The organism is Aureispira sp. CCB-E (assembly GCF_031326345.1).
Lineage (GTDB): Bacteria > Bacteroidota > Bacteroidia > Chitinophagales > Saprospiraceae > Aureispira.
In genome coordinates this window covers 5,905,001-5,962,671 of record NZ_CP133671.1, presented here as the reverse complement: position 1 = coordinate 5,962,671, position 57,671 = coordinate 5,905,001, and the positions used below count along the sequence as shown (strand labels likewise).

The following is a 57,671-nucleotide window of genomic DNA, read 5'->3' as shown; positions in this document are numbered from 1 at the left end:
CATGGGACAGCGACGATCCTAATGTTCAGAGTCGGATAGGAGATTATGTTGCGATATTGGAAGTGTTGACTTAAAAGATATTACTTGTTTTGCCAATTGTTTCGAGCATGGATATAAGCACTGGGCTCGGAGTAGCCTAGAACATAGGCGATGTCTTGTATTTTCATTTGTTTGCCAGCCTCTAGAAACTCGGCAAGTTCTCGTTTTACTGCTGTACTAATTGCTCGAAAAGAACTACCTTCTTGATGCAGTTTGCGCTGTAACGAACGACTGCTCAATGCTAGTTGTTCGCAAACCATTTGCATAGAAGGAAGAGCTGGGGAGCATAAGTGCAACATCATGCATTTAGTCTTGTTTGTAAAACTTTCTTTAGATGTGTTTTGATGCAGCATTTTTAAGTACTGGGGGAGCAAAATTTCAATTTGTTGCAGGTTTTTAGAGTTGATTCCTTGTTGTAATGCTTTTAAATCTATTTCAAAAGCATAATTAGAGCCTGTTTTTAGGGCATATTCGGATAAGATATTATAATGAAAATCTTCTAATGGAGGAACAAGAAGGGCTAAACTATTGGGGGGCAGAATTAGAGTTAATTCTCTAGCTATTAGCATAAAACTGCTTTCTAAAATCGTATTCTCTAAAGACAAGGCTTGAGGATGAACGTTTAATTCTATCGATTGATAGGTCTGCTGTTGTTGGGTATGAATTGCCAAGAGTGGAAATTGTTGTTCTAGATAGGTTTGTAGTATTAATAATGCTTGTTCCATACTTTTGGCTTGCAAAGAAATTTGATGAACGATTCCTAAAGCACTTAAATTTAAGTATTGACCAAAATAAAACCCTAAGTTGGCGGAATCACTTTGCTCTAAAATGGATTTTAACACCCGCAAATAGTCAGAAGCTGTAACGTGGCTATCAGGAGCACACCAATCTATATTGGCATCATGCACAAGAGCATACAATGGTTTTGAAGGAATACCTCGGTAACTGGCAAAATCAATTAGGGCAGCTAATAACGTCGCACTTATTTTCATCTGGTATTTTTGGCGTAAAGTATCAATTTTAGTTCTTAAAAATAAATGATTTTTGTGGTGAATAAAATCAATTTCAACATAAAAATTATCAATATGAACACTTTACAAAAAGCATTGATTGGGAATGCGATCTTTTCAACCACATCGGCTTTTATCTTATTACTTTTTTCGACGCAGGTACAGCATTGGTTTGGCGTACAACTGCAATGGCCTTTTTGGATAATAGGTCTAGGACTTATATTCTTTGCAGGGACTATTTTTATGGAGATAAAAAGGCAACGAAAGGCAGCTGTATATGCTATCATTATACAAGATATATTGTGGGTGTTAGGGTCTATGGCTTTATTGTTATTACAACCATTTGGGATTTCTAACCTAGGTAATGGTTTAATTGCTATTGTAGCTTTGATTGTTCTACTTTTTGCAATTTTTCAGTATTGTGGACTTCGAAAAACGGAAACAGAAGTTTAAGGTTTTTGTCTTCTGCGGACACTAAATTTGCTTAAGTGCTCAGATAAATCAGAAATTTTGCGTCTTTTTTGAAATCTTGCGTCTTTTAATACAGTACTTAGCTAGCAGTGCAGTTAGCTATTGATAAAAAGGAATGTATTCAAGATTTGAAGATTCCTTTTTAGATAAAAAAAGATAAAATGGATGATTTTTTGCAGCTACTTTATTTAAGTATAAGAACAGCAGTAACATATTCCATATCATAAGGTAAATAAAATAAGTTATTTATGGCAACAGAAGTAATTTGGGATGACTTTCAAGCACAGTTGTTGGGGTTCATCAAAAAGAGAGTTCAAAGCTCTTTTGATGCGGAAGATATTCTGCAAGATATTTTTTTGAAGATACATCTCAATATAGAAACATTGAGGGAGCAAAACCGCTTAACAACTTGGGTGTATAGAATTACTCGTCATGCAATTATTGATTATTATAGAAAAAAGAAACAATTGCAATCTTTGGAGGGAATCGAACCCAAAGGAGGAGCAATCAATTGGTTGGAGCAACAGCAACCCGACTTTTATTTTACAAAATGTTTGATGCCTTTAATCGAAGAGTTGCCTCCCAAGTACCGAGAAGCGTTTATTAAAACAGAGCTAGAAGGAATTTCTCAAAAGGAATATGCAGAGCAAGCAGGACTCTCTTACTCTGGGGCAAAGTCAAGAGTACAACGAGCTAAAAACCAGTTAAAAATGCTGTTTATCCGTTGTTGTAATATCTCCACAGATGTTTATGGTAATGTCATTGATATGGAATGTTCTTGTTCTTGTGGTGATGAATAATATTGAGTAAAAACAGAGAGAAAAGATAACACGCTGTAAAAGAGGTGGCTGAAAGAAGCTTTGGAAATTGTTAAAATAACTCAAAAGTACGTATTTTAATGTTCGAACTTTCTTAATAATCATAACGAACCTATGAAGTACTTTTTCTTTTTTTTGTGTTTTTTATACTTCTTCAATCTTGTTGCGCAGACATCTAATGATTTATCTAAATTGTCTTATAATGAGTTGGATAGTTTGATGTTGTTAAATTATTATCAAGGCAATTACCAAGGGACTATTCCTTATTTATTGCAAGGAAAAAACAAAGCATTAAGAGAGCGAGCGATAACAAAAAGCCCTATAGAACGAGCGAACATAGATTCTATTTATGCTGGTTATATTGGAAATCTAGGAACTTTTTATTTTTTGTTAGGAGAGCAGGATAAAGCTGCTACTTATTTTGCAGAGCATATTTTTTTGGTTAAAAAGCTATTTGGAGAAAATCATGATGCTTATGCCAATGCTACGCATAATTTAGCAGACTTTCATCGTTCTCTGGGGAACTATAAGGAAGCAGAAGTGCTTTACTTACAGGCTATTGATGTTAAGAGAAATACGAAAGGGAAACAAGACTCTGAGTATGCTATTTTTTTGAATAACTTGGGACTCTTGTACTGGAAAATGAGTCAGTATAGCAAAGCAGAAGGGTTGTACTTGGAAGCAGAAGCAATTAATTTGAAAAATTTGGGAGAGCAGCACCCTCAATCCGCTTCTGTCATCAACAACCTAGCGCTATTGTATAATTCGATGAAGGCATACCACAAAGCGGAAATCTGTTATTTAAAGTCTAAAAAAATTAAAGAAGCAACGATAGGAACGCAACACCCTGATTATGCCGTTACCTTGAAAAACTTAGCCAACCTTTATAATGAAACCAAGCGGTATAATAAAGCAGCAAAATTTTACGAAGAAGCATTGCAAATTATTCAGGAAATTTATGGAGACAAGCATCCTAGATATGCAAGTGCTTTAAATGATCTGGCTTTTTTATACAGTCAAACGCAACGTTATCAACAAGCAGAGGCACTTTATACTCAATCTTTAGAAATTATTGAAATAAGCTTAAAGAAACAACATCCATTTTATGCGTTAACTTTGAATAATATAGCGTTGTTGCATTATAATAAGGGCGAAAATAATAGGGCGTTGGCTTATAATTTAGCAAGCATTGCAGCCATAGCCGATTCATTTGAAGTTTACTTCCCTAATGTATTCAACGACCCTTCTAATTTAAATTTAGGTTGTCAACCAATAGATCAAATTGATTTTAGTGCTTTGTCTAAACTGACATATCGAAATCTATCTAAAATAGAAGAGAGTTTACAAACGCTTTTGAGAATTGCTGAACAAGCATCTTCTGCTACAAAACAGTACCAAATTAGCAAAGCGGCTATTGATATACACACTAAGGTTAAGAACGACTTTACAAGTGAGGAAAATAAACTCTATATACTATCTGGCAACACAGAGTTTGCACGATATGGAATAGATGCTGCGTATGCATTAGGCACAAACTATTGGGGACGAGCATTTGAATTTGCAGAGCAAAATAAATCGGTGTTGTTAAGAGAAGCAATACAAGGGCATCGTGCCAAAGTATTGGGGGATATTCCTGATTCTTTGGCACAAAGAGAGGTGCAGCTCTCCAAAAGAAAAGATGCGTTAAAGAAACAAAAATACCAAACTTTGGACGCTGAAAAGAAAGCAGCAGTTATTAGCGAAGAGAACGACCTAAATCAAGAAATTAGCTTCTTTTTGCGAGCATTAAAAAAACGTTATCCTCGTTATTATCAACTTAAGTATGAAGATGTTACTGCTCAAGTAGATGAAATACAAAGATTGTTGGTCCCTGAAACGATGCTGTTGGAGTATTTTGTGTCAGATACCTCGATCTATTTATTTGCTATAACGGCTACTTCTGCTAAATTGTTAAAATTAGAAGTTACTAAAATGCGTTTGTATAACGAAGTAAAACGATTGCGTTTGGCCTTGAGTAATTATGCGATGCTTGCAAATAAAAGTCAAAAGGCATATCAATTGTATACTCAGAAAGGGTATTGGTGTTATGCAAATCTATTAGAACCAGCTTTAAAAGGTACAAATGTGAAGCAGTTGATTGTTGTCGCAGATGCAGTTTTAGGGCACATTCCATTTGAAACCTTTTTGACAGAGGATATCAACCAAAAGAAAATGTCTTATGAAAAAATGCCGTATTTATTAAAAATGTATACCATAAGTTATCATTATTCGGCAACCTTGTGGAAAGAGAACCTAAAAGTCAAAAAACAAAATAACAACCATCAATTACTAGCTTGTGCGGCATCTTACAGTCCCTTAGAAACAACAAAAATAGATTCTAATTTATCAAAATGGCGAACAGCAAGTACTTTGGCACTACGAGAAGATTTGAGTCCATTGCCCAAAGCAAAAGATGAGGTAGAAGTTTTGGCTAAAAAGTTTGCTGGAGACTTTAAATTTGGAGCCGCTTGTAACGAAGCTTTTTTTAAAGCCAATGCCAATCAATATGGTATCATTCATTTGGCAATGCACGGGGTTGTGCACCCTCAAATTCCAATTTTATCTTCTTTAGTATTTACCGAAAATGGCGATAGTTTGGAGGATAATTTGTTGCAAGCGCACGAAATTGCACATCTTCAATTACAGACTGATTTGGTTGTGCTTTCAGCTTGTGAAACAGGGTATGGAAAGTACGAACGAGGAGATGGTATCCGTTCCTTAGCGCGTTCATTTATGTATGCAGGCGTGCCTTCTATGGTTGTCTCCTTGTGGCAAGTGAACGATTATTCAACAGCTCAAGTAATGACCTCTTTTTACGATTATTTAGTGAAAGGATTGCCAAAAGATAAAGCCCTTCAACGAGCCAAGTTAGATTACTTAAAAAATAATCCTGGTATAACTGCTCATCCTGCTTTTTGGTCTCCTTTTATTCAATTAGGCAACAATAGCCCTATTCAATTGGCACGTTCTACCAATTGGTATAGGTGGGGAGGAGGAGCATTGATATTTTTACTTCTAAGCAGTTTTTGGATATATAGAAGGCGAAAAAGAGATTAGAGAATATGCATATAACGGAATTATTGCGAAGAACCTTTTTTTATCTGATAAGGATTTTTGGCTTTTCGTAGTTTAAGCAACAGAATGTTTTTTATCAAATTTATACAGCTATTCTCTCCTAAAAACAACATTAAGTTTCCAGTCAAAAAAGCCTTGGTATCTTCTGAGTTAATAATTTGTTCTTGCAAGAAAAATTCATTCTGCTTGGTATCATGTGATTTGTAAAGTGTTTCCCATTTAGAACTAATGTCCATTTTGTAAGGGTGCGCTTTTTTGAGGACTAAATTATGATTGATACTAGTATCGTTTAGTTTTAGGTTTTTAGTAACAAATGTAGAACAAAAATGCAAGATTTCATTTGGTGTTTCTTGGTGATAAGATGGGTAGGACTGGTAAAACACTTCTGATGATCTTTCTGCCAATTTAGGATTGTTGGTTAAGAATATTAGAATGAATTTTCGCAAAAACCAAAAGCGCCCTATCTGCTGTTTTAAAAAATGCGCATTGCTCCATTTTGCGTAATTTTTAATGTAAGCATCAAAGCCTTGTCTTTTAAAAGACAAATTAATATAAATAATAGGAATTTTTTTCTTTGAAAAAGGGGTTCTTTCTAGGAATACAGAAAAAGCATGGAAGGCAACAATTTTCTCATTTACTTTGAAAAGATAAAAGATAGGATTTGTTTTTTTGATGTGGTTTTCTTCTACATGATTTTCTGCAAAGCAACTGTTGATTGCACGACAAATAGCATTAAGCTCTTTTAGCTCATCAAGAGTTAAATCTTTGCTCTGCTTTATAATAGGATAGATCATTAATTATCTGTAAAAATAGTTTACTCCGTTAATAAAAATACCTCTTTAGTTGGGTGGTATAAAAATTGATATTCTACTCGTTCAGCTTTAAATGGTCGACTAACAGGGTATTGACGTCCTTTACCATTATCAAGAACGAGCCACTTACCTCGAAGAACAATATCATTAAATCCATCTTGATTGACATCTTCTATAAACGTTTCTAAGTAATCTTTTCTAAAAACCCCTCCACCTTCTGGATTGGTATCATATGATTTGGGGGTATTCTCTATTAATACGTTAAAAATATCAATTAATTTTCCTTGTTGATAAATATAAAAGTGATGTTGCCCATTTCCTTCACAATCGTGCGTAATAGTCATGAAAATCGGCATAGAATCTAAAACGGCAGGAATGAATGAAGCTACAGCTGCTTGACTTTGATGTAACAAATGCCCTTTAAGGTCAAACAAATATTGGGTTTGTTGCATTGGATAGGTACAATTATTTGTCGTAGGGCCTAAACAATTGATAAACCAAATAGAGTCTTTTAAACCTAAAATTTGTTGTCTTTCAAATGTAAGAACGCTCGTTTCTTTGCTATATGCTTGTCCATAAGTCGTACTCAATTGTTGAAGAAACAATTGAGGCGTTTTATAAAACGTAGAGTCCAAAATAGGAGCAAAAACTTCTTGATATAGCTTTTTTTTACTACCAAAATCATCCTTAAAGATATTTTGATTTACAACAGTATTGGTCGTATCTGTAGATGTTATTGCCATTTTTTGTTCTACAGAAGGTGTAGGAGAGCAAGCAGAAAGAGTAATTAGAAAAGCAACTAAAGATAATAAGCGAGCGAGCATGGTTAGAAGTGTTTTTTATATTCAATAGGTTGAAACCACGAAGTAGCAGCACGGTTAGCTAAAACCAAAGCACTTAAAAGATAAACGAATATGAATGTGCTTTTTTAGTGAAACATCAAGGGACTACAATACAAGAATATTTTTAGCATGAGGTCGCAATTTTAATTTGAGCAAACTAAACATGTGACCTCATGAAATACGATCATTAGTATCAAAACTATTCGATGACTTGATTGAGTTGATAATTCTTAAATTTTAAGAAATTTAAATATTGATTTTCATAACTTCTAATAATAGGAACCCGTGTTTCTTCAGGGCTGCCATCTAAAGGAACTAAAAACTCATAAGTAGGTTCAATTTGGAATTTAGTGTGATTGTAGATGTTATTCTCTTTCCACAAATGTGCTTGGAAATTAACCCCATATTTATGCATCATACGACCAAAGTAAAGCATAATATCAAACCCTTTAAATCCAAACTCTCTAGAACCAATGCCATAGACAGACTTGTAATTGGTTTTAAAATTGCGAACAGTTTCCTTATTGGGAGGAGTGAAATATTCACTAGTAAAATGTAAATTTAGTGACTCGTAATACTCAAAATTAATACGATTAAAATAGCGCCATCTATCCATTCCAATGATAACAATTTGATAGCCTCGTCTTGGTTCTACTTTGTCAACTAGTTTTTGGATTTCACGCAACGAGTTATAAATGAACCCTTCATCTATCGTAGGCATGACAATGATATTTAGTTGATCTTTTTTTAGAAAAGGTTTAATTTGATCGACATCCATTGTTGTACTTTCAGGTATCAAGGTACTGATATGAGCACTAGTATCATTTTTAAAGTTAATATAACTTTGCTGAAGATTTGCAACTCTAGCAGAATCTTTGCCTAGCGCCAAAATCATCAAGTTTTTTTGCATAGGATCTCTGATAATACGCTTGTTGCGTTCTATTTTGTGCAATTGTTCAATGATGAGACGGCTATGTACTTCAAAAGAGGGGTTTACTTGAATATAATAAGGGTTGTTAAGCGTCAGGTCACTACGAGGATTGAGCGGAGAGATTAATGGCTTTTTATTCGTTTTTGCAAATTCTGCAACAATCTTTAAATTGTTCGATAAGATAGGACCAATAATTAAATCCGCTTCCTGCAATTCTCTTTTTTTCAGAAGATTTTGAATGACAGTAGTATCTCTTTGGGTATCATATACGTTGACAAACAAGTTGACGCCTTCTGCTTTTAAGCTATCGAGTGCAATCAATACTCCTTCATAAAATTCAATGGCTTTAATGGAGCGAATTGGAATTTCTTTTCGATTGGCAGGAACAAAATTCTTACTCATGAAAGGCATCATAATAGCCACTTGATACGCTAATTTTTGTTGAATGGTCGTATCAACCGTATATTCAGGGAAAAGTGCATCGTTGTTGATATTGATAACGGCAACGGTGTCCGACTGAATAGCTTGATTGCCTACTTTTTTGAAACAAATAACCATACGTTGTACAGGGCTTTTTTGAATGGTATCACACCAAGTGATGGTATCTACTGTAGTTGTATTGTTATCTTGATCAACATGAGTAACAGCATTGTAACTACCTGTTTTGCTCGTATCTTTAGGATTGGTATTTTTGCCAATGACAGGATCCAAACGCCCAGGGTTGGTCTTAGTTCGAGCCGTATTTCTGGTCGTATCGCAGGAGGAGAAAGCTATCATTAAAATAAATAGAAAAGAACTTAATGTTAGGACAGATTTTAAGGAAAGAAAACGTGAATTTTTCATGCTTGTACAGTGCTGTGAGTTTATTCTTGATTTGTAAATCAATCGCTTATGTTGTGTTTGGGTGTTAGGTCGTATTTAACAAAGCAAAGGTAGCGAATTTTGTACGAGAGGAGGAATAACACCTTAGAAAAAAGAAAAGAAATGAGTAATCGGTCTTTGATGATGAGAATTAGGTAGCTGCTCCTAAAATAGTTAAAATGTTAGAGCTTGATAAGATAAAGATAAAAATTATTTTTTAAAAAAAAATACAAATAAAAAAGATAACGAGGTTGCAATTGATGCATTGTATACATATATTTGTAGAATCTAAACCAATTTTTATACAACTAAGCCTTAAAATTATAATGAAAGTTATTCTTACCCTCTTAATGGCATGCTTATGTCATTTATCTACCTATGCTCAAACCGCACTTAATTTTGATGGTGTTGATGATTATACAGAAAGCAATTATTACCATCAATTAGATTTAGGGACTGGAAATTTTGCTATGGAAGCAATGGTCTCTAATTTAGATTTCAGTTTATCAGATACTTTGACAATCTTGAGTCAACAAAACACCAACTCAACCCAAGGAATTTGTTGGTCGATTACGAGTGGAGGCATCCACCTACAAATTGAAAGTATCCTCTATTCAATGAATCATACTTTTTCAGGATGTACGCATTTAGCTATTGTTCGAGACAATGGCAATTTGTTATTTTATGTCAATCATATTTTGTTAGGAACCCAGTCTATAGCGGGAACTGTGAATGCAACCTGTACCAACTGTGCTATATTCATGGGAAAAACCATTGGCGATACAAATTACTTCAAAGGAGCATTGGATGAAGTTCGGATTTGGAATGCTGCTCGTAGTGGAATCAACATTGAGTCCTACGAAACGAGTTGTTTGGATTCTACAGCAATGACGAATAGTAGTTTAGTTGCTTATTGGAATTTTGAAGAAAATACAGGACAGTTTGCCAATAACTTGAGCAGTGTGGCGCATTATGCTCGTTTGGGAAATAGTTTTTATGTGGATGGCAATGACCCCACATGGACGACAACAAGTTGTGTTTCCAGTACTTGTTACCCCAATGGCTTGGCTAATTTTAGCTTGAGTGACAACAATCCCAAAGAGGCGGATTTAGTGGCGTTAAACAAGACTAGTACCAACTCTACAACTCTTTATTGGAACATCAATGGAGATACTACTGTATCTGTTGATTCGCTTCAATATGCTTTTGCTTTAGGAATGAATGTGATTCAATTGGCGACAACTTCTGCAAATGGATTGAGTGCTCGCACTGTTTTGTTAGATGTAAAACGCCCTAAATATCCTTGTGGTGCAGATGAGTATACTACTTGGAGGCAATCGAATGACCCTAATTATTTTAGAACTCAAAGTTTGCTCTATCGAGCTTCTTTGCATGCTAATAACAATAGTAATCCCAACAGCCCAGAGTATCATATCCCTGTTATCTTTCATGTAATAGCAGATAATCAAGCAACTTTAAATGCTTTCCCAGCGAGCCGCATACAGGCTCAATTAGATACGCTTAATAAATATTTTTCAAAAGATTCTACAGGGATTAGCTTTTGTTTGGCACAGAACTTACTTACTACAACAGGGATTTCTGCTTCGTGGTTTCAGTATGGATCAAGTGTTCCTGGAATAACCTATACCTTAGATACACTTGATGAATTTGATTTCACCAATCCAACATACAGAAATGAAGTAATGAGAAAACTACCTTTTGATGCAAAAGAGTATCTCAATATATACATTGTTGACACCATCATTTATCCAGGTATTTCGGTTCTAGGTGTTTCTAGTGTAGGACCCAATTATGGAATTTTTGATGGAATTGGAATTGATTACGATGTATTTACAGGAGGGGCAGTGGCACCAATGGGAAAATCTTTGATACATGAAGTAGGGCATTGGTTAGGCTTGGAACATGTTTTTGAATCAGATGGAATTTGTGATACTTACGAACAATTTAATCCGACATCGGATAGTAGTATAGGGAACTGTTCAACTCCCTATTCTTATGGCACAAGTTGCCCACCCAATCCCCCTTATTTTAGAGGACAGAACCACTTGGATTATCATAATGAACTTTGCTTGAGTGTTTTTACAGGAGGGCAAATAGATCGAATGCACTACATATTAGATAATGGGAGGCCTTATGTGCATTCAGAATATAATCTGATTGCTACAGGAGTACAAGAATTGGGAGGCTGTGTAGACAAGACCAATATTAGTGCTGCTTTTGTAGCATCTTCAGAGTCTGTTTGTGCAGGAGGGTCTATTGAACTAAAAGGTGTTGAAGTACTTTTAGATCACTGGGAATGGCAAATAAGTTGGGACCCGAATAAAAATAATGGAAATCCAGCACCTAGTATGAATGGATTTTGTATTAGTGCATCGCCTTTATTTGGATCAAGTCCTGATTTTCCAGAAACAACTCTTTCTATTTGTGAGCCAGGAATATGGGATGTTAGCCTAACAATACGTGATACCACTTTGGTCGGAGGAAATACTGTGATTACCACAGATGTTGATAGTATGTCCATAGAGGTATTAGATTGTTCGCCCAATGATCAAAGAAATAGGGTAACACTTAGTTTTGATTCAACCGATTGGCAAATTAATGGTGCCACGATTGATAATCTTGGTGCTATTCCAAACGATACAACAATAGGGCATATTGTAACAGGAACAGGATATATACTCCACCAAAATAGTGAAGGAGTAGTGATGCGAACCAATGTTTTTGGAAGCCCATTATGGCGTAGAGCTATTCGAGTTCCTAATGCAGATGTAGAACTTTTTGACGTTGTTTCAAATGTAAATTATCTCGGAACCGATCGAATTGCTTTGGTGGGACGTGTAAAACGAGGCAATACAAGTGAGCTTCTTTTGGTCATTGTAGATCGTGCTGGGAATCTATTGTTTCAAGAAACCTACCAAATGAATAAGAATGGCGTTTTGCAACCCAATGCGGTTGGTTTGGAACTGATTCAACTATCGAATAGCTTCAACAATGATTTAGCGATTGTTGGTTTTGTTGGAGAAGGAGACACCATTAATACCGATAAAAGAGGGTTTATACTTGGTATCAATCCTACCACAGGAATTCAGTGGGAACATTACTTTGAATCTGGAAAATTCACTACTACAGACGATTATGATATCGCAGAAAATGTGACTGAGATTGTTGGTGATTTTGGAAATGGACTAGAAGCAGCTATCGTTATCAGTGGGCATTCCAATCGAACGCAAGGAACTAACACAGGTTCAGGAACTTTTATTAGTTGTTTAACTATAAGTGGAGGAGTTACGACAGAAGAATGGCGAAAAAATGTGGAGTTTCCTAGTGGAATAGGTTCAAGTAAGCCTGTTGCTGTAGCTTACGATAATGGGCGACTATTTTTTGTGTCATTTAATAGTCTTTTACACGGCTCTCTAATTATTGAAATAGACCCCAATACGGGAGATTTTGGTAATGAAGTCTTAATACAGGATTTATATCCTGTAGATTTGATTATAGATGGGACAAATCTCATACTTGGTGGAAGAAATTTAAGTACCAATGAATTAGCAGCAGCAAAAATTCCAATTCCAGCAGTGACTGCCACTAATTTTAATCCTTCCAACATAACTATTCGTACTTACTCTGACACCAAAACACAAGGAGATTGGGGTGGTGTTTATAATGTTTCTAGCTATATAAAAACACCACAATCTGTTGTTCCTTCGGCGAATGGAGGTTATATGTTTATTGGAGAATATGCGCCCAATCTAATAGTTAACAATAATTTTAATGATATAGGCTTAGTTTTTAATAAAATAGATGATGAATTAATTACCACTTGTATGGCTGGAGATTCCTACTCCTCAAGTCTTTCTAATTTCTCTTTTGGATACATTAATCATGCAGATTCTACTCAATTAACTGCTTCTGTTGGCATTGACACTATTAATTGTGATTCTTTAGTGGCAACTTGTTATCAATTAGGTTGTTTAACACCAGGTTATACCTTAAATACGTTTCAATTTAATAAGTGTTCTGCAGATACAGTAATGCTTACAGGGAACTTTTCAGAAATAGGTGATTTTAGTTACCAGTGGAGTCCTTCTGTTTATTTAAGTAGTGATACAGTTCTTGTTCCAACAACAACAACTCCCACAACTCAATTATATACTTTGATTGTTACAGATAATGCAACAGGTTGTGAGGTTGCAGAAGCTAATTATTTAGTGACTATTCCACCAGATACAATTAATAGCTTAGGGTTTCTTAACAAATGTGCCTTAGATTCAGTCGTTCTAGTAAACAGGAATCCAAACATAAGCAACTCAAGTACCTTTACCTATCAATGGAGTCCAGCTACTGGTTTAAGTAATCCTAATATACTGGAACCAATTACCTTTGCAACAATTCTTCCAGCTGAATATACACTTATTGCTGAAGAAGCAGGTGCCTGTACTGTTCATAAAGTAAAATATACTGTTAGTCGTGCTCTTGCTTCAGGAGGGATTGTAACACAGCACCGAATTAATTGTCTTTCTAGTGACCCAGCTTATTCTACCAATTCAAACCCACCACCTAATCACCATCAATTAGATTTAAATCTTGTCTTAAGTAATTTAGGAATTAATGATACAACAGGTATTTGGTCAAATCCTGTGCCACATCAATTTATTACATTGACACCACCATACTTTGATACCATAAATAACATTTTGAATGCAAGATATGCGGAAGGTTTAGGGACACTATATTATACTTATGGTGATACAAACAGCTGCCAAAATAGACTCATCCTACATTTTTTGCCAGATGCCTCTATAAATGGAGCTGATACAATAGATGTCTGTGAAGAAGCAGTGCTTACTTTTAATGCTAGTGGTGTTGATTCTACCATTGAGCATAGATGGGTAATTAATGGTGTTAGTCAAGTGATTACTACAGGAGGAACATCTACTATTTATACTACACTTAACATTATTCCATTCGGAGATAGCCTGTCTATTACAGGTACGTTTAGTTATGATACTACCTATCAATATTATGAAGTAAGTCATACTGCTAGACGCAAAAATTGTCAATTTTATGGAACTTCTTTTTATACTGTAGATATCTATGTTTCCCCAGCAGATGGAACAATCACACTAGATACTTGTACAGGAACTCTAACCCTCCCTACTAATACCCTAAGCGACACCATCCAATGGTATGATGCCACCACAGGACTAGCAATTACAGGAGAAACCACCCATAACTACAGTCCCCCAACAAGTGGTTCTTATTATGCCACAGTAACTACCCCACAATGTGACTTTACAAGTGATACCTTTAATTATACACCATTATCACCCATTAGCAGTACAGCAACAATCAGTTCTAATTACAATGGAGCAGACATATCCTGTTTTGGAGCAGCAGATGGCGCAGCAACTGTGATTGCCAGTAATGGTTTGAGTCCATATACTTATTTGTGGTCTAATGGAGATACCTTGGCCACCACTACAGGTTTAGGAGCAGGGAATTATCAAGTAACTGTAATTGGAGCTTGTTCAGATACAAGTATAGCAAGTGTTACTTTAGGAGAGCCAACAGCAGTAGTAGTAATTGTTGATACAGTTATTCATGTAAGCTGTGCAGGGTTAAGTGATGCTAGCATACATCTATCTACCAATGGTGGAACAAGTCCTTACACCTATCTCTGGTCAAACACTCAAACAGGAAACAATGCTACTAATTTAGCCACAGGTAACTATACAGTAACAGTCAGTGATGCCAATAGTTGTACAGTAAGCACCACCATAAGTGTGAGTGAGCCCAATGTATTAACTACCACCTTAACCAATACCAATCCAATCAGTTGTGTAGGACAGAGTGATGGGGAAATAACTGCCAATACAACAGGAGGAACAGCACCCTACACCTATCTATGGTCAAATAGTGCCAGCACTAATGTTATTACCAACCTAAGCACAGGCACCTATATAGTAACCATTACAGATGTCAACAATTGCACTTATATAGATTCAATTACCCTAACAGTACCACCCCTACCAATTGTCACCACCAATACCACCAATGTTTCTTGCAATGGTGCTGCTGATGGACAGATTACTACCAGTATTACAGGTATAACAGCTCCATACACTTACTTATGGTCAAATGCCCAAACAGGGGCAAATGCTACAGGTTTAATAGCAGGAGGCTATACTTTAACCCTAACAGATGACAATGGTTGTACTGTAAGCACTACAGCAAATGTAACTGAGCCAACCATACTAAGTGCAACCTTAGACAGCACCAATGTAGATTGTATTGCCCCTAATAGTGGAGCGATTGACAATACCCCCACAGGAGGAACCTTGCCTTACAGCTATTTGTGGTCTAATGGAGCCACTACAGAAGATGTAAATGGTTTGATAGCTGGCAATTATTGTGTAACCATAACAGACGCAAACAATTGTACTTTTGTTGCTTGTACCAATATAGAACCTTTGGCAGCCCCCCTTTCTGTGTTGAAGTTGGTGGATAAAGATACCATTGTGCCTTATGATACCATTTGTTATAGTATTGTGGTGACCAATCATTGCCAAAGTGCGAGAGACATAGTGGTCACAGATACCTTGCCTGATGGTTTGTTGCCAACTTATTTGGGAAGTTATACCTATGGTAATGTCACGAATGTTCTGATAGATACCCTAAATTTAGCAGCAGGAACAAGCGACACCCTTCCTTTCAAAGTGCGCGTTTTAATAACAGACAGTTGTGGAAATAATACTACTATGGTCAATCAAGCCAATGCCTTTGAATTAGGCAATCCTAGTTCTATTGTAAGTGCTCTAGCAAGCATCTGGATAAAAGATACCTTTGCCACAAGTTGTACACCTTTGCCTGATACTGTTTATTTTAGTGATTTGATCAATACAGGCCAATTGCTAAGTAATGCTCTGGCTCAAAGTACGCCACAAGTTATTAATGTTGCTGGTGTATGGATATTGGATGTAGGGTTGACGTACAGCTTTACCAATAGTTCTGTATTAAACATGAGTCCTGGAGCTCAAATTATTGTCTCTACAGGAGCAACTTTGAACCTCAACAATGCTACTGTTCGAGCGGCTTGTGCCAACTGTTTGTGGCAACGTATTTTAGTCCAAAACAACGGAACAATTGCGGTGTATGCCACGACATTCCGAGATGCTCAATATGCCATTCAAGCAGAAGATGGGGCAATTTTGCAAGACATTACAGAATCGAACTTTTTAAATAATTTCATTGGTATTTACATCGCTCCCAATGCGAATTACAACAACTTAATTCTTGGAAAATTTAGAGACAATGTATTTTCTGCGCCAAGTATTTTACCCACTTACGTAGGCGTACCAGGAACACCAACACTAGATATTAGTGGAACTGTATCGACGATTACCCCAAATGGGGTTGGCTTGGCTGGGATTTATGGCTGGGATATTCCTGCCTTGAACCTCAACCTATCGCCTGCTGCCTTATCCAATACTTTCCAAAGAATGGTGGCGGGAATTGTCTTGTTTAATTCTAATTTCTCAACAAATTCTTGTAATTTTAATACAATGACCCAAACGGCACTTTATCCAACTAATTTAGCTTATCAAGGCTGTGGGGTGCATGTGCAATCGCCTTTATTAATCGATTTTAAGGAAACTAAGATAGAGGATTGCTCTTTTGAAAATTGTTTTATTGGCATTTCAGGGATCAGCTCTGGAATGCGTATTTATCGCAATCAAATGACCAATATAGAAGACATGGGGGTTCGTTCTATGCGACTGTTTAATACAATTGTACACGTTCAAAACAATACGTTCTCCGATATGGAACGTTTGGGAGTTGCTGCCTTTGATCCTCGTATTCCGAGTGATATTTGGATTGATAACAATACGATTGAGATGAATACAGTACCAGGGGAGGGGGCTTGCATCTTGATAAATGATAACCCAACGGGAGATGCTTCGTCTTTAGTGATTTCGAACAATAACTTAAAGGCAAATCAAGCAGAAAACGGTATTGCTGTTCTTAACCATGAAAACAGCAATGATCCTAAATTTTCGGGGCTTATTCAAGGTAATCGGATTACGATGGAGGGCAATAGCCCAGAACGAGCAGGAATATCAAGCATGAATAGCCGATTACAGATTGAATGTAATACGATTAGTGGGGATGGGCAAACCTTAGGCGCAACCAATACTTATGGTATTGTGGCTGCTGGTGGTGCGCTAGGTGGCGTTAGTACTTATCAATGTAATACCGTTACAAACACTTATACTGGAGTCTTTTTTGAAGGCTTTAATAATACGGTTACTTTTAGAGGCAATGGCTTTGATCGACATGATATTGGATTGCTAATGGATGGTGGTTCTATTATTGGAAACCAGTTTGATAATCAAGGGTATTATGGAAATACTTGGACACACAGCACTAATTTGGATGCTGTACACCAAGGTATAGCACTTATCCAAAACCAATCGCAATTTTTCATTAATTCAACCCCTAGTCTTGATTTTAGACCTCATAACTATAATGGATTAACTGGATGGTTTACTGATAACTCTAATTTTCCAAACTTTGATTGTGTGGAACCCTTTAATTACTGTGGGAATTCTCGTTCTTCTGCCCGATTTAATACAACGAATAATAGAAATAACAGTAGTATTACTCCTCGAATTACAGGGCTAGATAATGCTTTAGCAAGTAATGGTTTAGGAAATATTCCTTTAGTGACCAAGTATAATGCTAAAAGAGCTTTATTTAGAAAGTTAGTGAATAATCCTAGTTTAGCAATTAATAGCCAAAATCCACAGATTCAAAATTTTGTAGCTAGTCATCAGAATACCTGTATTGGTCATTTTGATAATGTGGCAACACAATGTAAACAAACATTTATGATGAGTGCATTGGATTCCATTTTGTTGGACAGCTGTAAGAATATTTGCTTAACTTATTTAGATTCTTTACATCATTTAGATTCTCTGTTGGGTATTAATTTTAATAGCACAATAGCGACTAATAGAAATGGGGTAGCCAATAATTTAGGTAGAGTCATGCAGCAACAACAAGTTTTCCTAGATAATATAGAGACACAACAACAAATAGTATTAACCCCTATTTGTACCAATAATAACTCTTTTAATACGACAGTTTTGCATGAAGTCTTAGAGAAAGAAGTGAATGATATTTACTTAAATACACTAGCAAAAGGAATCTTAGAATTTAATGCTAGTGAGCTTGTGGCTTTGCGACAAATAGCAGATCATTGTCCTCAAGAAGGTGGTGCAGCCGTTCATCAAGCAAGAGGAATGCTATCTATGGTAGAGGATGTGAATTTACTGAATTTTGATTGTGTTAGTAGCGGTGGAAGATCCAATGGAGAAGAAAATAGCAATACTAACAAAGATAATAGTATTGTTGAGAATGAAATGGAAGTATGGAATTTAATCTTATATCCTAATCCAACAAGTAGCCTTATTACCCTAGAAAGTAATCTAGTATTAGAAAAAAGTACAAGAATAGAAATCTATAATGTATTAGGACAGAAAGTAAAGGCAATTTCTGTAAACGAAGCGACTCAAAGTATAGAAATAGATATATCTTTATTCTTAGATGGCATTTATACTTTACGTTTGAAAAATAAAGAAAATATCATTACAAAATCCTTTGTGGTGGTTAAATAATAATAAATCAAAGTCTATAGCGATTAATCTCTATAGACTTTCTAATATTATAACAATGAAATACTTTTTTATACTCTTCAGTTTTGTCTATTCTTTAAATTGCTTTTCACAACAATATGATAATAATTGGTTAGTCGGAGGAGGTTTTGGGGGTACTAAGAGCACTAAAATGACATTTAATAATATAATCTTAGTTGATAGTGTTAATAGAAACCTACCTATGAATAGAACGGCTATTTCTATGTCAGATAGTTTAGGGAATCTAATTTTTTATTCGAATGGAATTAAAATACACAATGCCCAGCATCAACTAATGCAAAATGGAGACAGTTTAAACCTAGGGCAGATAGCAAATAGTAATAGGGCGGCGGGATACACAATCAATGAAGGAATGATATCAATACCTCATCCTATCCACACAAATAAATACTATGCTTTTCATCAAGCAATTTCGAATGCAAGTGCTCTAGCAGGTTTTACAGATAAACTGTATTACACTTTAGTTGATATGAATGCGAATGGGGGCTTAGGAAAGGTTGAGGTGAAAAATCAAATTATGTTAGAAAACGATTCGATTTGTGGGGGGCAATTAGAGGTGGTCAAACACGGTAATGGTCGAGATTGGTGGTTGATACAGCCGATGAGTGGCTCGAATGGGTATCATGTATTTTTGATTGCAGGAAATACTATTTCTTACCATCATAAACAGTACTTAGGCACAACTAAAACCCTAGGGAATGAAGTTTTAGGACAAGCTACTTTTAGTCATCAAGGAGATAAATACATTCGATATGACTATAAAAATGATTTAGACATTTATGATTTTGATAGGTGTTCAGGTTATCTATCGAATTATTTGCACATTCCTATTATTGATTCTATCGATAATGCGGCATTTAGCAACGTTTCAACAGGTGCAGCAATATCTCCAAATGACCGATATTTATATGTCTCTTCTTGGATATATCTGTATCAATTTGACTTATGGGCATCCAACATAGCTGCCTCAAAAGATACCGTAGCAGTTTACGATAATGTTTTGTCTGGAACGAAACCTACCTTTTTTGGTTACATACAATCTGCACCAGATGGGAAGATTTATAGTCATAGTGACAATGTATCTTATATGCATGTCATCAATAATCCTAATATAGGAGGGATAGGTTGTAATGTAGTACAACGAGGCTTAGATGTATTTTTTGAGCAAGGGCACTTCCTACCCAATATGCCTCACTACAGAACACCCAAATTATCAGGCTCCGCCTGCGATACCTTGACGAGTATAGCAACAATAGAAAACAAAGAAGACGTTTTAATCTACCCAAACCCAGCAAGTACGAGTATTAGCATAGCGGCAAGCTCCACTATAGAGCAAGTAGTGGTTTATGATGCTTTGGGTCGGGAGGTGTTGTGTTCTTTGGTAGGGAAAGAATTGGAGGTAGTCTTGGATATAAAGGAGTTGAGCAATGGAACGTATGTTGTTTCGGTCGGTTTGGAGAATGGTCGATTATTGACCGAGAAGGTGGTGGTGCTTCGAGAGTAAAAAAGAATTTCTCAACAAATTCTTGTAATTTTAATACAATGACCCAAACGGCACTTTATCCAACTAATTTAGCTTATCAAGGCTGTGGGGTGCATGTGCAATCGCCTTTATTAATCGATTTTAAGGAAACAAAGATAGAGGATTGCTCTTTTGAAAATTGTTTTATTGGCATTTCAGGGATCAGTTCTGGAATGCGTATTTATCGCAATCAAATGACCAATATAGAAGACATGGGGGTTCGTTCTATGCGACTGTTTAATACAATTGTACACGTTCAAAACAATACGTTCTCCGATATGGAACGTTTGGGAGTTGCTGCCTTTGATCCTCGTATTCCGAGTGATATTTGGATTGATAACAATACGATTGAGATGAATACAGTACCAGGGGAGGGGGCTTGCATCTTGATAAATGATAACCCAACGGGAGATGCTTCGTCTTTAGTGATTTCGAACAATAACTTAAAGGCAAATCAAGCAGAAAATGGTATTGCTGTTCTTAACCATGAAAACAGCAATGATCCTAAATTTTCGGGGCTTATTCAAAGTAATCGGATTACGATGGAGGGCAATAGCCCAGAACGAGCAGGAATATCAAGCATGAATAGTCGATTACAGATTGAATGTAATACGATTAGTGGGGATGGGCAAACCTTAGGCGCAACCAATACTTATGGTATTGTGGCTGCTGGTGGTGCGCTAGGTGGCGTTAGTACTTATCAATGTAATAATGTCACTCTAACGAATGTTGGGGTCTTTTTTGAAGGCTTTAATAATACGGTTACTTTTAGAGGCAATGGCTTTGATCGACATAATACTGGATTGTTGTTGGATGGTGGCGCTATTATTGATGTACAACAGTACACTGGAAATACTTGGACGCATGCTGCTAATTTGGATGCCTTTCACCAAGGAAGTGTACCAATACAACAACTTTCAAGGTTTGACATTAATTCTAACCCTAATCCTGATTTTAGACCTCATAACTATAATGGATTGGGTGGATGGTTTATAGACCAACCTAATTCACCAAACTTTGATTGTGTAGAACCTTTTAACTTCTGTGGAAACTCTCGTTCTTCTGCTCAGTCTAATACAACAAATAGTAGAAATAACAGCACAAATAACCCTAGGGTTACAGGACTAGATAATGCTTTAGCAAGAAATAACTCAGGAAATATTCCTTTAGTAACCAAGTACAATGCAAAAAGAGCTTTGTTTAGAAAGTTAGTGAATAATCCTAGTTTAGTAAATAACAGTCAAAATCCTCACATTCAAAATTTTGTAGCTAGTCATCAGAATACCTGTATTGGGCATTTTGATAATATTGCCACACAATGTGAACAAGCATTTATGGTGAGTACATTGAATTCTGTGTTATTGGATAGTTGTAAAAATACTTGTTTGATTTATTTAGATTCTTTGCATCATTTAGATTCTATTTTAGCTGATAATTTTAATACTTTGACAGCTATAGCTAGAAATTCTGTAGCTAATAGTTTAAGTAGAGCTATGCAGCAACAACAAATTTTGTTAGATAATATAGAGACACAACGACAAGTAATCTTAACACCTATTTGTGCAAATAACAACTCTTTTAACACAACAGTTCTACATGAAGTCTTAGAAAAAGAAGTGAATGATTTTTACCTAAATACACTAGCAAAAGGCATCTTAGAATTTAATGCTAGTGAGCTTGTGGCTTTGCGACAAATAGCAGCTCATTGTCCTCAAGAAGGTGGTGCAGCCGTTCATCAAGCAAGAGGAATGCTCTCTATGGTAGAAGATGTTAACTTATTGAATTTTGATTGTACTCCTAATAATGGACGTTCTTCTATAGAGGATACATCAGATGAAACTGCTAATGCAGAAGTATGGGATTTAATCTTATACCCAAACCCAACAAGCAATGTAATCACTCTAGAAAGTAATCTAGTTCTAAAAGATGAAATTCAAATAGAAATCTACAATGCTTTAGGGCAGAAAGTAAAAGAAATGTCCATCAATGAAGATATTAATACCATAGATATTAACGTTAATTCATTCTTAGATGGGATTTATAATATACGTTTGCAGAGTGGTATTTATAAGGTAACGAAATCCTTTGTAGTAGTTAAATAATAAAAATAATATATTGAGCCTAAAGAGATTATTTTTCTTTAGGTTTTTTAACTTTTATAATAATGAGATACTTTTTTATACTCTTTAGTTTTATTTATTCTTTCAATGGCTCTGCGCAGCTATATGATAACAATTGGCTAGTTGGATCAGGACAGTTTGCAACAAAGTCAACACAAATTATTTTTGATAATCCTCTGTTGATAGACAGCGTTTCTCGTTCTATGGAAATAGATAGAGCAGCTATTTCTGTATCTGATAGTCTAGGCAATTTAATTTTCTATTCTAATGGAATAAAAATACACAATGCACAATATCAATTGATGCAAAATGGAGATAGTCTCAATCCTGGTCAAGTTGCAGATAATTTTAGACAATTTGGCTATCCTATTAATGAAGGAATAATAGCTATCCCTCATCCTGTTCAAGCCAACAAATACTATATTTTTCATCAAGCTACTAGTAACACAAGTGCTCTAGCAGGTTTTGCAGAAAAGTTGTATTACACCCTAGTGGATATGAATGCCAATGGAGGTTTAGGAAAAGTGGAAACAAAGAATCAAATTTTGCTGGAAAATGACTCAATCTGTCCAGGTCAATTGGAAGTAGTAAAGCATGGTAACGGTAGAGATTGGTGGTTGATACAACCCATGGGTTTCAATAATGGCTATCATATTTTCTTAATTGCAGAAAATACTATTTCTTATCATCACAAACAATATTTAGGAAATGTTAAGCTTTGGGGAAATGAAATGGCAGGGCAAGCGACTTTTAATCATCAAGGAGACCAATATTTCAGGTATGATGATAAGAACGATTTAGACATTTACGATTTTGACAGGTGTTCAGGTTATTTGTCCAATTATTTGCATATACCTATTATAGATTCGGTTGATAATTTATTGTTTAGTGCTATTTCAACAGGTGTAGCAGTCTCTTCAAACGACAGATATTTATATGTTTCTTCTTGGATTTACATGTATCAATTTGATTTATGGGTATCTAATATAGCTGCATCAAAGGATACTGTTGCTATTTTTGATAACTATATGTATGGGGTACACCCTGTGTTATTTGGTTATATACAATCGGCTCCTGATGGGAAGATTTATAGCCATGTAAATAATACACCTTATATGCACATTATTGATAATCCAGATGTTGGAGGTATAAGCTGTAATGTCGTACAGCGAGGTTTAGATGTGTTTTTTGTACATGGGCATTTCCTGCCCAACATGCCACATTATCGTATGCCTGCTTTATCAGGCTCCGCCTGTGACACCTTGACGAGTGTAGCAACGATAGAAAGCAAAGAAGACGTTTTAATCTACCCAAACCCAGCAAGTACGAGTATTAGCATAGCGGCAAGCTCCACTATAGAGCAAGTAGTGGTTTATGATGCTTTGGGTCGGGAGGTATTGTGTTCTTTGGTAGGAAAAGAATCGGAGGTAGTCTTGGATATAAAGGGGTTGAGCAATGGAACGTATGTTGTTTCGGTTGGTTTGGAGAATGGTCAATTATTAACCGAGAAGGTGGTGGTTTTACGACCGTAAAAGGAACAAGAAGTGAATGATATTTACTTAAACACATTGGCAAAAGGAATCTTAGAATTCAGTAACAGTGAACTGATTTCTTTAAGACAAATAGCAGCACACTGCCCACAAGAAGGAGGTGCAGCCGTACATCAAGCAAGAGGCATGTTGTCTATGGTAGAAGATGTGAAGCTATTGAATTTTGATTGTGTTGCTAATAATAGTCGTTCTTCTATAACAGAAGAAGAAAATAAATCAGAGGAAACTGCTAATGCAAAAAGATGGGATATAATCTTATATCCAAATCCCACAAATAGTATAATAACTTTAGAAAGTAACTTAGTTCTAGAAGATGAGATACAAATTGAAGTTTACAATGCTTTAGGTCAGAAAGTGAAAGCTATTTCTATCAATGAAAATACTAACACAATAGACCTAAATGTTAGTTCACTATTGGATGGTATTTATAATATTCGCCTACAAAGTGGCGCTTACAAGATTACAAAATCTTTTGTATTGATAAAATAATCTTAACGAATCAAGCCCAAAGAGAATTATCTCTTTGGGCTTTTTAATTTAATAACAATGAGATACATCTTTATACTTTTCGGTTCTATAGTTTATTTTAATTCTTTTGCACAGCAACATGATAATAATTGGCTAGTTGGAGCAGGACAGTATACTACAAAATCAACCCAAATTACATTTAACAATAACCTTGTTGTAGACAGTATTTTTCGCTCTATGGAAATAGACAGAGCAGCTATTTCTGTATCTGATAGCTTAGGGAATTTAATTTTTTACTCTAATGGAATAAAAATACACAATGCACAATATCAGTTGATGCAAAATGGAGATAGTTTAAATCCAGGGCAAATAGCAGATAATTTTAGACAGTCTGGTTATCCTATTAATGAAGGAATGATTGCAATTCCACATCCTGTTCAGACCAACAAATATTACGCTTTTCATCAAGCTAGCACAAATGCAAGTGCTCTAGCAGGCTTTGCAGATAAACTATACTATACTCTAGTGGATATGAATGCCAATGGAGGTTTAGGAAGAGTCGAAACAAAGAATCAAGTTTTATTAGAAAATGACTCAATCTGTCCAGGACAATTGGAAGTGGTAAAGCATGGAAATGGTCGAGATTGGTGGTTGATACAACCCATGGGTTTTAGCAATGGTTATCATGTTTTTTTAATTGCAGGAAATACGATTTCTTACCATCACAAACAATATTTAGGAAACGTTAAACTTTGGGGAAATGAAATGGCAGGACAAGCTACTTTTAATCACCAAGGGAATCAATATTTTAGGTATGATCATAGGAGTGATTTAGATATTTATGATTTTGATAGATGCTCGGGGTATTTTTCTAACTATTTGCACATACCTATTGTTGATTCTGTAGATAATTTAGCATTTAGTGCTGTTTCAACGGGTGTAGCTGCTTCTCCCAATGATCGTTACTTATATGTATCATCTTGGATTTATCTATATCAATTTGATTTATGGGCATCGAATATAGCTGCTTCAAAAGATACGGTAGCTATCTTTGATAACTATATGTATGGGGTACATCCTGTGTTATTTGGTTATATACAATCGGCTCCTGATGGGAAGATTTATAGCCATGTAAATAATACACCTTATATGCACATTATTGATAATCCAGATGTTAGAGGTATAAGCTGTAATGTCGTACAGCGAGGTTTAGATGTGTTTTTTGTACATGGGCATTTCCTGCCCAATATGCCCCACTACAGAACCCCAATATTATCAGGCTCTGCCTGTGATACCTTGACGAGTCTAGCAACGATAGAAAGCAAAGAAGACGTTTTAATCTACCCAAACCCAGCAAGTACGAGTATTAGCATAGCGGCAAGCTCGACTATAGAGCAAGTAGTGATTTATGATGCTTTGGGTCGGGAGGTATTGTGTTCTTTGGTAGGGAAAGAATCGGAGGTAGTCTTGGATATAAAGGAGTTGAGCAATGGAACGTATGTTGTTTCGGTCGGTTTGGAGAATGGTCGATTATTGACCGAGAAGGTGGTGGTTTTACGACCGTAAAAGGAACAAGAAGTGAATGACATATATCTAAACACACTGGCAAAAGGAATCTTAGAATTTAATAGTAGTGAATTGGTTTCTTTACGACAAATAGCTGCACATTGTTCGCAAGAAGGAGGTGCAGCTGTACATCAAGCTAGAGGGATGCTCTCTATGGTTGAGGATACCGATTTATTGAATTTTAATTGTATTAGCAATAATGGAAGATCGAATGGAGAAGAAAATAGAAATACTGAGAAGGATAATAATACTGCTGAGAGCGAAACAGAAGTATGAGATTTAATCTTATATCCCAATCCAACAAACAATACCATTACCTTAGAAAGTAATCTAGTTCTAGAAGATGAGATACAAATAGAAGTCTATAATGCTTTAGGACAGAGAGTAAAAACTATTTTTATTAACGAAGATATCAATACAATAGAGATAGATCTAAGTTTATTATTGGATGGTATTTATAACATTCGTTTACAAAGTGGTGCTTACAAGATTACAAAGTCTTTTGTAGTGGTAAAATAATTTTAATAAATCAAGCCCAAAGAGGATATTCTTTTTGGGCTTTTTAATTTTATAATAATGAAGTACGTTTTTATACTCTTTGGTTGTATAGTTTGCTTTAATTCTTATGTCCAACAATATGATAAGAATTGGCTAGTTGGTGGCGGTGGAACAAAGTCAACTCACATTATTTTTGATAATCCTCTGTTGATAGACAGCGTTTCTCGTTCTATGGAAATAGATAGAGCAGCTATTTCTGTATCTGATAGTCTAGGCAATTTAATTTTCTATTCTAATGGAATAAAAATACACAATGCCCAACATCAATTAATGCAAAATGGGGATAGTCTCAATCCTGGGTAGGTAGCGGATAACTTTAGAAATATTGGTTACCCTATTAATGAAGGTATGATTGCTATACCTCATCCTATGCAAAGTAATAAATACTATATTTTTCATCAAGCTACTAGTAATACAAGTGCTTTAGCAGGATTTGCAGAAAAGCTGTATTATACCCTAGTTGATATGAATGCCAATGGAGGATTAGGGAAGGTGGAAACAAAGAATCAAATTTTACTAGAAAATGATTCGATTTGTAGTGGGCAATTGGAAGTAGTTAAACATGGTAATGATAGAGATTGGTGGCTAATCCAACCCATGAGTTTGAGTAATGGCTATCATATATTTTTGATTGCAGGAAATACCATTACTTATCATCATAGACAATATTTAGGAGTAACTAAAAATCTAGGTAGTGAAGGTGCAGGTCAAGCTACTTTTAGTCATCAAGGAAATCAATACATTCGATATGATTATAAGCATGATTTAGATATTTACGATTTTGATCGTTGTTCAGGTTATTTTTCCAACTATTTGCATATCCCTGTCATAGATTCTATTGATAATATTGCATTTAGCTTCATTTCATCAGGTGTAGCAGTATCTCCCAATAATCGTTACTTATATGTATCTTCTTGGATTTATCTATATCAATTTGATTTATGGGCATCCAATATAGCTGCTTCAAAAGATACGGTAGCTATCTTTGATAACTATATGTATGGAGTGAACCCTACACAATTTGGATATATACAAACTGCACCCGATGGCAAAATCTACAGTCATATAGACAATACGCCTTATATGCATATCATCAATGATCCAGATGTGGGAGGGATAGGTTGTAATGTCGTTCAAAGAGGCTTAGATGTATTCTTTGTGCAAGGGCACTTCCTACCCAATATGCCCCACTACAGAACGCCCAAATTATCAGGCTCCGCCTGCGATACCTTGACGAGTATAGCAAGGATAGAAAGCAAAGAAGACGTTTTAATCTACCCGAACCCAGCTAGTACGAGTATTAGCATAGCGGCAAGCTCGACTATAGAGCAAGTAGTGATTTTACGACCGTAAAAGTAGATAGAGTTGCTAAAGAAGAACTAGTTAACTGTGAATAATCTGACTCAAAATAAACACTTTGTGGATTCTGAAGTTAAAATTACAAAATCCACAAAGTAATATGAAATGCTTTGGCTAACAGGTAGTATACCTAGGAGTGCATTAATAAACAATAGTCGCATAACCTTTGATCTCTTGAGGTTGTCCTCTGGGACCAACGATTCGAACAATAACAACATACACACCAGCTTGGCATTTTGAACCAATATTATTCTTTCTACCATTCCACGCTTCCGTGGGGTCTTGTGTAGCAAAGATGCGTTCTCCCCAACGATTGTAGATGCCCATCTCAAAGTTTTTTATGTATTGAGTATAGCCTTTACCTTTATAAACATCGTTTTTACCATCATCGTTAGGGGTTAAAGCGTTGGGAAGGAAATAAGTAACTTCAGGGATAATATCGATCTCCTTTTTAGCGGTATCTGTACAGCCATTGACATGGGTTACAATTAAAGAAACAAGATGTTTTCCTGTGTCAGGATAATGATAGGTTATATCACTTTCAAAAGAACTGACTTTGGAAACGCCATTTCCAAAATGCCATTCCCATAGATTAGCTAGTTCTGATTCGTCCTTAAATTCGACAATGGGATGAAGAGAAGTAGGTTGTGTTGGAAGATAGGAAAAATTAGCTCGTGGAGTATCCAATGCTACCACTGTACTATTAAATTGTTCTGTACATCCTTTGGGCGAGGTAATTATTAAGGATCTAGAATAAATACCTGATTGAGTATAATTGTGTTGTGTGGTAAATTCGTCTGATGTTGTTCCATCTCCAAAGTTCCATCGGAATGTGTAATCGGAAATTGGATAATAGATAGAGGGAATATTACCTGCCAAAAAGTTAATGCAAGCAGTATCATTCGGCAATTCAAAAGGAAAAATTGGTTTAGGTGTCCAATCGAAGGGGCGTGTCTTTTTGGAAACACAGCCAGCAATGTCTGTTGCTGTTAGTGTAACATTATGGACGCCAGTATCTGGATAAACATATTGATGATTAGGGTCTTTGTTAAAAGAGGTGTTGCCGTCTCCAAAGTTCCAGACATAACTTTGGATAGGAGTATTGGGATTGAAAACCGTTTTATTCGTAAAATAGGACAGTCCAATTTCACAAGAATCATAGGTGACCGAAAAATTGGCTAAAACATCTAAACTAATTGTAATCGTTAATAAAGCGGTATCGGTACATCCAACAGAGCCTGGATTAGCAATCAACCAACCTTGATAAGTACCATTGCCAGGAAAGGTCACAGTTGGTTCAAAAATACTATCTATAAAAAAAGTACCATTTCCTAGGTCGATGCGCCATTCATAACTGTTGATAAAAGATTGAATGGTACTCGTATTATCAAAGGTAATAATACTATCCCCACAAAAGTTAACATAATACTGATCGGTAGCAAAGTTGACAGAATCCGCACGTACCTTTGCATCTACTTGATCATCACAAATGGTAACATTAAATTGAAAATCTCTTAAGGTTTGACTAAGCAAATTGCCTTGTGCATCGTATTCTTTTACGCAAACGCCAACTACATATTGCCCAATACTAGTTGGAAAGCCTGTTAACAAGCCTGTATTGGGATCAATTTGCAGGGTGGGATTCGCATTCATTGGGTTGGTTGCTGAATAGCCAGAATGAAAAACAACAGGATTATAAGGTGGTGGTGCAGGTGGATTGGGGGCGGCGGAGTTAAAACCATTTCCACCAGAACTAGAGCTTCCACCTCCACTATAGGGAGAGCATAGTTCATATACTAAGGTATTTCCATCCACATCTGTTGCTGAATGATCAAACTCTAAATCCCTATTGGCACAAATAACAATAGGAGGAAATTCATTGAAGGTTGGACTACTATTGCATTGTTGTTGAGCTTCGGCACTTAATGAAATAGTATAAGTTGCTCCAGTACTTCTTGGGGAAGCTAAATTGCTAACTGTATAATTGCGGCAACAGCGTTGATAAGATATCGTATACCCGTCAGGATTAAAAGGTAGTTCTACAATGCCTTGATAAACGGCTTCTACTACTCCCACGTTGGGGGGAACTATCAAACAAGGATTGGAAAATACAATAGGAATATCCGTTGTATCAGGGTTTCCTAAGGCAAGAACCGTATCTACAGAACTAGTATTTAGTCCAGCATAGATGCCTACATAAGCAGGGTTATCAAAAGGAGCTCGACCATTGATACGATCTCTATACACGTGCATGGTAATGCGATACTGCATTATTCCTGTGGTGGGACTAGGTCCCAAACATTCGTAACTTATGTCTCCACCAACAATATGTGATGCACGAGAAATTTGATTTAGGGTAAATAGTAAAAATAAAATTAAGGAAAAAATAAATGTCCTTTTCATGACGAAAATTTGGAAGGTTGGTTGGGGACATTACTTATAACGATAAAATTGTAGATTAGTTGCTTAATTCATGATGAAATTAAGGGAAAATTTTGCTTGGATTAAGAATATTTTTAGGATCAAAACTGCTTTTAATTGCTTGCATTAGTTGTATTTCAATAGGAGAGAAGACTAATTTTAAATATTCTTTTTGAATCCATCCGATGCCATGCTCGCCCGAAATAGTTCCTTTGAGGCTAGCCACCAATTGGAAAATAGCCAACATAGCTAAGGGCATTTCACGGTTCCAATATTCGTCTGTTAAGTGCTCTTTAAGCAAGGTAACATGTAGATTACCGTCTCCTGCATGACCGTAGTTGACAGCTTGAATACCATGTTTTTTGCTGATGCTATGAATGCCTTTTAATAATTGCGGCAAGGAAGCACGAGGAACAACCGTATCTGCTTTTTTTACAGCAGAGTAGTTTTTGATGGCATAGTTTAGGTTTCGTCTTAATTTCCATAAACTATTTTTAGTATGCTCGTCGTCTGCAAACAGTACTTCATCGCAGTCAAAAGAGTCTAACACTGAGTTTATTTTTTCACAATCATTGTACAATGTATCTATGTGATTACCGTCTACTTCGATAATTAATTGTGCTTCTGTTGTTGCTCTGATTGGTAAGGTAGTATCTTGCAAATAATTTTGAGCAACATCAATAGCTTGCCGCTCCATGAATTCCATGCAAGAAGGAATAATACCTGCCTTAAAAATAGCTGCCACAGCGGCACAGGCTTTAACTGCCGACTTGAAAGAAACCAACAAAAGTAAACTATGCTGAGGGGCAGGAATAAGTTTTAAGACAATCTTGGTGATGATACCTAATGTTCCTTCACTTCCAACCATTAATTGAGTTAAGTTGTAGCCTGTCGAATTTTTAAGCGTATTAGCTCCCGTCCAGATTATAGAGCCATCTGCTAGGACGACTTCTAAATTTAAGACATAATCTTTGACAACGCCATATTTGACAGCTCTTGGTCCTCCTGCATTCGTGGCGACATTACCGCCAATAAACGAACTTCCTCTACTGGCAGGATCAGGCGGATAATAAAGTCCTTTGGACTGTACTTCATTTTGTAATACTTCTGTAATGACTGCTGGCTCTGTTGTAATTTGCAAATTTTCTTCGTCCAATTCTATAATTTGATTTAGTCGTTCAACAGAGAGGACAATACCACCACAAACAGGCAGAGCGCCCCCTGCTAAACCAGTGCCTGCACCTCTAGGAGTAACAGGGATGTTTTCTCGATGGCAAAGCTGCATGATTTGACTAATTTCAGCGGTATTTTTAGGCAATACAATTACTTCTGGTAAGAAGAGTAAATCTTCTGTTTTATCTTTTCCGTAGGCGATTCTTTGGTCGTGGCTGGTGTATAGGTGGGATGCTCCTACGATGTTTTTTAGTTGTTGTAGGGTTTTGGGAGTGATTTTATTGTAAGGCATATCAAAGAATTTTGTCTAGAATGAAGAACTCAAAAATACAGAATCCTGATTGATTTTATTGCTTAAGCCCTTAATAGAAATATCTGATCAAGTAATGGATTCAAAACTAAATCATTCTTTAATACGAAGTAGGCTTGTGGGAATTATTTGAGTATTAAATTTTTAGAGTTAAGATAAATGAGAGGGATTGGGCAGATAATTAAACTGGAATAATGTTATGACTCTATTCAGTTAATTTGCTTCTTTGACGCAACGGCAGGAGTAGAACTTTCCTTGGGCTAAAGTTTTTCTTGTAGATGCCCCCTGATATAAACTTCGTTTTGCTTCACATCTTTGCATATTAATAGAAAAGAAATAAGGCTTACTTCGTTCTGTTTGAGCCCAATAATAGGCAAATTTATTCTGTCCAGAATATGTCAAATGATCTTCTGCTTTATTTTTTTCTTGAGGGAGAAAACCTCTATATAGGTACCCTTTTCCCCCTCCCACAGGTTCAAAAAGAGGCAACCTTTCTCTATAATTTCCAGTAGAAGAATTATTATCCCAAGCACAATTAGCGTATTTATCATTCAAAACTTCCCATTCTTTAATAGTTGGCAGTCTCCACCCTGTAGGACAAACTTCTACAGCAGAAGACAAGTCATATAATTGACCATATTTCTTAGCATTTTTTATATTGTTATTATAACAATAGCTTCCTTTTCCAATATAAATTTCCTTGTAATATAAACTATCTTCTAAATCTAGATTAATATTATCAATCATCCACCATAACTTGTCAAAACGTCGAGTTCGATAAGTGTGACCATTTCTACTATCTGTAATGAGAGAGTCCTTTACTGCAATTGGGGCATTATCGGTAACAGAATTTTTGTCTTTGTCTGTATTGATAAAGCGAATTAAAAACAGCAATGCTAATAGCAAAAAACTGTATAAATAATATTTAATTATGAGTTTAAGAAATTTACTTAACATCGCTCTTATTTGTTAAATGCTTTAAAAACTAGAGATGTAATACCTTCTGTATACTCAGGTATCTCAAGTAATTCGCCCTCATTATTTATTAACTCTTCTCTAATAGAGTTAAAAAGAGGAATGCTGTCTAGAGCAAACTGCACAGAATTATTACTAAAAGTAGAAGTTAGATTTAAATCTAAATTTATGGAAATTTCCTTTTCTGCAATCATAATACTTCCTCCTGCACTCATAAATAAGGCACTAATACTTGTGCTTATTCCAATTCCTGGGTTTATAAAGCTGAAATTAATTTTTGACTTAGACTGGACTTTTTTATCTTTAGAATTACTAACATCGCTCTCTACAGAATTATAAATGGATACGCACTCAAATTCATAAGGACTTCTATCGTTAATAGAGTAGAGATTATCTGCACTAGCTGCTGGATCAACAAAGCCAAAAGCAAAAGGTTTCCCATTATCTGTGGAACCTAACCCTAATTTGATAGGAATGGATAAGTTGATTATTGAAGGTTCAATTTCTCCACCTATACCTCTTAAAGATTCTCTCAGCATATTTCGTGCATTTTCTATTGCATTATTTGTAATATCTGCAATGCTGTTCAATATATCATTGATGTTATCTCCAATAGTTGCTCGAATTGTATCAATAAACATTTGGGCAAAGTTAACAACTGGTATAGAGAACGAAATTTCCCCAATACCAGGAATGGCACCTAAGTTTATTTCGAACCACTCTATATAATCTGATAAATTATTAGTGTCCACTTCTTGGCTTAGGAAATTTCCAAACCTTCTGATTAAAGCTGGAATTTGTATTAGATCAATTGCGAAATCTACTAACTCAGACATCATATTATCCCTATCTCGCCATTCCAACTCCCACCCCAAAGTCAAAAATTGCACCTCTCGATTCAAAATCAAATCAATCTTAGCACTCAAAATAGCATGTGCAACTTTCTTTTTATTAGGCAAGGCAATTCTTAAAGTAGCCAAGTTAGAATCAAAAGTTCCATTTTCAACGGCTGTATTGTGCCAATGGATAAGATTCTTTAAAATAGGATCATAAGCAGCTCGAGGAAATAAAGCATATATCTCTGATAATTCCATAGAAAAGCCACTTGCTCTAACACCTTTTAGGATGGGTTGGATAAAACCAGAGAAGTCAATTAAATCATCTTCAACCTTGAATAATTGAGATAAATTGAGGGCAATAAGCTTTGATTGATAATTGTATCTACCTCTTTCTTCATGAATAGATAAAGCATGTAATATCTCATCCATAGAGTCAATCCAGTCTATGATGATTTTTTTATATTCATCAAAGCGATTTTTTTTCAATGCAGTTTTGATGCAATCAAAATATTCATCTGCTTTAATACCCAAAAAATAATTTACTTCATCGTTTCCTTCGAAACTCCCGTCTTCAATACTTGCCCTGATTTTTAGACGTAAAGCGTTTAATTCATTTTTTATAATAGAGATTAAATCTACAGCCTTTACCATAGATTTTGCACCTAGTTTGCTACAAACATTATCAACTAAATGGAGTTTGCAAGAAGGTGGAGTAACCTCGTCTGTCAAGACACTTCCAAATTCCTTGAGCTTTCCTTGAAGTAAGGCATCATTTAGAAAGTCTGTATTATGGTTTTGTTCAAAGATATCTAACTGTTGTCGAAAATGACCATACCAAGTCGCTAGATTATTGATACGTCTTTCTTTATCCAAATCTCCTTGAACATCATGAGGAATATCATATAAATCTATAGCAGTAAGAATTTTGCTAATAGAAGGGTAAGGACTCTTCTTATGTTTCCTGAACTTTTTACCAAAATCTTTTTTTAATTGTTTTTTAGTAGTAGTCTGAAATATTTTAATGAGTTTATCTTTTATTTCAAATGCCAATTTATCACAAAAGCTAGTTAAAGAAACAGAACCTTCGTCTCTAAATATGTCACCAATAACTTTACCGAGGACTGTTCGTATGTGTTCGTTTAATTCATAAGAGTTGGCGTCATTACCAGTAAATAAGTCAAGAATAGCTTGCTTTATATTATCACTAATTCGATCAACGTCATGAGAATTTGTAGAAATTACTTTTAACATACCTTCTAAGTTTTGTAAGTAATCAATGGTTAAACCAATCAACTTATTAAAACTTAAAATTAGAATTGGGTTGGTATCTCGAATGTTGTCTTCATACAAGAATTGTTGTATTTCCTTTATATCTTTATACTTGGGACCAATAACTGCTTCTGTTGTTAATGGAGTCTGATAACCACTATTGATTTGTGCATTAGTTTCTATTTCTAAAGCTTTATCTTCTGTTTCAATGGCTTTTTTTAATAAAGGTAATAATTCTTGTAAATCTGCTAACTTTTTAGTCTTCGTTCCTGTTTTGATTAAGGTATGGATAGAGGATTGTAACTCTACAAGTTCTCTTTTGTAAGTCATTGTATCAAAGGTTTATTGAATTGAATGTACCAATATATATATAATAGTTGACCAATCAAAGTCATTTTTAGAAAACAGTATTACAATAACTAAACAAAAAGAGCCACACAACAACAGTTGTACGGCTCCAATTTCTTATAAACAAGTTGCAAAACGCAGCAAAACTACATACGTTTCAGCAATAATTTTCCAATTTCAGGATCAGCCATAATTGGTTTTAAGTGTTGCGCACTCACCAAATCTTGCGCCATCGAGAGGCGGATATCGTTAGGAATGAAGTCGATTTTTATGAATTCTTTTATATTTACCAATTGTTCTTTATTGGGTTTGATGTTATTAATAACCAAGTAATTGACCAAACGAGTACACAATGTGGCTAAAATATCTACTCTTAAAGTACCTTTCATAACAATTCCCTTTAGATGTTCTAAGACATCTTTTTTGAAATTGCTGCTATTGACAATTTGCTCAGGAGTTACCAACTTGCTCAAATTATTATTAACAAAAGCCATAAAAGAAGCAACTGTATTAGAATCTAGACAGGAATCGGCGAGCATTTGCAACAGACCTAGCTCTTTGGTTAAGTCCTCAATGCTGGCAATAGATTGAAAAAATTGCACCAATGTACGAGGGGTTGTCCGTTCTCCTGTAACCATTTCAGGGTAGGTCAAAACAAAGTTGATTCCACGTTGATCAACATCATTTTCTTCCGCCCATTTTGCCCATTCTTTGACATCAAAATCCATGGTTACATGCATCATACGAGTCAACATAGCGTCATCCATTGGCGTAACGGAGTAGTCCCCACCGTCTGGATTGGCTGTTAAGATAATTTGCCAGTTTTTAGGTAGTTTCCAACTAATTAATTCATAGTTTTGAAGCAATTGCATGATTCCACGTAAAATACGATCATCGGCACGGTTGGCATCATCAATCAATAAAATTCCTGGACCTTCTTCTGTTGGAACCCAGTCAGGAGCAACAAAAGAGGTGACACCCTCCGCAATTCGAGGCATACCAACCAAGTCTCCCATCTCCTCAAATTGAGCAGGAGCAATATAAGCAAATTTGTAGCCTTTTTCTTGGGCAATAGTCTCTACCAATTGCGTTTTTCCAATACCGTGTTTCCCCCAAATACAAATTGGAGATTTTTTCTTTCCCTTCTCCTCTGCAATTTCATTCATTTTAATAGAGTGCTCTAGCAAACGTCGAACTTCACTTGCAGAAGTTTTAGTACCATAATATAAGTAATTGTGTTTAGGTTTATTGTTTTGATTCGCCATTGTGTTGCGTTGCGTATTTGTTCGTTTAATTATAGTGTTTATTGGAATTCCTTTTTGTTAACTGCAAAAGTAAGAATAATGTTCCTTTAGTCTTATTTTATGACCACAAATAAAAAGGACTGCTAAAATAAATAAATATTCCTTATTCTCAAATGCTATGTTGTTATAGGGAAGTTATATTCACTTAAAAAGATAAGGTGTTTGAAATTTATAGAAAAAACTTACAAGGAAGTAAACATATCTAAAAACAGTTAAGCATTTGCCTCATTTTGATTTGGATGAAAGTGATCATATGAAGGCAAATGCTTAACTGTAAGTAGGCAAGAACTAATAAAACTGATGAGTAGAACGGTGGCTTATTTGAGTTTCATAATTCGCTTGGTGACAATCCCCTTTGGTGTATGAATTTCTAAAAAGTAAATTCCTTGAGGGAAAGTAGAGAGGTTCAAACTGGTTTGCATTTGCTTAGGTTGCGTTTGCTGAATTAGACGCCCTTCTAAGCTCATTAAGTTAATCCTTTCGATGCGTAACTCTGATTTCAAATAAACTATCTGTTGTACTGGATTCGGAAATACATCCACCTTCCAATTAGCAACGGTTTCTTCCTCAATAGGGTCAGTAGAGGTAATTACCCACATAATTGAATTGTCAATTAAATGCTCACTTAAATTCGTTATAATAGGAGGATTAAAATCAAAGTAAATAGATGCTTTGTTGTGAATAAAGGTGCCATCTGGTAAATTAGGTTGTTGTTTGACTTTGAAAGACACAAAGCCTTTTGATCCCTCTAGATTGGTAGTGCTATCGGGGAGCAAAATATTGTGAAAATGCCACTCTAAAGTATTACTTTGATTAATCTGGAAGGTGTAAGCGTGACTAGACGCTCCGTGCTCAATGGATAGAATATCAAGCTCAGGAGGTAAAATATCTTGAATGATTACTGTAAATGCGGTGTCGTTTCCTGTATTTTGGAAGCGAATAATGTATTCTAAATCTGTATTGGAACCGATTAAATGAGCTTCTGTACGTCCAAGCGGGAAGCCACGTTTATCATTGGGATCAAAACTAGCGGAAGTTTGGATACAATCAATATCAATATTAGAGTTGGCGTCATCATGTGGAAATTGATTGACAAGTCCAGGTGTCCAATTGGCGGCAATTGCTGCTGAATCCCCACAAAGCTCAACTACTGCATTGGGATGACTATTGCCAGGATGCATAGGATGTTGATCAACCTCCAAGCGCAACGTATGCCCATTGGCAGGAAAGCAATATTCCAAACTGTCGCCTCCTGTTAGCATTACGCTATCCAATAAATAAATTGCTGAATCAATATACATTCGAACTGGACGATAGCAAAGCATATCTCCTGTACCATATTGTCCTGTATTATAAATTGTAAAACAAGCTAAGCTATCGTTGATACAGTTTCCTGTAACCATCAAACTTGAGCGGTCCCAAACATTTGCACATGGAGGAGTAACAACAATAGAATCTTGGCTGCGGAAAATAGAACAAGAATCGATGGGCGAAATTTCGGATTGGATACAAAGGGTTGCTCCTACGGGCGTTGCACAGCTCAGACTACAAGTCATATTGATCGTACCATACTGTCCAGGAGATAGGTTTCCTACATAAAAGGTGTATTGATTTCCAACAGCACTCGTCCAAGGAATATTGGATGTAATGGGAAATAAAGCGGTATCAAGCGTGATGGTAACCTCTACACTATCGGCAGTCATATTGGACTCATGGTTGTTCCTATAATAAGCCGAGATCACATTGGTCGAAAAACATGGTCGCAGATTGGTACTTACAACATCTGTATATAAGTCATAACAGGCATTGTTGATGGACATTCCAAAATCTTGCTGAGTTATGGTATCATTGGTGGCAATGATTTGAGCTGTTCGGAGCCCTGTATTAGGGCAACTGTTCCAGTAAAATGTATCCATTAAAATTTCTACGGTATAGCTGTCTACAGGAAGACCACAAAAGGCATATTCTCCCAAGGCGTTGGTGGTGGTAATTAAATTACTTGGATGCAAACGAACCAATCGACCTGCTAATCCATTTTCGAGGCTGTCTTGCACACAGTTGTTGTCTAAATCATCGTAAACTGTACCAGAAATAAAACCATCACCAGCTGTGAGACTACAAACCAAAGAACCAGTACCTGACAACTGTGTTAAGGAGCCATTGGTAGGTTGATTAGAGAAGTTCGTTATCATCAGAACATAAATAGAGCCTGCGGTAGCATTAGAAATAGAGATGAATTCTAAGCCTACAGCGCTATAAGAGCAAGTGTCTACTACATTTCCTAGAATATTGCTATTGTTACCCAAATTGCCACAAGCATTGGTGGCATCACTTATGTTATTAAAAGGACCCCATAGAATAAAATCTATGTCAACATTAGCAGAGTTGGAAAGTTCTAATAAAATAGAACCACTGTTTTGTACTTGCATAAAAAACCAAGTTGGGTTGGGTTGAGTCGCTAAACAGTTGTAGTTGTTTCCTTGAGGCGCCAATGCACCATTAGTAGATAAAGGAAAGGTAGCATTGCCACAAATTTGGAGCATGTTGACACATACAGAACTTGTATCAATATCGGCAGGGGCACAAGTAATTCCGTTCCCAACCATTTGTTGTGCTTGGATTTGTATCCCCAAGCAAAGTAAAACTAAAAAAGATAGATACCTCATAATTTATTGGTTTTGTAGATGAATAAATACAATATTGGAGGGTATTTATTCATCAAATAGTTAGCTGCACTGCTACTTCTTAACTGTAAGTGCTGTGCAGTCGATAATTAAAAAGTTGTGATTTTATTATTTGTCATAGTAAGTGATTGTTATGCTTTTTATAGGTGTTATTTACATTTTTTTGTTAATGAATGCAAAAAACTGTAAATCACTAATTAATATAAATATAATATTTCTGTGTATAATGATATAGTAAGTTTTTTTTATAAGGTTCTTGCAAAAATTGTTCTTTTGCGTACCTTCGCAGCATTGTTATCGATAAGAGATACTAGTGCTACTAAGAAACCATAAAAGACTCTTGTTAAGATAATAATCTTGATTGTATGGATGTAAGAAAATGAAACTCTCCACATATTGTATTTAGTAGTCTGTTGGCTAATCGTTCTAATTTGTAACTGGTATGAGTGCCAGTTTGATAGATCCGAATTTAGTGCGAGGGCTAGGGGGCTGCTGTTGTATTAACTCACTACTCAAAACTACTAAAAATGCATCAAATATCAAAAAAATGGTTGAGCATTGAAGACTTAGGAAAATTACTTGCGAATAAGGAAAAACTAAGTTTGTCGGAAGAAAGCCAAACGGCCATTCAAACTTGTTATGATTTCTTGCATCAAAAGATAAACGCTACAGAACAATCCTATTATGGTATTAATACAGGATTTGGTTCTCTTTGTAATATAAAAATCGAAGAGAAAGAACTAGAAACACTACAATCGAATTTAGTGCGATCTCATGCTTGTGGTATTGGCGACTTGGTGCCAGAAGAAGTTATTCAAATTATCTTATTATTAAAAATTAAAAGCTTATCACTTGGACACTCGGCAGTTAGTTTGCCATTGGTAGAGCGTTTAGTCGAGATGTATAATGAAACTATGTGGCCCGTATTGTATCAATTAGGTTCCTTAGGAGCATCTGGTGATTTAGCACCACTAGCGCATTTGAGTTTGCCCTTGATAGGGGAAGGAGAGGTTTTTCATAATGGTGTTCGAAAATCAAGCGAGAGTGTTTTAAAAGAACAGTCTTGGCAACCGATTCAGCTACAAGCAAAAGAGGGATTAGCATTATTAAATGGAACGCAATTTTCAACAGGCTATGGAGTTTGGGCACTTTTAAAAGCACAGCGTTTATCGAAACTAGCCGATTTGATTGCAGCAATCTCAATGGATGCTTTTGCTTGCGTAACTTCTCCATTTGATGAACGTTTACATCAAGTTAGAGCTCATGAAGGGCAGTTGCAAACCGCAGCAAATATTCGAAAATTGTTAGAAGGTTCTGTTCTAGCGGCAAGTCCTAAAGAAACGGTACAAGACCCTTATGCTTTTAGATGTGTTCCGCAAGTTCATGGAGCAAGTAAAGATACGATAGCTCATGCCCAAAAAGTAATTGAACGAGAAATAAATAGTGTTACAGACAATCCTAATATTTTTCCTGATAGCGATGCTATTTTATCTGGAGGTAATTTCCATGCCCAGCCTATTGCTCTAGTCTTAGACTTTCTGGCAATTGCTCTATCCGAATTGGGAAGCATTTCAGAGCGTCGTTTGTATCAATTGATTGGTGGACAACGAGGATTACCTGCTTTTTTAACCCCCAAATCAGGTTTGCATTCTGGTTTAATGATCACGCAATATACGGCTGCAAGCATAGCCAGCCAAAACAAACAGTTGTGTATGCCTGCTAGTGTCGATTCTATTGTTTCTTGCAATGGTCAAGAAGACCATGTGAGTATGGCGGCCAATGCAGGAACAAAGCTGTACAAAGTGGTGCAAAATGTAGAACGTTTGCTAGCCATCGAGCTATTGTCAGGAATACAAGCCTTGTCTTTTAGAACAGAAAAATCTTCTCCAATTATAGAAGAGATTGTAGAGCAGTTTAGAGCGATTGTACCTGTAATGGAAAGCGATCATGTGTTTAGCGAGGATATGGCAAAAGCATTGAGTTTTGTTCAAAAAATAGATATAAATAAATATTTATAATTTTTATTTCTAAGTATAAAACTTTGATATACGTGTATAATCAATTTTGTAAGTGTTAAATATAGAAGTAGTTTATAAATTAGGTGGCAATTTATGGTTTTATTTCTTATATTTACTAGGTTATTAATCTATAAATGAACTTAAGTAGTTCACTAATCTTAATACACTATCCGTTAAATAAGTGTTGTTTTTAAGCAAATCTTTAGTGAAGATCAAGCTTTTTCTTGCCTTTGTTTTATTGCTACGCATTATTGTTTGGAGTATACTTGTAGGGCAATACAAAGAGAAGGGGGCTTTGATGTTCACTAAAAATTTTTTGCAAAAAATAAGATAATTAACGGATCGTGTCATTCGTTTTTTCCTCAAAAAGAAAGCACATCTTAATCAAACTATGGTTGTTGATGTTAATTCTTTATGGGATATAGTGAGCTATCACTTACAATTAAATTATCAAATGGATAAAATTAAAAATGAAATTCCGAAGGTTGGTTTGACCAAAATGCTTTTAAATTATTCTCATATTAATGAGAACTTGGTTTCTTTTTTTAAAGAAACGTTGGACAAAAATGATGGTCTTGTGCAGGTGCGAATACCTTACAAGTTAGTTCTAACAGACCGTCCAGAACTAATTAGGCATTTTTTACAAAAGAATAACAAAAACTATATCAAGACTTCTGTTATTCGAAAAACAGTAAAAAAAGAGATTGGAGAGGGATTGTTTACCTCAGATGGGCAGTATTGGTTAAAGCAGCGTAGGAGTATTCAACCAGGATTCCATAGAGAACGTTTAGAACGCATCTCTAAGATTATGGTAGAACAGATTAACGATTATATGGATACCGTTTTGGATAAGTATGCAGAGACAGATCAAGAAATTGATTTGGCAGACGAAATGACAAAACTAGCCTTTAGAGTAATTACCAAAAGCTTGTTTGGAAAAGCATTTGAGGACGATAAATTAGAGATTATTGGAGAAATGATTTCTAGTAGTCAACAATACGTGATGAACCAAACACGAAAACCTTACCTAAAACCTTGGTATCACATCAATGGCGATCATGCAGAAAATGAACGTTTGAAGAAGATTCGAGATAAAATTATTATCTCTTTTATCGAAGAAAGAAAACGTTCTGGAGAAAAGGTAGACGACTTGTTGGACATGTTATTAGAAACAGAGTATGAGGATGGTTCTAAAATGACCAATAAGCAACTGTTGGATGAGTCGATTGTCCTATTGGTAGCTGGTCATGAAACATCTGCTGTAACAATGACTTGGGCTTGGTATCTTTTGGGAAATCATCCAGAAATCGAACAAAAAGTATTGGATTCTGTTAACGAGGCTTTGGGAGACAAAGATCCTTCTTTTGAGCAATTGAGAAATTTGGGTTACCCATTGCAAGTATTAGAGGAAACCATGCGTTTGTATCCTGTTGTTTGGATTATTGACAGAGAACCTCTAGAAGATGATGAGTGCGATGGAATTCCAATCAAAAAAGGAGAGGATATTGCAGGTTTTATTTTTGGGTTGCATAGAAATGAAAAATACTGGGAAAATCCGAATCAGTTTGATCCCAATCGTTTTTCTCCTGAAAATAAGAAAAATCATGTTCCTTTTTCTTATTTACCTTTTGGTGGAGGACCAAGACTTTGTATCGGGAAAAACTTTGCACAAATGGAAATGCAATTTATTTTAGCTATGTTAATTAGACGCTATAAGTTCGTTTTGTCGCCTGATCAGAAAGTAGACTTTAAGCCTTTATTGACATTGTGCCCAAGTAATGGTATCAAGGTGCGCATCCAAAAAAGAACACTAAGTACAGCACCTAAGAAGAATGTTGAATACAGTATGTAATTGAGTTATTGTCCGATAGCCTAATGGCAATGGTCAAACGTACTTGATTATAAGTAATCGTTCAGAAAGAATAATATGAAAGTAACTTTTTTGCGTTACTCTTCATCAAAAAATTTTGCTTTCGTTTGCTATCACACAGTAGCAGTGGAGGTAAAACCGCACTTTTTTGCTGTGTCTTTGGTTCGTTGTACCAAGCACCCGCAGTTAACTAGGCTGCTACTACGTGGCCACTGCGTTCATTGATTAGTACTAAAAATAAGCTTATTTTTTAGCTATACTTTTCTGTACGCTACTTAATGTTTTTGAAAACAGACAAAATACTTGCTACAAGATTTAAAAAAGTCATTTCCAACAAATCAATAGTTGGAAATGACTTTTTATTTAGTGGAGAATAATTCCTTGTTTTGATCTAAAGAGAGTCTAGGAACCAATATGAAGAAAAGTAATGATTAATCCCCATCATCTACATTATCAATATAAGTAATGCTAATGCAAAGGGCTGACGGCATATCTGTTTTTAGATTAACCACTTGGTTTTGAGCAGCGGCATAAGCTGCCTTTACATCATTCAGGTTATTGTTGATGGCATCGTGCAGTGTATTAGGCTGCAAATTTTCTAAAGCATTAATAGTAGCATTGTATTGGTTTTCGATAACTGTATGCAACGGTTCGCTGCCTTTGCTAGCGTTGGTCGCCGTTAAATAGTCATCTAATCCTACGCCGTTGGTGCCATTCGAAAATCCTTGAAAAACTGCTTTGTTGGCTTTGATGGCTGCCAATGCTAAAGCAATAGACTGGCGGCTGTAATAGGCTTCTACATTTTCAGGTAGGAGTGGCACATAGCCTGTTTTAGCACTAATAGGAGTCCCCAATTTATTATTTTTGAATAATTCATAAGATTGATTCAATTGGTTGACAAGATTACTAATCGGCTTGCCATTAGCGACACCTTCTGTTGAAGTAAAAGTGTTTAGGTAGTTTGCCCCATCTGTTTTCCAAGCATCATAAACAGCAGTAGTTTTTTGTTTGATTAAGGCAGTAACATCTTTTAAATATTGTTTTCTATTCGTTGCATCTGGAGCCGTACTATATAAATTGATCAAATCATTATCAGAACTAGCAGCTCCATACAACAAGTAATCTAAGGCAGGAAAGCCTCTAGTGTAAGAGTATGTTTCTGTTGTTAAGTCATAACTCCCAGAGCTAATTGCGTCATTTAGTCGAGTAACAAAGACAGGAAAATTATTCATATAGAGACGCAATTCTTCTGTTTCTGCTGGACCAAATTCAAAGATAGAAGCAGTTTGCCAAGTTGTCCAAGTTGCTTGAAGTATGTTTCTTAGTGTTGTTAAATTAGCCACTGTTGGAGTTGTTGCAAAATTACTAGCTGCGGCATCCAAATCATCGGCTTCTTTGGCTAGTTTTTGATAATTGGGCAGAATAATATTGTTGCCAATATTGGATAACAAACTCAATTGATCAAATTCTGTTGCACAAGCATTGTTAGAATCTGTTTTACAAGCGGAAAAGGTACATAAAAAAACAAAGACAGTAATTGCCCCAAGAATGGTCTTTTTCATAACAAATAGAATGAATATAAACAAATAATTGAGGATTGAAGCTCGAATAGCTTCAATCCTCAATTTTTATAAATTAAGAAAAAAATCTTACAAAGAATCTTTTACAGCAGATAAATCGGTAAAAATACCAACTAATGCAGTTTTAGCTGCTTCTATTTTAGCTGAAGTTACATTGTAGTTATTAGCTTGAAGAGCATCTGCACTACCAAATAAATCTGTTAAAATCGTATTTACTTGAGCTTCTGTAATGCCACTAGCACCTGTACCATATTTTAAAGAACTAATAAAGCCAAATACTTCTGATAGACCGTGATAAGCTGCCGCAGCATCTGTTGACAAATCATCTTTTACACTGTTTAAGTAGTAGATAGCAGTAGCAGCAACAACCAATTCCCAGTTTTTACGCAAAACAGCAATCTGCTCGTCGCGGGTATCCATGTCTTTAGCAGAAATAGCTGCACGACCTTTCAAGAAAGCATTCATCATTTTTTCATTTAAAGGATAAACAGCTTCGTGTTTGTTGCAGTATTTTCCCCAAAAAACAGCATCAGAAGTAGTTGTAGGGAAGTTTTTGTTGACCCCAAAGTAGCCAAAAGCTTCATCCCAGTGATGTTCCATAGCAGTTCCTTTACCATCCGTTACAGTGTTATTATCTACTTCCATTTTGCCTGCTCCTAAGTACACAGATGTTGCTTGATAATAAAAGCAAGCTCCCATCAAGCCTTTCTCAATTACTTGTGCTAACTCAATACCGTTTTCATTTAACAAATAGAACTTAGAACCAGCATTATTAGCAGCGATACCCGCTTGACCAGATGCTGCAGTTGCACCTGTAGATTGGCTGGCAACAGCAACAGCATCCATATATGCTTCAAAATTGGCTTGTTCTGTAGCAATTGTTTTGCTTTTTAATTGTTTGGTAGAACTGTTCAAATCTGTTGTTGAGAAGTGATTACCAGTATTATCACCATACATATCTTTTAGCTTGGCAGCATCTAGTGCTGGAGCATTAGCAACGTGTGCTGTTTTGATGTAGGTAGTAATTTCAGCCATCATGTCCAGACGATTGGTTTGACCACTATAACTTACATTATCAAAATTGTAAGTTTCAGGAACAGTATAAGAAATATTCTCGTCGGTTTTACAAGAAGAAAAGCTTATTGCTAGGGCAGCACCAGCTGCAAAAAGAGTACTTGATGAAAATTTCATTGTATATTTTTTTGTTTTTAATTCTACACCTCTTTTTGAGCAGTTCTTGTTTTGAATGATTAAGTTGCTCAGAAAGTATAGAAATTTTAGCTTGATTTTTAATTGCGCCGCAAAATAAATCTTATTTAAACTAAATCCAAATAAAGATAGTTAAAAAATAATTTATTTCTTGCCTGATTTTTAGCTAGTAAAGAAGGTTTTAAGTGAGTAGATGGATTAACAGTGGCTTATAAATAAGAAAAAAGCTAAAAACAAATTTTTGTTTTTAGCTTTTTGAATTTTGATAGAGCTTTTACTTATAGATGCTTGGGGACAAGCCAACAATTTTATTCGATTTTCTGTTAGAAAATGTCGAGCTAATAGGATGACTATAAATTTATATTTTATAAGCAATGAACTTGGTGCTATAAAATAATTTATTACCAATTCATACGGAAGGCATCTAAAGAATCGTTATTACTAGCAACAGCTTCGAATTTATCAAAAAATGCTTGATTCTGCTGCAAAATTTTAAAACTGTTTCTATAATATGCAATAAACCAAAACGAGAAGATAACCGCAGCAATCCCCCAAATCATCCACAGAGCAACAAAGCTATTCATATGATCGGCAATCAATGAAAAAGCTGAACTAACAACAATGATGAATGTTAGCGCAATAAAAAAGAAGATGCTAGACTTTCGGTTGCGTTTGTAAATCAGCGCTGCATCTTTGCCAATAACTTTATCTTTTATTTTACTATAATTTTTAAAGTTACGTTTATAGGTTAGAAACAGGCGTTCCAAATCATTTTCTGAAAAAGAGACTAATGTTTGCATGATTGTTGTATCGTGATTGATTTTATTTTTAGAAAATAGTCGTCTAATTATTCAATACATATTTAATAGTAGATTGCTACGCCTAGGAACAGCATCTTTGCACTATTGATCCCAGTCTAATTAGCTATCGATTAGCTGCTTGTCGTGTGCTACTTTGGAAATGTTGAGTAGCTGATTCTTTGATTAAAGCAAAAAATCGACCAAGTACCATAACTAAATATACCGCAAAGTTAATTATTTTTGCAAGGATTTTTTAATATATACTGAGCTTGCTTTTGTTAAAAAAGTACCTACTGTTTAGTTGCTTGTTGAAACCTTATGAGATAGTACCTACTATCATCAATATTTAAAAACCAAAAATGTTTTGTTCAAAGCAAATTTTGACTCAAAAAAGATATTAATCAAAGTAATTATTATGTGCCAATTACTTTATGAATGACCATAGTCTACAACCTATTAAAACTAGTTGAAGAAACATTTAAATATAAGAAAACTAAGTACCAATAGCTATAACATCAATTAAGCCTTGTTTTGTCATCTGAAAAGGTTGCTATCAATTGGACGGAAAAGTTATTCTATTAAACGAACGAATGAAGAGATTATTATTATTAATATTATTAGGAATGAATTTTCAAGGTTCTGCTCAGAACTTTGATGTAGAGATAGGCCCAATTTATGGACATTATACGGATACAACACGCCATTTTTGGATGTTAGTTAAACCCAACACACAGGATGATCCTTTGGTGGATTGGGTCACTCAGTTTAATGTCGATTTGTATGAATATTTTGAGCAATTTACAGAGGAACGGGTGCGAAAAATAGAGCGCAGTTCTATGATAAAAGATAGGTATATTTTGGTCAGTGGTATTTTGAATATCAAAAAACCTCAACCAGCCAAAGCAGATATTAGCTTTTTAATTGGTTCCTGTGCGTTTCCTTATCCTTTTGCATTCTGGGGAGGCAAAGACAAAGAGGTGATCTTTGATGCTATGTTTAAGCATGATAAAGATTTTATGCTGTGGATGGGAGACAATGTTTATTATCTGCTAGGGGAGTGGAAGCAAAAGAAACGAATGCACAAGAAAAACTTGAAGATGCGTTTTAAGCCTAAGTTGAGAAAATTTTTAGAAAGCTGTCCACAATATGCTACATGGGATGATCATGATTTTGCGGGGAATAATGAGCATGGTGATTACTCTGGGAAATACCAATCGTTAGAAATATTTAAAGACTATTGGGCAAATCCTTATTATGGGACAGATAGTACTTTGGGAGTATTTTGTCATTTTAGTCATGCTGATGCCGACTTTTTTATGCTAGATGCTCGGTTTTATGCTAGTGACAGCAGTATGTTAGGAGAGGGGCAGACCAAATGGTTAAAAGAAAAACTTGAAGCTTCTACAGCTAATTTCAAATTTATTGTATCAGGAACACAGATTTTGTCTGACAATCCATTAGGAGAAGATTTGGGAGATTTTGCTAATTCTAAAGCCGATTTGATGAATTTTTTAAAGGAAAAAGATATCAAAGGGGTTATTTTTTTGAGTGGTGATCGGCATTATGGGGAATTGGTAAAGTTGGAACGAGAAGGAACATATCCTTTGTATGAAATGACGAGTTCTCCTTTGACGTCGTTGGTTAATCCTGCCTACACTAAAAATAATCCTTTGAGATTGCCTGAGACATTGGTCTTGGATCTAAACTTTGGAAAGGTGCATTTGTTCGGTCAAGGAGAGAATCGTCGATGCCGATTGGAGTTACTTGGTCGTACGGGGGAGCTATTTTGGCAGCAAGACATATTTTTATCTGAAATACAATAAAAATCAGCCATCTAAATTAGACACAAAAAGCTGCAAAAAAAAAGAGAAAAAGAATTATTTTATCCTAAAAAAGACTAAATTACGCTACCTAAATATTGGTTTGAATGTTCTAGAACATTGGATAGGATACTTTTGTTGTATTACTTGATAACGTTTTGCGGCAATTCTATACAGGAGTATTATCGATGCTGTTTTGATACCATATTAATGTCCTAATTCCATCCTGAATATAATTACAACTGCTAGGATCGTGGCTTGTAACACCTTAATTATATTACTATTTATTTGTTTGGCGGCACTATCATAATATAGTGTCTTTGTAGAGAAGTGTAGTGAGGCAAGTACTAAACAAAACGATGGAATATATTAGGTTTGCAAAAAACGAAACAAATTCAATACATAAACACAGATTACATCGCATCAATTATTACCAATAAGTAAATTATGAAAGATGACCAAAATGCCATTGGAGGCAACTATAAATTTAATCACTTAAAGGTTTTTGGCTCTGTAGAGAATTTTTATAAGAATTTAAAGACCTATCGACGTGTTTTTGATGCGTCTGAGTGTCGTTATATTTATGGAGAGCTTTCTTTTTATAACAAATTATTTGATGAGCGAGATTGGAAATGCAAATCTAGATTGGTTTGTACCGATGTAAATACCGGTACACAGATTTGTGATATGAAAAAAGATCTTGAAGTAAAAAAAGATCAAAACATTGTAAAAATTCAAGAGGGCTGGGGAACAGCGAATCCAGGATGGTGGAAGAAAGGAAAGTACAAGTGGGATGCTTATTTGGATGATCAGTACTTGGGAACAGCGTATTTTTATATTAATGATGAGGGACCTGTTACAGCAGATGCTAACCCTTATATTGCCATTAAAAATATTCGCCTTTTTGAAAGTGCGTTAGAGGGAACACCGATTAAGGATAGAAAATACTTGAAGAGCTTTAATAAGTCAACTACTCGTTATGTCAACGCTGAAGTTACGATTGATATTTTGAGCAAAACAAGACCTTTGCCTCTAAACTTTAAATTTAATTTCTACAATGATATTGGGCAACACAAAGCCTACATGGAATATTTTAAAGAAGTTGGAGACAATCGAACAACAGTTACTTTTGATACAGGGTATGGATCTAACAAAGGCAATTACTGGTTTGAAGATGACTACACCTTGGAAGTGCAGTTTATGAATGAACTAATTGCTGTTGTTCCTTTTACAGTAGCTCAAGAAGAGGAAGAAATGAAAGGTGAAATGCCTTTTAATATAGGAAATAAGGTAGAACGAACCGCAACAAGTAATAATGGGGGATCGGAAAAACCTACTTTTGAAGAAGCTACTGCCGAATTGAATGCTTTGATTGGACTAGAGGCGGTAAAAAAACAGATCGATGAGTTCTCAACGTATCTTAAGTTTTTGAAAATTAGAGAAGAAAAAGGTTTTAAAGAAGACAAAACATTTAATCTACACACGGCTTTTCTTGGGAATCCAGGTACGGGAAAGACAACGGTTGCCAAAATGCTGGGCAAGATTTATTACAGCTTAGATTTGTTGTCGAAAGGTCACGTACACGAGGTTGGACGAGTTGATCTGGTAGGAGAGTATATTGGTCAAACAGCACCTAAAGTGCAAAAAGCAATTGATAAAGCAAGGGGAGGTATTTTGTTTATTGATGAGGCTTATGCGCTTTCTGATAGAGGAGATGATGGCAAAGATTTTGGAAAAGAAGTCATAGAAGTATTGCTGAAAGAAATGTCAGATGGAAAAGGAGATATTGCGATTGTATTCGCAGGTTATCCTAAAGAGATGCAAGGATTTATTAGTTCCAATCCTGGTATGAGTTCTCGAATTTCTAGCCATATTCACTTCTCAGATTATGTACCAGATGAATTGATGGAAATTGCTGCGTATGCGGCTGAAAAGCGTGACGTTACCATCAATGAAGAAGCAAAAGTACTGCTTCACAAAAAAATAGTAGAGGCTTACCGTGGTAGGGATCAGCATTTTGGCAATGCTCGTTTTGTCAATGGAATTATCGAGGAGTGTAAGCAAAATATGGCTTTGCGCTTAATGAAAGTGGAAAATTTTGATTCATTGAAAAATGAAGATTTGTCAACGATCATTTTGGATGATATTGAAAAAGCATTTGGAATTACCAATAGCAAAGATGTACACATTCCAGTAGATGATGCTGCACTGAATGAGGCATTAAAAGAGCTACATGAAATGATTGGTTTGGAGGAGGTAAAACGAGATGTGGATGAAATGGCTAAATTGGTTCGCTATTATACGGAAATTGGTCGTGATGTGAAAAAGGCTTTTTCTATGCATACCGTTTTTACAGGAAATCCAGGAACAGGAAAAACAACGGTTGCTCGAATCTTAGTGAAGATTTACAAAGCATTGGGGATTTTAGAAAGAGGTCACTTGGTAGAATGTGACCGAAAGGAATTGGTGGCAGGTTATACTGGACAAACAGCCATTAAAACTTCTTTAATGATTGACCAAGCGATAGGGGGGGGACTTTTTATTGATGAAGCTTATTCTTTGACACAAGGTGGACAGGGCGATTTTGGAAAGGAAGCTGTAGAAACTTTGTTGAAGAGAATGGAAGACCAACGTGGGGATTTTATTGTTATTGCTGCGGGATATCCTGAAGAAATGCGTCAGTTTTTGGAAATTAATCCTGGATTGATGTCTCGTTTTGACCGTACTTTAAATTTTCCAGATTATACAACAGAAGAGTTGATGGAAATTGCTCATGTGATGTTTGATAAGGAAAACTTGTATTTAGATGTAGAGGCCAAGGAACATTTGAAGAAGTATATTGCAGGGATGTTGGAACACAAACATAAGTATTTTGGCAATGCTCGATCTATTCGAAAAGTAGTCAAAGAGATTGTCCGTCGCCAGAATTTGCGGTTGGCAAGTTTGTCTGCCGAAGAAAGAACGTCAACTATGATGCGTACGGTAACAATAGAGGACTTTAAAGACTTTAAATTGTTGGATCAGACCGATGATAAGCCGAAAAAAGGAATTGGATTTAGATAGATTTATTCAGTAATAGAAAGACATTTTTTGTAAAGCTTCTAACAATTGTTAGAGGCTTTTTTTATAAGGAATTATAGTATTGCTAGGAATTTTTTGCTTCAAAAATGTATTTATATAAACATTGATAGTTAACGGTGCAGTTCTACAATATAGAAGTTGTTTGAAATTGCGTTTTTTTTGAACAAATTCATAGCTAGGAATTGAATTGATATAAGAAAGAATAAGCCAATGTTAAATTTTTTGGATGAATTAGCACTAGAACACCAAGGTCGTATAAAGACAACGGAATCTAAGTGGAATAGCTATGGTACTTATTTTCCTGTCTTGGTTAAAGATATAGATGTTAAGTTAGGAGATTGGAATCTGAATTTAAATTATGAGTATCGTCAAAATTATATGACAAAGGCTAGTGCAAAACAAATTTTACTGTTTGGAGATGAGGGATTTGATCGGTGTGATAAACATAATATTCTTTTAAGGTGCAAGATAGATGCTTCAAAATTCAACACCATATTTACCATTCAACGCAAGCATCTTTTCTATCGACTTTTTTATAAAAAAAGTAATGAGAAATATATTGTACAATGCAAGGAAAAACGGTTTAAAGATTATTTGACATCATGCAAAATGATTGATGTTGCTTATTCTGAAAAAGGGTTTAACCCCTTGGTGCAAACTTGGGTAGAACAAGGCTATTATTACATTAGTATGGGGTATGAAGGTAAGTTTGGCATTGCAAAAAAAGAAGCTTTATTTACCTTTGAGTTAGGAAAAGAAATAATAAAGCACATAGAGAATTTTTGCTAATTTTTACAAAAATACAATTTCAAAGTCCCCTTTCGGAACAATAGGGGCTAAGTCGTGAGAAATACGCAATGATTTAAAGTTTGGTAACTTATCTAGAAAATTGGGCAAATTTTGGAGTTTTGGATTGGCATCAAGGGTTAGTGTTTGGAGATTTTTTAACGCTAACACACTCACTGGAATTTCTGTAATAGCAGTATCCCGAATACTCAAGCTCTTCAACTGTTGCAACTCTTTTAAGCTATCAGGAAGTTGTTGGATGGGAGCTTGATAGATTTCTAAGATACGTAGGTTGGGCATAAAAGCGAGCTGCTCAGGTATTTGTTGCAGCTGTGGGTTTCGGATAGACAAAGCGACTACTTCGTGCAAAAGGTGGCACAACTGTCCCAAGTATAAATCATCACAAGCAATAGCAGGTTGGGTGTGGGCTAAGTACAACAAATCCTTAATCCCTCGCTCCAAAGGCCAAAGGCTAATTTGAGCACTTGAACGTAACTCATAGGCCAATTCTATATTATTTGGTTGACCTGTTTTTAATAATTTGCTGATTTTTTCGAGCATCATTGGAACTTTTAGTATACTTGTGGAATTAAACTAAAATATAAAGTTGGGTGTGTTTTGCAGCCACAAATTAAACTTACAAAAAATTAAAAACAATGAGTACCAGGAAACGAATTTTATCAGCTATCCAGCCTACGGGCAATATGCATTTTGGCAATTACTTTGGAGCTGTACAAAATTGGGTGCGTTTGCAGGAAGAATACGATTGTGTGTATGGTGTTGTTGATTACCACGCGATGACCATGCCATATAACCCAAAAAAATTGCGCGAAAATACTTGGGAACTTTTGTTTAATTTGATCGCCGTAGGAGTAGAACCTAATAATTTATTTATTCAGTCTTTGGTGCCTGAACATACCGAATTGGGATGGATTTTTAATTGCTTTTGTTCGTATGGTCGATTGGGACGTATGACGCAATTTAAAGATAAAAGTGTGCAGTCTAAAGAAAAAGCAGGAGATGATTTTATTTCTGCAGGTTTGTTTGGCTATCCTGTTTTACAAGCAGCAGATATCCTAATTTACAAAGCCGATTATGTACCTGTCGGAAAGGATCAAGATCAACACTTGGAGCTAACTAGAGAAATTGCAGATCGTTTTAATAGATTGGTGGGCAAAGAATATTTTGTTTTGCCTCAAACAAAGTATACTGAAATACCTAAGGTGATGTCTACGCATGATCCTAAACGTAAAATGAGTAAAAGCGCAGGTGAAAAACACTATATCTCGGTTTTTGCAGAGGAAGCCAAGATTCGTAAGCAAATCAAGTCGGCTGTGACGGATACTGGAGATACACCAGAAGGAGAAATGAGTGCTGGGGTTGAAAACTTATTTAGCTTGTTAAAAGCAGCAGGTAAAATAGAGGCGCATACTAGTTTGATGGAGGATTACCACAATGGTAATTTGAAATATTCCGACCTAAAAGGGGAGGTAGCCGATGGATTGGTAGAATTGAGTACAACGTTTAAAGCTCGCAAAGCTGACCTTTTGACCAGAAAAAAAGAGATCAAAGGTCAAATAAAAGCTTCTTCTGCCGAAATTCGTAAGCGTGCGCAAGAAACAATACGAGAGGTAAAAGAATTGGCAGGGTTGAGCAACGTAAAATTCTAAACTACTTTTTAGAAAAATTTTATTATTTGAAATCTGTGAGGTCTCCAATGAAACTTCACAGATTTTTTTGTTTAGAACAAAGCCTATTTTGTTGGTATTATTGTAATAATTTGTTTTGTTCCACAACTTTTAATTACATAAACTTCTTTAGGGAGTTGACTGGATTCAAATTTTGCATATAATGAATCAGCAATTGAATATGGAACAGCTAATTCAGACTTTGTAGATTCTTTTAGTGGAGGTGTTTTTTTAAGAAAGTAATTACTGTAACATGGCTGTAAATATTAGGAATTTTGAATATGTGTATTAATAAAAATCCTCACTTTGATTATAGCGAGGATTTTTAAATACTGTATATATAATACTTCTTACAAACGAATTTTAGAGCTCTATAAAACGAATTTCAATTCGCTCATTTTTTTGACGTTCATTTTTGGAGTTATTTAAGGCAATCGCATTGGCACTTCCACGTCCAATTGGTTTTAGTTGGCTCCCCAAAACTTCTTGATTCTCCAACCATTTGGCAATTGCTTTGGCTCTGGCTTTTGTAAAAGTGAGACTCTCGGTAGGGTCTAAACTATTGTGTGTATAACTAATAATCTCTATTTTTATATTAGGGTTCTCTTTAAGTGTTTTGGCTAATGTTTTTAGGATTGTAAAAGATGATTTTTTGAGCACATCAGACCCAGTTTCAAATTCTATTTCCTTTAACAACAAGCGTTGATCTTTTTTCAATACCATATTAGGAGTATAGGGAACCAAGGTTTGTTCTTTAAATTCAGAGACAGATACGACATCAATAAATAAATAAGTACACTCTTTTTGGGTTCGATTTTCAAACACGCCCTTATTATTGGAGCTAAAATTGCCAATAGCGATAAACTGTTCGCCACCTTCAGCAGTATATATAGTTGAAATTTCTTCCCACTCATACTGTTTAGTAATAGGAGTTTGAGTGTTATTTTGTAAGCTTAGAGCAGGTAAATCAAGAACACCTCTTTCTGTCTGTTGATCTAATGGCGTTTTGCTCAAAACAACTCCCACCTCATTAATAGGTTGCTGGCAAAACTGTATAGGCAAACGAACTCGCATTTGAACAACATACTGTTTTCCTGCTTCTAAAGGTTGAGACAACGAGCTTTGTTGACATTCTGTTTTTATATCAAACTTTTGAATGGATAAAACTTGTCCCTCACTAGCAGGGGGCAGGCGCATTCCCTGAACAAAAGCCTTGGATTCTTTTGATAAAAAACAGTTAGTATTAATATAACCAGGATTTCCTGCAACAGTAGACCATCCATTAACCGTATCAATACGTTCTGTACTACCATCACAAACAGCTCCTTCTTCAAAAGATGGGTTAACAACGAGATTTTGAGCGATTAAAGCGCTATGAATAAAAACTAGAATAAAGAAATGGATAATTTTCATACTATATATACTATATGGTGATTGATATTGGTACTAAGATTTAAGTTTTATTTTTGGCGTGGCAAAGATAAATTGTTCTGATACTTTATATATCTTTTGTTCGGTATAAAAAAAGTTCGTGTCTATCTTTTCTCTTATGGCATTATTAATTCCATAAGGAACGACGAGTTTATATAAATTATTTTTGTCAAAATCCTCATTTGTACAAATAGAGTAACGACTTGTTCGCATTTTACCTTTTTCACCTTTTTTTAAATTCATTAAAAAATCTGGTGGAGTACAATCCAAGACATCCCAATTGGTCTTGTTTTTTACCATGATAAAAGGATACGTTATTGTATCTAATTTAGGTATTGCTAGAAGGGTAGAGGAATTAGAAAGAGAAAAGTGATACCGTATACCATATACAACAGAATCGTGAGTATTGGTCAATACAAAATCAGGGATAATAGATGATTGAAAAGTAGATTTCTTCTTCTTAGAACTCCAATGTGGGCTTAATACTAAATTCAAATCATTTTCATAATGCTTGTAGACATAAATACTGCTAGAACTATCCGATGCTGACTGAATACATGAAATATTAATTTCTATTGCAACCATGGAACTATCTAATTCTACTGCTTTATCTATTATAAGGTTTTTTGTAGGATGTTCAATTTGTAATATGTAGTTTCCTTTTTCTATAAAATAATGTTGAATTGAAGGTTTAAAAGGAAGACTTAAAATAATCTGCTTTTCTTCATTTAAAATTTTTGCATTAAATGGTTTTGGATAATCACTATAGAATTGAATGGACAACTCAATACTGTCTGCATGATTTGTATTATGCGTGGCATAAATATGATAAGAGTAGGATAAAATGATTGTGAGTATGTACAGAATGTTCTTTTTCATCTTTTCTACTTTTATACAATTATTCGTTTAGGGTAATCAGCTTGCTTTATAATTTTAATTTTCTAAGCAATTTTTGCTTTTAAGGAAGTGGACAGAAAAAATATGGCTAAAAAAAGAAGGTTGTTTAGAGCTCTGCTGCTACTTCGTGGTTTATATAATTTTTTCTGAACGATTCCTTAATAATGCTTATCATAAATAAAATTACATAGGAATGAAATAATACTTTTCGTGAAAAAATGCTCATTGTAATGCTTTCATCAATTCTAATTAAAATTTTATGCCAAATCCGAAAAGTAGACTTTGCTGTAAATGAATGGATTGTGTTTTTGAGCAAAAAAAAGAATGAAAAAAGGTTGTAGAAAAAAGGTAAGAAATTTGGAGAAAGGGAAAAACGTCGTACCTTTGCAACCGCTTCGAAAGAGAGGTGTTTAAAAGTAAATAAAGGGTCAGACAAAGAACAACAAATATTTTTAGAAAAAGTTCCAAAAATATTTGCAGATTCAAAAATAAAGTCAGACATTTGCAACCGCTTCAAAAGAGAAGTATAGCAAAAATGAAACGACAAAAAATGGCTACTAAAAAATATTTTTTAAAAAAGTTTAAGAAAAGTTTGGTGGTTTAAAAATAAAGTCAGACATTTGCAACCGCTTAACGAAAGAGCGGATAAAAAAGTTTCGAAAGAAACAGAAAAAGATATTTGAAACGACAGGATAATTAGGTAAGAAACTAGAGAAATCTAGAAGAAATTTTCAGCTTGAGAAAGTTGAAGAGCAAGCGTAAAATCAAGAAGAGGAAGATGTGAAAAAGAGAGAGATGCTTGTTTTGTTACAAAGTAATAGAATAAGTAATCCGTCAAAAACAAAAACTAGAAATAGTATGGAGAGTTTGATCCTGGCTCAGGATGAACGCTAGCGGCAGGCTTAATACATGCAAGTCGAACGGTAACAGCAACTTCGGTTGGCTGACGAGTGGCGCACGGGTGAGTAACGCGTACAAAACCTACCTTTTACTGGGGGAAAGTCGCTGGAAACGGCGAATAATCCCGCATACGACTATTAATACACATGTATAAATAGTGAAAGGCTTCGGTCGGTAAAAGATGGTTGTGCGTCCCATTAGCTAGATGGTAAGGTAACGGCTTACCATGGCGACGATGGGTAGGGGGCGTGAGAGCGTGATCCCCCACACGGGTACTGAGACACGGACCCGACTCCTACGGGAGGCAGCAGTAAGGAATATTGGTCAATGGAGGGAACTCTGAACCAGCCATGCCGCGTGTGTGATGAATGCCCTTTGGGTTGTAAAGCACTTTTATCTGGGAAGAATGACAGGGATTAATCCTTGGAGAGACGGTACCAGAAGAATAAGCACCGGCTAACTCCGTGCCAGCAGCCGCGGTAATACGGAG

Annotated in this window: 36 protein-coding genes and 1 rRNA gene (2 of these 37 running past the window's edge); 21 read left to right on the top strand and 16 right to left on the bottom strand. The window is 35.5% G+C overall.

Annotated features, from left to right (window positions below):
* Positions 1–74, top strand: the final stretch of a protein-coding gene (locus QP953_RS23225; RefSeq protein WP_309553110.1) for a hypothetical protein. Its footprint begins 202 nt before the window's first position; 74 of the gene's 276 nt are visible here — the last part of the coding sequence; its start codon lies off the left edge, out of view; its stop codon occupies positions 72–74.
* A gap of 6 nt (positions 75–80) precedes the next feature.
* On the opposite strand, the gene QP953_RS23220 is transcribed toward QP953_RS23225, so the two are convergent.
* Complete coding sequence (locus QP953_RS23220; RefSeq protein WP_309553109.1) at positions 81–1,031, bottom strand: AraC family transcriptional regulator ligand-binding domain-containing protein; 951 nt, start codon at positions 1,029–1,031, stop codon at positions 81–83.
* 93 nt (positions 1,032–1,124) lie between these two features.
* Between QP953_RS23220 and QP953_RS23215 the strand changes: the two genes are divergently transcribed.
* From QP953_RS23215 to QP953_RS23205, 3 genes are all read left to right on the top strand, one after another.
* Positions 1,125–1,502 carry a hypothetical protein gene (locus QP953_RS23215; protein WP_309553108.1) on the top strand — a complete coding sequence of 126 codons (378 nt, stop codon included), beginning with the start codon at positions 1,125–1,127 and terminating at the stop codon, positions 1,500–1,502.
* Between the two features lie 266 nt (positions 1,503–1,768).
* Positions 1,769–2,320, top strand: a complete 552-nt coding sequence (gene sigZ / locus QP953_RS23210) for an RNA polymerase sigma factor SigZ (protein ID WP_052595185.1) — start codon at positions 1,769–1,771, stop codon at positions 2,318–2,320.
* A gap of 132 nt (positions 2,321–2,452) precedes the next feature.
* The gene (locus QP953_RS23205) at positions 2,453–5,434 is read left to right on the top strand and encodes a CHAT domain-containing tetratricopeptide repeat protein (RefSeq protein WP_309553107.1); all 2,982 of its coding nucleotides are present in this window, start codon (positions 2,453–2,455) and stop codon (positions 5,432–5,434) included.
* Between the two features lie 20 nt (positions 5,435–5,454).
* On the opposite strand, the gene QP953_RS23200 is transcribed toward QP953_RS23205, so the two are convergent.
* The 3 genes from QP953_RS23200 to QP953_RS23190 all read right to left on the bottom strand — a co-directional run bounded on the left by QP953_RS23200 (position 5,455) and on the right by QP953_RS23190 (position 8,880).
* Positions 5,455–6,246 carry a hypothetical protein gene (locus QP953_RS23200; protein WP_052595190.1) on the bottom strand — a complete coding sequence of 264 codons (792 nt, stop codon included), beginning with the start codon at positions 6,244–6,246 and terminating at the stop codon, positions 5,455–5,457.
* Positions 6,247–6,266: 20 nt separating this feature from the next.
* A complete protein-coding gene (locus tag QP953_RS23195) occupies positions 6,267–7,088 on the bottom strand; it encodes a hypothetical protein (protein ID WP_309553106.1) in 822 nt (273 codons plus the stop codon).
* A 217-nt stretch (positions 7,089–7,305) separates the two neighbouring features.
* Positions 7,306–8,880: a hypothetical protein gene (locus tag QP953_RS23190; RefSeq protein WP_309553105.1), complete on the bottom strand. Its 1,575-nt coding sequence runs from the start codon at positions 8,878–8,880 to the stop codon at positions 7,306–7,308.
* 344 nt (positions 8,881–9,224) lie between these two features.
* Here QP953_RS23190 and QP953_RS23185 point away from each other — a divergent pair, with 344 nt between their 5' ends.
* The 10 genes from QP953_RS23185 to QP953_RS23145 all read left to right on the top strand — a co-directional run bounded on the left by QP953_RS23185 (position 9,225) and on the right by QP953_RS23145 (position 27,772).
* Positions 9,225–18,596, top strand: coding sequence for a T9SS type A sorting domain-containing protein (locus tag QP953_RS23185; RefSeq protein ID WP_309553104.1), 9,372 nt, complete (start codon positions 9,225–9,227; stop codon positions 18,594–18,596).
* A 55-nt stretch (positions 18,597–18,651) separates the two neighbouring features.
* Positions 18,652–20,139: a T9SS type A sorting domain-containing protein gene (locus QP953_RS23180; protein WP_309553103.1), complete on the top strand. Its 1,488-nt coding sequence runs from the start codon at positions 18,652–18,654 to the stop codon at positions 20,137–20,139.
* Positions 20,140–20,177: 38 nt separating this feature from the next.
* Entirely contained in the window at positions 20,178–22,259 is a 2,082-nt protein-coding gene (locus QP953_RS23175) for a T9SS type A sorting domain-containing protein (protein ID WP_309555558.1), read from the top strand.
* A 62-nt stretch (positions 22,260–22,321) separates the two neighbouring features.
* Positions 22,322–23,809, top strand: a complete 1,488-nt coding sequence (locus QP953_RS23170; RefSeq protein ID WP_309553102.1) for a T9SS type A sorting domain-containing protein — start codon at positions 22,322–22,324, stop codon at positions 23,807–23,809.
* A gap of 12 nt (positions 23,810–23,821) precedes the next feature.
* The gene (locus QP953_RS23165; protein WP_309553101.1) at positions 23,822–24,316 is read left to right on the top strand and encodes a T9SS type A sorting domain-containing protein; all 495 of its coding nucleotides are present in this window, start codon (positions 23,822–23,824) and stop codon (positions 24,314–24,316) included.
* A 57-nt stretch (positions 24,317–24,373) separates the two neighbouring features.
* Positions 24,374–25,861 (top strand): T9SS type A sorting domain-containing protein, encoded by a 1,488-nt coding sequence (locus QP953_RS23160; RefSeq protein ID WP_309553100.1) that lies wholly within the window; start codon positions 24,374–24,376, stop codon positions 25,859–25,861.
* Positions 25,862–25,873: 12 nt separating this feature from the next.
* On the top strand, positions 25,874–26,137 hold the full coding sequence (locus tag QP953_RS23155) for a hypothetical protein (protein WP_309553099.1): 264 nt from the start codon (positions 25,874–25,876) through the stop codon (positions 26,135–26,137).
* A 6-nt stretch (positions 26,138–26,143) separates the two neighbouring features.
* Complete coding sequence (locus QP953_RS28645; RefSeq protein ID WP_408913549.1) at positions 26,144–26,380, top strand: T9SS type A sorting domain-containing protein; 237 nt, start codon at positions 26,144–26,146, stop codon at positions 26,378–26,380.
* A 57-nt stretch (positions 26,381–26,437) separates the two neighbouring features.
* Positions 26,438–26,722 (top strand): hypothetical protein, encoded by a 285-nt coding sequence (locus tag QP953_RS23150; protein ID WP_309553098.1) that lies wholly within the window; start codon positions 26,438–26,440, stop codon positions 26,720–26,722.
* A 66-nt stretch (positions 26,723–26,788) separates the two neighbouring features.
* Positions 26,789–27,772, top strand: a complete 984-nt coding sequence (locus tag QP953_RS23145) for a hypothetical protein (RefSeq protein WP_309553097.1) — start codon at positions 26,789–26,791, stop codon at positions 27,770–27,772.
* A gap of 147 nt (positions 27,773–27,919) precedes the next feature.
* On the opposite strand, the gene QP953_RS23140 is transcribed toward QP953_RS23145, so the two are convergent.
* The 6 genes from QP953_RS23140 to QP953_RS23115 all read right to left on the bottom strand — a co-directional run bounded on the left by QP953_RS23140 (position 27,920) and on the right by QP953_RS23115 (position 39,083).
* Complete coding sequence (locus QP953_RS23140) at positions 27,920–30,181, bottom strand: PKD domain-containing protein (protein ID WP_309553096.1); 2,262 nt, start codon at positions 30,179–30,181, stop codon at positions 27,920–27,922.
* Between the two features lie 79 nt (positions 30,182–30,260).
* Positions 30,261–31,664 (bottom strand): FAD-linked oxidase C-terminal domain-containing protein, encoded by a 1,404-nt coding sequence (locus tag QP953_RS23135; RefSeq protein WP_309553095.1) that lies wholly within the window; start codon positions 31,662–31,664, stop codon positions 30,261–30,263.
* Positions 31,665–31,895: 231 nt separating this feature from the next.
* Positions 31,896–32,639 (bottom strand): FISUMP domain-containing protein, encoded by a 744-nt coding sequence (locus QP953_RS23130; RefSeq protein WP_309553094.1) that lies wholly within the window; start codon positions 32,637–32,639, stop codon positions 31,896–31,898.
* A gap of 5 nt (positions 32,640–32,644) precedes the next feature.
* The gene (locus QP953_RS23125) at positions 32,645–35,095 is read right to left on the bottom strand and encodes a hypothetical protein (RefSeq protein ID WP_309553093.1); all 2,451 of its coding nucleotides are present in this window, start codon (positions 35,093–35,095) and stop codon (positions 32,645–32,647) included.
* 164 nt (positions 35,096–35,259) lie between these two features.
* A complete protein-coding gene (locus tag QP953_RS23120; protein ID WP_052595212.1) occupies positions 35,260–36,378 on the bottom strand; it encodes an AAA family ATPase in 1,119 nt (372 codons plus the stop codon).
* 356 nt (positions 36,379–36,734) lie between these two features.
* Positions 36,735–39,083, bottom strand: coding sequence for a T9SS type A sorting domain-containing protein (locus QP953_RS23115; protein WP_309553092.1), 2,349 nt, complete (start codon positions 39,081–39,083; stop codon positions 36,735–36,737).
* Between the two features lie 545 nt (positions 39,084–39,628).
* On the opposite strand from QP953_RS23115, the gene hutH reads away from it, so the two are divergent.
* Together hutH and QP953_RS23105 are read left to right on the top strand one after the other, a co-directional pair.
* Positions 39,629–41,119 (top strand): histidine ammonia-lyase, encoded by a 1,491-nt coding sequence (gene hutH, locus QP953_RS23110; RefSeq protein ID WP_309553091.1) that lies wholly within the window; start codon positions 39,629–39,631, stop codon positions 41,117–41,119.
* Positions 41,120–41,573: 454 nt separating this feature from the next.
* Positions 41,574–42,971 carry a cytochrome P450 gene (locus QP953_RS23105; protein WP_063833063.1) on the top strand — a complete coding sequence of 466 codons (1,398 nt, stop codon included), beginning with the start codon at positions 41,574–41,576 and terminating at the stop codon, positions 42,969–42,971.
* A 449-nt stretch (positions 42,972–43,420) separates the two neighbouring features.
* On the opposite strand, the gene QP953_RS23100 is transcribed toward QP953_RS23105, so the two are convergent.
* From QP953_RS23100 to QP953_RS23090, 3 genes are all read right to left on the bottom strand, one after another.
* Positions 43,421–44,551: an imelysin family protein gene (locus QP953_RS23100; protein WP_309553090.1), complete on the bottom strand. Its 1,131-nt coding sequence runs from the start codon at positions 44,549–44,551 to the stop codon at positions 43,421–43,423.
* Positions 44,552–44,638: 87 nt separating this feature from the next.
* On the bottom strand, positions 44,639–45,760 hold the full coding sequence (locus QP953_RS23095) for a DUF4856 domain-containing protein (protein WP_052595220.1): 1,122 nt from the start codon (positions 45,758–45,760) through the stop codon (positions 44,639–44,641).
* Between the two features lie 419 nt (positions 45,761–46,179).
* On the bottom strand, positions 46,180–46,578 hold the full coding sequence (locus QP953_RS23090; protein WP_052595222.1) for a hypothetical protein: 399 nt from the start codon (positions 46,576–46,578) through the stop codon (positions 46,180–46,182).
* 590 nt (positions 46,579–47,168) lie between these two features.
* Between QP953_RS23090 and QP953_RS23085 the strand changes: the two genes are divergently transcribed.
* From QP953_RS23085 to QP953_RS23075, 3 genes are all read left to right on the top strand, one after another.
* Entirely contained in the window at positions 47,169–48,401 is a 1,233-nt protein-coding gene (locus QP953_RS23085) for an alkaline phosphatase (RefSeq protein WP_052595225.1), read from the top strand.
* 444 nt (positions 48,402–48,845) lie between these two features.
* Positions 48,846–51,461, top strand: coding sequence for an AAA family ATPase (locus QP953_RS23080; RefSeq protein WP_052595227.1), 2,616 nt, complete (start codon positions 48,846–48,848; stop codon positions 51,459–51,461).
* A 228-nt stretch (positions 51,462–51,689) separates the two neighbouring features.
* The gene (locus QP953_RS23075; RefSeq protein WP_309553089.1) at positions 51,690–52,268 is read left to right on the top strand and encodes a hypothetical protein; all 579 of its coding nucleotides are present in this window, start codon (positions 51,690–51,692) and stop codon (positions 52,266–52,268) included.
* Between the two features lie 3 nt (positions 52,269–52,271).
* On the opposite strand, the gene QP953_RS23070 is transcribed toward QP953_RS23075, so the two are convergent.
* Positions 52,272–52,829: a hypothetical protein gene (locus QP953_RS23070; RefSeq protein WP_309553088.1), complete on the bottom strand. Its 558-nt coding sequence runs from the start codon at positions 52,827–52,829 to the stop codon at positions 52,272–52,274.
* Positions 52,830–52,921: 92 nt separating this feature from the next.
* Between QP953_RS23070 and trpS the strand changes: the two genes are divergently transcribed.
* Positions 52,922–53,935 (top strand): tryptophan--tRNA ligase, encoded by a 1,014-nt coding sequence (gene trpS / locus QP953_RS23065; protein WP_052595234.1) that lies wholly within the window; start codon positions 52,922–52,924, stop codon positions 53,933–53,935.
* Between the two features lie 381 nt (positions 53,936–54,316).
* Here trpS and QP953_RS23060 read toward each other — a convergent pair whose 3' ends face one another.
* A complete protein-coding gene (locus QP953_RS23060; RefSeq protein WP_309553087.1) occupies positions 54,317–55,366 on the bottom strand; it encodes an OmpA family protein in 1,050 nt (349 codons plus the stop codon).
* 33 nt (positions 55,367–55,399) lie between these two features.
* Positions 55,400–56,263 (bottom strand): hypothetical protein, encoded by an 864-nt coding sequence (locus QP953_RS23055; RefSeq protein ID WP_309553086.1) that lies wholly within the window; start codon positions 56,261–56,263, stop codon positions 55,400–55,402.
* Positions 56,264–57,136: 873 nt separating this feature from the next.
* On the opposite strand from QP953_RS23055, the gene QP953_RS23050 reads away from it, so the two are divergent.
* Positions 57,137–57,671: ribosomal RNA gene (locus tag QP953_RS23050) — 16S ribosomal RNA — on the top strand (it continues 992 nt past the right edge of the window).

Bases quoted from the DNA above. Each gene is read 5' to 3' on its own strand.
- QP953_RS23220 (WP_309553109.1), bottom strand. From the start codon at position 1,031: ATGAAAATAAGTGCGACGTTATTAGCTGCCCTAATTGATTTTGCCAGT.
- QP953_RS23215 (WP_309553108.1), top strand. From the start codon at position 1,125: ATGAACACTTTACAAAAAGCATTGATTGGGAATGCGATCTTTTCAACC.
- sigZ (WP_052595185.1), top strand. From the start codon at position 1,769: ATGGCAACAGAAGTAATTTGGGATGACTTTCAAGCACAGTTGTTGGGG.
- QP953_RS23205 (WP_309553107.1), top strand. From the start codon at position 2,453: ATGAAGTACTTTTTCTTTTTTTTGTGTTTTTTATACTTCTTCAATCTT.
- QP953_RS23200 (WP_052595190.1), bottom strand. From the start codon at position 6,246: ATGATCTATCCTATTATAAAGCAGAGCAAAGATTTAACTCTTGATGAG.
- QP953_RS23195 (WP_309553106.1), bottom strand. From the start codon at position 7,088: ATGCTCGCTCGCTTATTATCTTTAGTTGCTTTTCTAATTACTCTTTCT.
- QP953_RS23190 (WP_309553105.1), bottom strand. From the start codon at position 8,880: ATGAAAAATTCACGTTTTCTTTCCTTAAAATCTGTCCTAACATTAAGT.
- QP953_RS23185 (WP_309553104.1), top strand. From the start codon at position 9,225: ATGAAAGTTATTCTTACCCTCTTAATGGCATGCTTATGTCATTTATCT.
- QP953_RS23180 (WP_309553103.1), top strand. From the start codon at position 18,652: ATGAAATACTTTTTTATACTCTTCAGTTTTGTCTATTCTTTAAATTGC.
- QP953_RS23175 (WP_309555558.1), top strand. From the start codon at position 20,178: ATGACCCAAACGGCACTTTATCCAACTAATTTAGCTTATCAAGGCTGT.
- QP953_RS23170 (WP_309553102.1), top strand. From the start codon at position 22,322: ATGAGATACTTTTTTATACTCTTTAGTTTTATTTATTCTTTCAATGGC.
- QP953_RS23160 (WP_309553100.1), top strand. From the start codon at position 24,374: ATGAGATACATCTTTATACTTTTCGGTTCTATAGTTTATTTTAATTCT.
- QP953_RS23150 (WP_309553098.1), top strand. From the start codon at position 26,438: ATGAAGTACGTTTTTATACTCTTTGGTTGTATAGTTTGCTTTAATTCT.
- QP953_RS23145 (WP_309553097.1), top strand. From the start codon at position 26,789: ATGCAAAGTAATAAATACTATATTTTTCATCAAGCTACTAGTAATACA.
- QP953_RS23140 (WP_309553096.1), bottom strand. From the start codon at position 30,181: ATGAAAAGGACATTTATTTTTTCCTTAATTTTATTTTTACTATTTACC.
- QP953_RS23135 (WP_309553095.1), bottom strand. From the start codon at position 31,664: ATGCCTTACAATAAAATCACTCCCAAAACCCTACAACAACTAAAAAAC.
- QP953_RS23130 (WP_309553094.1), bottom strand. From the start codon at position 32,639: ATGTTAAGTAAATTTCTTAAACTCATAATTAAATATTATTTATACAGT.
- QP953_RS23125 (WP_309553093.1), bottom strand. From the start codon at position 35,095: ATGACTTACAAAAGAGAACTTGTAGAGTTACAATCCTCTATCCATACC.
- QP953_RS23120 (WP_052595212.1), bottom strand. From the start codon at position 36,378: ATGGCGAATCAAAACAATAAACCTAAACACAATTACTTATATTATGGT.
- QP953_RS23115 (WP_309553092.1), bottom strand. From the start codon at position 39,083: ATGAGGTATCTATCTTTTTTAGTTTTACTTTGCTTGGGGATACAAATC.
- hutH (WP_309553091.1), top strand. From the start codon at position 39,629: ATGCATCAAATATCAAAAAAATGGTTGAGCATTGAAGACTTAGGAAAA.
- QP953_RS23105 (WP_063833063.1), top strand. From the start codon at position 41,574: ATGGATAAAATTAAAAATGAAATTCCGAAGGTTGGTTTGACCAAAATG.
- QP953_RS23100 (WP_309553090.1), bottom strand. From the start codon at position 44,551: ATGAAAAAGACCATTCTTGGGGCAATTACTGTCTTTGTTTTTTTATGT.
- QP953_RS23095 (WP_052595220.1), bottom strand. From the start codon at position 45,760: ATGAAATTTTCATCAAGTACTCTTTTTGCAGCTGGTGCTGCCCTAGCA.
- QP953_RS23090 (WP_052595222.1), bottom strand. From the start codon at position 46,578: ATGCAAACATTAGTCTCTTTTTCAGAAAATGATTTGGAACGCCTGTTT.
- QP953_RS23085 (WP_052595225.1), top strand. From the start codon at position 47,169: ATGAAGAGATTATTATTATTAATATTATTAGGAATGAATTTTCAAGGT.
- QP953_RS23080 (WP_052595227.1), top strand. From the start codon at position 48,846: ATGAAAGATGACCAAAATGCCATTGGAGGCAACTATAAATTTAATCAC.
- QP953_RS23075 (WP_309553089.1), top strand. From the start codon at position 51,690: ATGTTAAATTTTTTGGATGAATTAGCACTAGAACACCAAGGTCGTATA.
- QP953_RS23070 (WP_309553088.1), bottom strand. From the start codon at position 52,829: ATGATGCTCGAAAAAATCAGCAAATTATTAAAAACAGGTCAACCAAAT.
- trpS (WP_052595234.1), top strand. From the start codon at position 52,922: ATGAGTACCAGGAAACGAATTTTATCAGCTATCCAGCCTACGGGCAAT.
- QP953_RS23060 (WP_309553087.1), bottom strand. From the start codon at position 55,366: ATGAAAATTATCCATTTCTTTATTCTAGTTTTTATTCATAGCGCTTTA.
- QP953_RS23055 (WP_309553086.1), bottom strand. From the start codon at position 56,263: ATGAAAAAGAACATTCTGTACATACTCACAATCATTTTATCCTACTCT.